Here is a 57,671-nt window from a genome sequence, read left to right as displayed (position 1 = left end):
CTGTGGTAGATGCCAAATTAGCACCCACTAGTTTTTTATCGAGCGATGGCCAATGGCTTGCTTTATTTGAGCGTAAGCGCGTAGAGACGCTTGACGAGCTTGCTAAAGATGAGCTTAAACTTGCGGGTATAAAGCTTAACCCTGCTAACTTTTCACGCTCGCGTGTTAGCGCTAAATACAGCGCGCTTGAGCTTAAGCATGTGCAAAGCGGCACCGTTATTAATATTAATAATTTACCAAACGGTATTATTCGCTCGCCTAAATGGTCATCTAACAGTAAATATTTAGCATTTGTTGTAGAGCAACAAAGCCAAGCAAATTTATGGCTTTACAGTGTAGAGACAAAGCAAGCAAAAATGCTCTCAAATGCAGCGCTTAACTCGGTTATTACCGCTACGCCTTACCAATGGCTGCCCGATAGCAGCGCACTGGTTGCAAATTTAGCGGTTAATATAGGTAAACCCGCGTTAAAAAACAGCAGTCAAAATGTAGTGCCTGTTATACAGCAAAGCACAGGCGAAAAAGCCCCAGCGCGTACTTATCAAAACTTATTAACCAGCCCGTTTGACGAAGCACAGTTTAAATTTTACGGCCAAGGGCAATTAGCTTACGTAACGCTTGATGGCAATACACAAGCCATTGGCAGCCCTGCATTATTTAAATCGTTTTCGGTATCGCCAGATTCAACCAATATATTAGTTGCTGCGATAAACGAGCCGTTTTCGTATCAAGTACCGTACAGCCGTTTTGCCAGCACTTGGCAAATATGGGGAATGCGTGGTTACGCATTAGCTGAGCTTGTAAAACAACCGCTTGCCGATAACATTCCACAAGGCTATGACAGTGTTCGTACCGGCCGCCGCGATTTTGAATGGCGTGCGGATCAAGGTGCAGAAGTTATTTGGGCCGAAGCGCAAGATGGCGGCGACATGAAAACTGATGTTAAGCACCATGATTATATTTACAGCCTACGCGCGCCGTTTAAACGCGAGCCAAAACTGTTTGCTAAAGTAGAGCGCCGCTATGCTGGTATAGTTTGGGGTAATCAAAATATTGCCATGCTTAGCGACTGGCGCTTTAGCGACCGACAAGTACGTACGTATGTTATACAGCCACGCAATGCAGATAAAAACCGTGTGCTTTTTTCTGAGCGAAGCTATAACGATGCGTATAAAAACCCAGGTAGCTTTATATACGAGCGTAACGATTTAGGCGCCAACGTTATTAAAATTGTTGGCGGGCGTTATATGTATCTGCGCGGTAACGGCGCGTCTGAGCAAGGTAATATTCCGTTTTTAGACCAGTACGATGTAAAAACGAATAGCAGCAAGCGTTTATGGCAATCACAAGCGCCATACTACGAGCGTGTTCGTGCATTGCTTGACGACGAAGGCGAGCGCTTTATAACTGTGCGAGAGTCTAAAACCGAGCAACCTAACTTTTTTATTCGTGATTTAGATAACGATACTCTTACGCAGCTTACTAATTTTGCTCATCCGTACCCTGCATTTAAAGGGGTTACAAAAGAGCAATTACGTTATAAACGTGATGACGGGGTTGAGCTTTCGGGCACGCTTTATTTACCACCAGGTTACGATGTAACCCAAGGCCCGTTACCCGTACTTATGTGGGCGTACCCACTTGAATATAAAGATAAAGCCGTAGCATCACAAGTGCGCGAATCGCCATACGAATTTACTTACATTGGTTATTGGGGCCCTATGCCTTACCTTGCTAAAGGTATTGCCGTATTTGACGACCCTAAAATGCCTATTGTAGGTATTGATGGCAGCGAGCCAAACGATAACTTTAGAAAGCAGTTAGTTTCAAGTGCGCAAGCTGCGGTTGATGTGCTGGTTAAAAAAGGCATTGCCGATAAAAACAACATTGCTATAGCAGGGCACTCGTACGGTGCATTTATGGTGGCAAACCTATTAGCGCATAGTGATTTATTTAAAACCGGTATTGCTCGCAGTGGTGCTTACAACCGTACCCTAACGCCGTTTGGTTTTCAGGGTGAAGAGCGTGATTTTTGGCAAGCACAAAGTGTGTACGCTAACATGTCGCCGTTTTTCCATGCTGAAAAAATTGACGAGCCAATGCTAATGATCCACGGTCAAGAAGATCCTAATTCGGGCACTTTCCCAATGCAAAGTGAGCGCATGTACGCCGCCCTAAAAGGCTTAGGTAAAGATGCTCGCTTAGTAATGCTCCCTTACGAGGCACATGGCTACCGCGCACGTAAAAGCTTATTGCATGTACTGTGGGAGCAAGAGCAGTGGCTAGATAAGTACTTATTAAGTGATACTGCAAAGCCAGTAGAGGTCATTACTCAGCCAGTGGCAAGTACTGAACAATAGTAGATAATAGGTAACCAATAGCGCGGCTACTTTAGCCGCGTTTTTTGCTTTTAATATAGAGAGAAAAAATGATTGATGTTGCAGCGCTCGCCGTTTTTATTCCTACCTTCTTTTTTGTATCTATCACACCGGGTATGTGTATGACCCTTGCCATGACATTAGGTATGAGCATAGGTGTAAGGCGCACATTATGGATGATGATAGGTGAGCTGTTAGGGGTCGCAAGTGTTGCTATTGCTGCGGTATTAGGTGTTGCAAGCGTAATGCTAAATTACCCTAATGCGTTCGATATTTTAAAATGGGTAGGCGGTGCATACTTAATTTATATAGGTATAAATATGTGGCGCGCAAAAGGTAAAATGTCGATTGATACACATAGCCCAAGTGATGTAAGCCGCCAGTCGCTATTTACGCAAGGTTTTGTGACTGCCATTGCTAACCCAAAGGGCTGGGCGTTTATGATCTCTTTACTACCGCCATTTATTAGCGTTGAACACGCACTCGCCCCGCAACTGTTAGTGCTTGTTTTAGTTATTATGATAAGCGAATTTATTTGCATGTTAGCGTACGCCACAGGCGGTAAAAGCCTACGTTTATTTTTAAGCCGTGGCGATAATATTAAATGGATGAACCGAATTGCAGGCAGCCTTATGGTGCTAGTAGGCATATGGCTAGCATTAGGGTAATTAAAGAACAGTTGATATTGTCAGTTAATTTGATATAGTTGACTTTGTCATCTATTTTAAGAGAGATACCTGTTTAATGAATACGCCAGCTTTAGTAAATTCTGCGCTCGTAGAGCCTAAAAAAACACCGATCACTTATAAAATAATGGTGATGGTAAGTATTATTGTTTTTGTAGGCGGCAGCTTAACAGGGATTATGACTTACACAAATGTAGGTATAACTGAGCATTTTTATATGGATTGGTTTACCTCGTTTTTAAGTGCGGTGTTGGTTATGGCTCCTGTGGGGTTAGCAATGACAGCCCTTATGAATACCTGGCGGCTAAGTTATTACCAAAAGCAAGTGAGCTAAAACGCAATTTAGTGATTAGTGTTTTTATGGCGCTTACCATGCAGTCGCTAATGGCGTTTGTAACTGCCACTAACAATATAGGTTTTGCCAATATGCGCTTATTTTATACCGCGTGGGTAGAGGGGTTATTAGCCGCGCTACCCATTGGTTTAACATTAATGCTGGTTATGTCGGTTACCGTAAAACCTAAATTAGAGCGGTTTTTAAAAAGCTAAATTGCGTGCGCTTTTCAAAAATGTTGCTGTGCGGCTATGCTCAGATTGAGCCACATCTTCTGGTTTACCTTGAGCAACAATTAAGCCGCCTTCGTCGCCGGCTCCTGGACCAATATCAATAACCCAATCGCTGTTACTGGCTACTTGCATATCGTGCTCAACCATAATTACGGTGTTGCCCGCATCAACTAAGCCATTTAACTGCGCCATTAACATGGCTACATCTTTTGGGTGTAGGCCGGTGGTTGGTTCATCTAAAATATACAGCGTACCGCCGCGCTGCGCACGTTGCAGCTCTGTTGCAAGCTTTATGCGCTGGGCCTCTCCGCCCGAAAGCTCAGTAGCAGGTTGCCCTAAACGTAAATAGCCAAGGCCTACTTGTAAGAGCGCATTTAGCGCACGTAAAATAGCGGGTTCATCGGCAAAAAATGTATGCGCTGACTCCACAGTTAAATTAAGCACATCGGCAATGGTTTTATCTTTGTAGGTAATGTCGAGTGTTTTATGGTTGTAGCGCTTGGCGTTACACACAGGGCACGGCGAATACACGCTAGGTAAAAATAACAGCTCAATACTTACAAAACCTACGCCTTCGCAGTTGTCGCAACGGCCTTTTTTCACATTAAACGAAAAACGACCTGCATCGTATTTACGCGCTTTTGCCTCTTTGGTATTGGCAAACAATTTACGTACGTGATCGAACAAACCAGTGTAAGTAGCAAGGTTTGAGCGAGGCGTGCGGCCAATGGCTTTTTGATCAACCGTTATTAGGCGCTTTATATGCTCAAGGCCCTCGGTAATTTTGCCATGGGTTGGTGTTTGGAGTTCTTGATCAAGCAAGTCGGCTTCATCGGTAGGCATTGGCGGCGGCGTTTTTTGTCCTAAAGCATCTTGAATAAGCTCGACTAAGGCTTGGCTTACTAAGCTTGATTTACCTGAGCCAGAAACCCCCGTAACACTTGTAATAACCCCAAGCGGAAATTCGGCACTGATGTTGTGTAAATTGTTACGCTCAATACCACTTAGCTTAAGCCAGGCTGCTGGCGTACGTTGTGTTTGATGATTTGGCTTTGCGTTATTGTTATGTTTAAAAAGATGCTGACTTGTATGTGAGTTGCTCACTTGCTCTAAGCCTTCAACTGGGCCGCTGTAAACAATATTACCGCCATGCGAACCCGCATTTGGCCCTACATCAACCACCCAATCGGCGTGGCGAATTACACTTGTATCGTGCTCCACCACAAATACTGAGTTACCAGCCGCTATTAGTTCATCTAGGGCGCTTAAAAGTGCTTGCGTATCGGCTGGGTGTAAACCTGCCGAAGGTTCATCTAGCACATACACAACACCAAATAATTTTGAGCGAATTTGCGTTGCAAGCCGCAAGCGTTGTAATTCCCCGGCTGATAACGATGGCGTAGTACGCTCAAGCGATAAATACCCTAAACCAAGCTTAGTGAGTGCTTCTACGCGTTTAATAATGTCGCTTGTGATGCGCTTTGCCACAATGGCTTTTTCGGGGTTGGCTGCGTTACTTTTAGCGGGGTTATTGGCAGCAATGCTGAGTTTTTCTGCCAGCTCGCCAAGTGTTAATTGCGAAATTTCGCCTATATCAAGGCCTGCTACTTTAACCGATAACGACTCTTTTTTAAGTTTTTTTCCTTCGCACTGTGGGCATTGTGATATTTGCATATACTGCGACACGCGCTTTTTAGTGCGCGGACTTTGAGTGCTCGCAAATGATTGTAAAACAAAGCGTTTAGCACTTATAAATGTACCCATGTAGCTGGGGCTTTCTTCATTTTTAATAGCCGCTTGGGTTTGCTCAAGCGTGTACTCGGGAAACACGGGTACTGTGGGCGTGTCGTCGGTAAACAAAATCCAATCACGGGCTTTTTTAGGCAGGGTATTCCACGGTTTATTAATATCGTAACCTAAAGAAGTAAGAATACGGCTTAGGTTTTTACCTTGCCAAGCCGGCGGCCATGCTGCAATGGCGCGCTCTTTAATTGATTTAGTCGGGTCGGGCACTAACAGCTCTTCGGTTACGTTAAATACGCGGCCAATACCATGGCACTCTGGGCAGGCGCCTTGTGGCGTGTTAGGCGAAAACGCATCGGCATACAGTATACCTTGCCCTTTGGGGTATTCGCCCGCGCGTGAGTAAAGCATTCGCAGCGCGTTAGAAATAGTGGTTACGCTACCCACCGATGAGCGTACCGAGGGTGCGCCACGCTGTTGTTGTAGTGCTACTGCGGGTGGCAGCCCTTCAATCGAATCTACATCGGGCTCATCTACTTGGTCTATTAACCTGCGCGCATAAGGCGATACCGAATCAAGATAACGATGCTGTGATTCGGCAAATAATGTTCCAAAGGCGAGCGATGATTTACCCGAGCCCGATATACCAGTAAAAACAACAAGTGAATTACGGGGCAAATTTACATCCACATTTTTTAAGTTATGAACACGCGCGCCTCGTACTTGAATGCTGTGCTCAGGGTTTAATAAAGCCGATTGCGCATTACTAACCTCATGTGAATTTTTAGGTGTGGTTGCCATGTAATTTACTCCTGTTTAATAACCATGTGTTTATTAACGTTCCGCAAAGTATTAATACTAATGGGGCGTCACTGAATGAGCGCTTAGTTAGTTTGCTAAGCTTTTAATAGAGTGTTTACATAATAGGTAAAAACTGCGAGTATAAATTTCAATCAAGTATTCACGCATCTAAATTTAAAAGGACGTTTAATTGTGGTAAAAATTGTAGTTAGCTTTTTATTTTTATTGGTACTTTGCGCCAATGTGTGTGCAGCGCAAAATAATGTACTAAACGTTGACCGAGCCATACCAAATAGCATGCACTTGTCGTTTCCAAACGATAATAATATAACGCCTAAAAAGTCTGACTTTTCTATTGCAAACTATGTACTTATGAGCAACAAAATAGGAGAGCGTTGGGCGGTTATTACCCTTACTAATTTAGCCTCTGGTAAGCGAGAGCTTAATCAAGAACACGTGTTAGCGCTGTTTGCAGATGGCAGCAGGCTAACACCAAGTGAATTTAAATTAGGCTTTAAAGGCAATCAAACACAGTCGGTAACGGTATCGTTTGCTGAGCATACGTTTCCTATTTTAAGTGTGTATACCAGTAATGATCAGTAACATGTTTTAAAATAAGTTAAATATGTAGCAATTGCTTTAGTTTATCGGCACCGGCTCTGCTGGTGCTTAGTTCAGATTTAATTTCGTCATTTACAATCACCATTAGCTTACCGTTAAACCAACGCTGTATTTCTTTAATGTGGTCAACGTTAACCAAATAACTTCGATGAATTCGTACAAAATTATGTGCTGCTAAAGCATGCTCAAGTTGATCGAGCGTATCGCTTAAATGATGAAATGTATCGCCATTCCACGCCAAACTATTGCCTTGCTCCGATTTAATAAATTTAATGTCACTTGGGGAGAGTAAAAATATACGTTCACCGTTTTTACTAATGAGCTTATTTATGGTGTTTTTGGTTAATGTAAAGGTTTGCTCGTGTTCTGGGTTGTTAACTTGGCAGTGGGCACGCTGTAGCTCTAGTTGCTGCTGCGCTTTGGCGAGAGCTTTTTTTAGCCTAGCAATAGGAAAAGGTTTGAGTAAGTAGTCAGTTGAGGCGTGCTCAAAAGCTTCAATTGCAAATTGGTCATACGCGGTTGTGTAAATAATAATGGGCTGGTAGTTAAGTAAATCAATAAGCTCTAAGCCGTTAATTTCAGGCATTTGTATATCAAGTAATACCACATCCGGAGTTAGCTCATTAATTAATGAAATGGCCTCTTTGCCATTTGTGGCCATACCCACTACTTCAACATGCTCCATTAAACTCAATTGATGGCTTAATTTTTCGCGAGCGGGAAGCTCGTCATCGGCAAATAATACGCGCATTTTAGTCATTGTGTTTGGCTGGTTTTTGCTGCTCATAGTGTTAGCTCCAACGTAACCACTGCACCATTATTATTGCTCAGTAGTACCTTACTTTTACCAAGTTGTTTAACGCGTTTTAGTATGTTTTTCATTCCTACACCACTGCCATGGCCGTGTTTTATTACCTCGCTCGAAAAACCCTTACCATTATCGCTAATTTGTATTTTAACGCCGTTAGGTAGCTCACTAAGCGTTATATTAAGTATTAACGACGTTTGTTTGGCGTTATGTTTAATGGCGTTTTCAATAATTGGTTGAATAAGTAGCGGGGGCAGCGATATGTTTTTAAGCGTATTGGGAATGTGGTAATTAACCTGAAGTTTATCGCCAAAGCGGGCTTTTTCAATATTTAGGTACTTTTCTATTATTGTAAGCTCTTGCTGTAAAGGTATTTGTTGTTGCTCTGCCGTGTCGAGGGAGTACCTTAAAATGTCAGCCAGTTCATGCAGTACTTCATCGGCTAAATCGGGGTTTGTATGAATATAAGCCGAAATTGTATTTAAGCTATTAAACATAAAATGTGGGTTTAGTTGGTAGCGCAATGTAGCAAGTTGGGCTTGTTTAAGCGCGTGTTTTTCGGCTGTTGCGCGTTTTTTGTTTTCAATAAAAATACTGGTAAAGTAAATACACGAGCCCCAAAGTAAGCCGTTAAAAACAACAAACACCCCCATCGATTTGTGCCCATCAAAAAGCTGTGTGAGAACTATATCGGTAAGCACATTACCAAGTGCCATAAATACAACTGCAATTAACCATTCAAACGCTATTTTGTTAATGTGTTTATTGCGCAGGTAAAAAATAACCGCTGCCGCACTCCAAACAGGAACCCAGTAAAAAGTAACAAACCACACGGTAGCAGCGAGTGCACTACCCGCAGTAAAGGGCGCAGAGTTAGCAATTATGAGCCCAAGGGCATAAGCGATATCTACAACAAGTAAAATAAAAAAGCTGTATTTATAAAAAGGATGTTTGAGCATAATAGGTGCTTCTTTTTGTAATTGATTAAACCATAACAAAAAACAGTCAAAACCCAAAGAGTTTGTGTTTTGACCGCTACTCTTTTAAAAGTAAGTTAGCTCTTTGATTTGTAGTGTATTTTTTAATGGCTCATTGCTTGCGCCTGGCATTTTACGCCACATTAAGTTTACTCCAGTTAATTGAGTGGCCGACCACGTAACGGGGCTACCAAAGCCAAATTGTTTAAATGTAGTGAAAGGAATATCAAGTGTTGTCCACTCATCGCGCGGTTTTAAAAGTACACTAAAGTGATCCCAATCTTTTACATCATTATGATAAACAGACAAAGCAAAAGGCGTGCTTGAACCTTTATACGTTAATCGAATACCTTTAAATGATGAGGCATCAGCCGGCGATGTAAATTTTATTTCAGCGCCTGCCCACGCGCCAAAGCTGGTTGGCTGTGTAATGGTTGTATCAATAGTTAAGCTGTTTTTATTTGTGGTAAGTGTTGCCACAGACTGACCACCCATTACCGAGTCGCTCAAGGTTTGCCATGGTGTATCACCGGTAAAATCATCAATAACATGTTGCGCTTGGCTGCTTTTTATTACTTCATTACAAGCGGGGCCTTGTGGTGTTATAGCCTTGTTTTGCGCAATTAAGGCTGGGCGGTCTACTTGTATACCTGATTTGTAAACCTCTGATATGGTGTGAACGTGGTTTATATCATCAAGCGGGTTTTGCTTAAGCATTACAAAGCTTGCCTCAAAGCCATTAGCCAGCTTGCCAATGCTCTCGGCTTTATTAATCGCTTTTGCGCCGTTAACAGTGGCTGCATTAATTATTTCACCATTTGTTAAGCCTGCTTTTTTAAGGGCATCTAACTCGTTGTGTAACCCAGTACCGTGCAGCGTGTAAGGGTTTCCGGCATCAGATCCTGTGCCTATAGTAATATTAGCTTTATGTAGCTTTTGTATATTTGCATAAGCGGTTTTTCGCTCCTCCCACGCGTGCTCTTTCCATTTTGAAGGTGCAGGCACGTTGTCAAACAAACACCCTTGAAGCTTTTCGGGAATGGTTTTTAGTAACTCGCTTTGTGAGCTTATAGTATGGTTATGCTTTTCATCGCTATGGTTATGATACACCGCAAGGGTAGGAATATAGGTTACATTATGCTGTTTCATTAGCGTAATAAATTCATCGTCAATCGCTTCGCTATTAATACCGTGCGCTAAAGCTGTTGCGCCGGCTTTAATAGCGCGTTTAGCATCATTTAATGTAGAAACATGCACAAAATACGGTAAATTAGCCGCTTTAGAGCGTTTACCTAGCTCGCTTAATTGGCTATCAGTTAACGATTTACCCACACCGCCAAAGGTTTCAATAACCGCTTTAGTTACATGTGGCTTAGTGCTTATATGTTTTTGCCATAGTGCTGCTATGTCTTCATCTTTTGCAATTTCGTATGCGTGGCCGCCAAACTGCGTGCCATGCCCGCCAGGGGTGGTAAACAAAGTACCCGCATAAAAAAGGTTAGGGGTTAGCTGGGCTGCTTTTAATTGCGCGGTTTCGTTTAGGGTTTGCTCAAACGAAAACAAATCAACAATATTAGTTACGCCTAAATACAAATTAGAATTAAAGTGCGATTTAACCGGCAAATACTGAAACTCAGTAAAGTTACTACCCGATGAGCCTAAATGTACATGTAAATCAATTAAACCAGGTATTGCATATTGGTTGTTGGCGTTAATTGTTTTATCTGCGTTTTGTAGTGGGTCAGTCGCTTTAGTAATACTTACTATTTTACCATCATCAATATACAGCGAACTCGGCACAGAAAAGCTTTGCGAGCTACTTTGGTATAAGCGAATGTTGTCGACCCGCAGGTCAATGGCGTGCGCACTAAAGTGGCTTGTTAAACTCAGTGCTATAACTGTTTTTGTAATAATGTTCATGACTATATTCCTTATCAAAATAGGTGTTTGGCGTTTTGTTGATAAGAAATTTAGCGAGCTTTTTAACCTGCTTCATTAATGTTTATCTGAATCGACATTATTAGAGGTTGAACCGACATAAAAGTAAATAAGCGTTGTGGTAGGGGGCTCGGGCTAACTAAATTAAGTTTTTAAAGGGCCGCTAAGAGCGGTCACTTTGGAGATTAACCGTCAGCTTAGTAGGCTAAGGCAATACTTTTTCTTTTACATATCACGAAATAACCCTCCTAAGCATAATATATAGCTAGCAATAACTTATATTTTTGCTAATAATAGAAGCCCATAAAACAATGGCGTCTTGAAATCAAAATAGGGAAAGTGTCCTTTGATAAAGCTGTTAGTTGTAATGCCATATCCAATATTCGTTTGACTATATGAGTATATTTAAAGAGAAGGAGTTTTTGTGAAAGAGCTAGACCCAAATAAAATAGCCGTAGAGTTAGTTAAGCAATTTGCTAAGCCAATTTTTGAAAGTTTTGGCAAGTTAACAACAGAAGCGCATGAGAAATTCAAAGTTACATTAAACACGTGTTTTTCTAAATATATCACTAGAAGCTATGACAAATACTCAAAAACAAAAACTCTTTTATATCGTGATGCCCCTGTAAATTTGAAAGAGTTTTACGTTAGAACTGATCTGGAATTAGGTTTCGGAAATAAAATTAAAGAATCAGAGTTTATTGAGCAATTGAAATCCAATAAAAGAACTATTGTCTCTGGAACAGCAGGCTCTGGAAAATCAACTTTTTGCAAAAGTATTTTCTTAGATTTAGTAGAAAAACCAATTGGTATATTTCCTATCTTCGTAGAGCTTAGACATCTAAACTCAGACGAAAATACAAGCTTATTTGACTTCATTCTAAAGAGTTTAACTGAAATAGAGCCTACTTTTACCAAGTCTCAATTAGATTATTCATTAATTCAAGGTAAGGTTTTGCTTATTTTTGATGGCTTCGATGAGCTTAATAATGAATTTAGAGAGAAGTATGAGAAAGAAGTCGTAAGTATAGCAGGTAAATATCATAATATTTTAATGTTGCTTTCAAGTAGACCTGATGGTCGCTTTCAATCTTGGGAAGAGTTTTACACATATAGAATTCTCCCACTAGATAAGGAAAAGTCAAAAGCATTAATAAATAAGCTAGATTACGACAGACAGGTTAAGCGTAAATTTTTGGAAATTCTTGACCAGAAACTATTTGAACAACATGAAAGCTTTGCGAGTAACCCTCTTCTGCTGACAATGATGTTATTAACATATGAACAAATTGCTGAAATTCCAAATAAAATACACTTATTTTACGAGCAAGCCTTTTTAACCTTATTCAATAAACATGACTCTTTAAAAAGTTTGTATAAAAGAAAGTCCTACTCTAACTTACCTCTAGATGATTTTAAAAAATTATTGGCTGCCTTTTCAGTTGTAAGTTACGCAGACAGAAAATACTATTTTTCCGAAGATGAGATTAATAAGTATTTAAAAAATGCATTAAAAATTTCAGGAATGGAACTTGATGAAAAGTTATTCTTAAAAGACCTTTTAGATACTGTTTGTATTATGCAAAAAGATGGCAATGGATATACATTTACTCATCGCTCTTTCCAAGAGTATTTCACCTCTATTTTTCTTGTAACTAATGCTTCTGAAAATAAATTTAAGTTAATTGATAAAATTGCGTTTGTTAATGATAGAGATGATGTCATACCTATGGTATTTGATATTAATAAAGACCTGTTGGAACAAGAGTGGATAGTGCCTAGAATGGAATCTATGGTAACAGAACTATCGATAGTACCTGATACAACAGAGGGGAAAGTTAAGTTGTTATCCTTAATGTATAAAGGCCTAACAGTACACGAAGGAGACGAACAAGAAGAGCAATGTTGTATTGCATTTAGACTTTATGAACGTGAAGGTGATCATACTCGATTTTTTCATATGCTCTATAAAATTTATGGGGATGAAATGCGTGAATATAATAAAAATCATGACGTTCTAGTAACAATAAACCAAGCTCATGAACAACTTATAAGTTTAATACTTGAAAACCATGGAGAAACTCTTAACTTTCTTAGTTTGGAAAATATCTCTCAAATTGATGATGAAATTATTACATTAATTTATCAGTCCAACTGCCACAAACATTTGGATCGAAATTTGAACTACATAAAAGAAAAGCTGATCTGTTTAAGAGAGAGGTATGCTAACAAGCAAGAAGAACTATCCGACCTGCTTTTTGGTTGAATTCAGTTAACAAGTGACTAAGGTTACCACCGTCCGCTTTTGGAACTCTTCAGCCACTCGACAACATAAAAAATTGATAATAATTGGCAAGGTATTTTACTGTGTCGGATGGCGCTTCGCTTATCCGACCTACACTTACACAAGTCGCTTATTTGGATTCACCTACTACCCAAAATAAAACGCTCATTCAACACTAATACCTTGGCTTAAAAGGTACTCCACTGCTGCATTAGTATGGGGCTTAAACGCCTTCCAACGGCCGATTGCCTTATTGTTAAGTGGTTGGCGTACTTGCACTTTACTTGCAGTAGATACCGGTGCGGTGTTTAAGTGAAAGTCTATACACTGTGCTTGCCACTCTAAATTACAAAAGCTAACTAACTCCTTTATTTGCTGCTCGGGCTGGGCGACTAGCTCTTCGTATTTTACTAATTTTATATTGCTGTGCAGGGCGCTAAAGTGCTGCATGAGTTTGTAAAAGCGGATATAAAATTTGGCTGTGTCGAGTAAATCGAGCGAGTATGCGTAGTAGGGGTTATTAATGGTAAATAACTGGCGGTAGTTACCAATGCAGGTGTCCATTGGGTCGCGTAGCATACAAATAATTTTAGCGTTTGGTAGGGCTTTAGTTATTAAGTCGATATAAAAAAAGTTAAACGGGAGTTTATCTATAAAGTGCTTATGGCTGCCGGTGGTTACGCGAGTGGCGTTTAAATACGTTGTCCCAAGCTGATCAAAATCAAGCTCATACGCTTTAGTGAGTGTTTGAGTATCGAGTACATGCGGTGTTTGAGTTTGGCTTAATTTTTTAACGCTTAGGCCAAAGTCTTGTAATTCACCGGCTGATTGTACGTCGCTGTGGCTCGATAAAATACGCTCAACCAGTGTGGTGCCAGAGCGGGGCATACCTAATACAAAAATAGGCTCTTGCGTTGGGCTGCCGTGTGTTAGCGCGTGTTTATGCTGCTCACTTAAATGTTTAATGTGTTCAAATAATGCGGCTGAGCTTTTATGATCAAACGGCTGCATAGCGCGTTTAGTGGCTTTTCCTTGCTCTAGGCTGTTAAACGCATCATCAAACTTGCCTATGTCTTGGTACTCTTTTGCAAGTGCGTGGCCAATGTGTAACTTTGCATCGGGGTGTGTTACTTGCTTAAACACGTTTTTTAAGCGCGCTATATGATTATTTTGTTGTGTGGCTTTGGTTAAGTCGCTTAATGCGAAATGGCTTGCATGGTGAAGTGGGTTTAGCGCAATGGCGCTTTCAAAGGCATTTTTGGCTTGTTCAAATTGGCCTAAAAATTTAGCGCTTACCCCTAAATTATAATAAAACTGTGGTTGCTGTTTATTTGCATGGTTAGCCAGTTCAATAGCGCAGTTAAAGTAGTTTAGTGCCTCTTTGTGCAGGCCTGCTTGTGTAAGCGCTACACCTAGGGTGTCGGCATCAAGACTCTTTTTTATTTGCTCAACAGGTATCGCTAAAGCGGTGTTTTTGGCTTTGGTAAGCTCACCTGTTAATGCGTAACACTTTGCAAGCTGCGCGGTGTATTCAATGCTTTTACCAAGGCTAAGGGCTTTTTCTATTAGCTTTATGGCTTTGTGAATTTGCCCTACGCGTAAATTAACCATGGCCAGTAAAAAGTAGCCATCGGCAAAGTCGCTTTTTTGAGTCACTAATTCAACGAGGGCTTTATGGGCACGTTGTATATTACCTTGGTTTAAATACTCAATGGCGCTTTGATGAAGGTGCTTTAAGTTTGGCTGCATGATGTTTGTTTTATTTATGTGTTAATAAAGAAAAAAGGCTCAAATAAATTTGAGCCTTATAACATTGTTTAAAAGTGACTATAAATTATATTTCAAATTTGTAGTTAAATTTAACGCCTACCGTAAGCGGGCGATTAATATAGTGGCCGTAGTTACGTTGTATGTCGGCGCCATTTGCTGATGTTATGTCTGCATCTGAGCGACGTACTGATGTAAATGCATATTTGTTGAATAGGTTATCAACATAAAGAGTTGTTGACCACTCATCGGCTGTTAATTTAGCAGAAATATTACTTAAGCTATAACCTGGCAGGGTTTCACCGTTGTCGTGCAGGCCTACTCTTGTGATTACATCACTTTGTGCGGTTAAACCGTAGTTAATATCAAGGGTTTTATCGCTAAATACATCTGTTTGATAGTTTACACCCATTGAGAACTGGTGCTCAGGCGAGCCCGGTAAACGGTCGCCGTCTTCTGCGCCATCGGTGCCATCGGCATTAAATAAAAATGGGGCGTCTGAGGTTAGCTCTGCTTTAGTGTATGCGTATGTTGCGTACACGGTAAACGAGTCAGATAAAATAGCACGGGTAGATAGCTCAATACCTTTTGCGTTGGCAGAGCCTGCGTTAGATAAGTACGGTAATTGACCTACATCTGTTGCGCCTGCAATTTGCGCATCTTCCCAATCTACATTAAATAAAGCGGCGTTAAAGTGTAATTGGCTTCTAAACCAGGTGCTTTTAAGGCCTAACTCGTAGTTTGTTGTGGTATCGGCATCGTAAAGCATTTCTTCTGGGCTACCACAACCGGCTTGGTTAGCTGGTAATGGATCAGGACATGGTGCTAAACCATTTGAGCCACCAATTCTAAAGCCTTCACTTACCGTTGCATAACCCATTACTGATGGAGTGAACTGGTATTTAGCGTTAAATTTAAATAGGCTGCCGTTGTCGTCTGCTTCATTTTTTTCAAAATTTAATGAAATCGCATCAGGTGCTGCGCCATCAAATAGGGTATTAAATAGCGGGAAGTCGACAGCAGATTCTGATTCAACGTCGTACTGGTACAAACGCATACCAATGGTCACATCTAGTTTTTCTGTTACTTGGTAACCTACTTCACCAAACAAAGCCGACTCTGTAATTTCTGTACGGTCTACAGAAAAGTACTCAAGTTGATCTGGACGAGATTGCGATGCGCCAAAGTTTTCTACGGCATAATCACCAAAGCCTGGGGTAAATTCTTTACTTGAGGCGTCTGTTTCTATTTTGTTGTAAAACGCGCCTACAATCCAATTTAGGTCGCTGTCGCTTTGCGATACTAAACGAAGCTCTTGCGTGAAGGTATCTTCTTCGTCAATTTCACGTGTGTATGATGAAAACGCAGGGAACTCTTCATAACCGTAATCTAGGCGGATAAGTAAATCGGTTTGGTCACGTTGGCCGTCGGCATCAAAGCTTGAAATACCGGTTGCGGATACAAGCTCTGCAAAACCTAAATCGGCTTTTAGCTCAAGGCTTAATAGTTGATCTTCTTTTTCGCGCGGCTCTTCATAACGATAAGCCGACTCGTATTTACCTACAATATCGCTTAAACCGTTATCGTCGTTTAGGCTGTTGTAATGAACAATTGAACGGCCTTCGCTGTCTTGGTTTTGGTAAAAGTAATTAAGTGTCCCTTCAAATGTTTCGCTTGGTTTCCAACGTACAGAAATACGGCCTGTGGTAGTTGTTTCGCCGTTAGCATCTTCAACATTTTTAATATTGTTGTTTACTTCTTCGGCGTTGCTCCAATCAGGATCCGGTAGCGATACACCTGGCTCACGCACTGTGTAAGCATAATCAATAAAACCTGGGTCTTCGTATACGTTTAAGCTTGCACGTACTGCCAGTTCATCTTCAATAAGTGGCAGGTTTACTATAAAGCCGCCTTCGCCGCCTAACGAGTCACTTTCTTGGGTTTGAAACATATCGCCAAATATTTCTACCGTTGTAAAATCAAGCTCTGGCTCTTTAAGCATGTAACGAATTGCGCCGCCTAAAGTACCAGCACCATAAAGGGTACCTTGTGGCCCGATAAGTACTTCTACACGCTCTATGTCGACTAAACGCATATCAACTGACACTGGAATTTCGTTAACGTATGTGGCTACGGTGCCGCCATCTGATGATGGACCCGACGAGTTAGTGTTTAAACCACGTACTATAATTGGTGAGCCTGAGCGACCACCTTGATCGGTAATTGTTAAACCAGGTACCCAACGCGCTACATCGGCTAGTTCGCCAATGTTTTGATCTTTCATTACATCGGCATCAAGTGCGGTAATGTTTAGCGGTGCATTTTGTACAGATCCGCTGCGTCTTGTTGCTGTAACTTCGATTACTTCGAGTGATTTGTTTTTAGCGGTGGTTTCTTGTTGTGCCACCGCCGAGTTAGAAAATAAAAATGCGCCAGTTACAGCGCTCGAAACAGCCAAGGTTAGCAAGCTTGGTTTAAACATAAAAAGTGATCCCCAGATTCAAAATTTAACACCAGTTAATATAAGTTAACCAGTTTATCAGGGAGTTAAAGTGGTGGGAATATTAAAATTGAATTTAAATTCACTTTTTTGGAATAAATATAGCTAGTTACACAACAAAAAATTATATAAATATGTATAACATCCAAGTAATTGGCTAATTAAGGTACAAGGAAGCATATTTTACTCGTTGAGCAAATGTAAATAGCCATTCATATTAGTGAATGTATTAATACGGTTAAAAAACCTATAAGACCCTGTTGAATGTTTTGCTCAACGGTATTTATTCTCGTTTTGACACTATAAAAGTGAAGTTTGATCCCCATTAACCCTTCATACCGTAAGCTATAGCATTTCGTACTAAAGTACGCGTATATAAGGAATATTTATGAGCCAATTATTCTCACCTTTAAAGCTCGGTGAACTCACTTTAGACAACCGCATTATTATTGCGCCTATGTGCCAGTACTCAGCAAACCAGGGGTCTGCCAGTGATTGGCACACTATTCATTTAGGGCAACTGAGCTTAAGTGGTGCAGGGCTATTAATTTTAGAGGCCACCGCGGTAAGCCCTGAGGGGCGCATTAGTTACGCCGATTTAGGGCTTTGGAATAACGAAACCCAGCAAGCACTGGGCAAAAGCTTAAAAGCGCTTAGGCAATACAGTCCGATGCCTATTGGCGTTCAGCTTGCGCATGCAGGGCGAAAAGCATCTACTGAAAAACCATGGGATGGCGGTGGTGCAATTGGACCTAGCGAAGACAACGGCTGGCAAACACTTGCGCCTTCAGCCATTGCCTACGATGACAACGCCTACCAACCTAAGGCTATGACAAAATCGGATATAACCCAGCTAATAAACGATTTTGTAAGTGCAGCAAAACGCGCTGATGAGCTAGGGCTTGATTTAATTGAGCTACATGGTGCGCATGGTTATTTGTTACACCAGTTTTTATCGCCTCTTTCAAACAAGCGTGATGATGAATATGGGGGCAGTTTGCAAAACCGTATGCGCCTTGTGCTTGAGGTGTTTAAAGCACTAAGAGCTGAATTTGCAAGCCATAAACCGGTAGGCATTCGTATCTCTGCTACTGATTGGGTAGAAGGGGGTTGGGATTTAGCACAATCTATTGAGCTTGCTAAAGCATTAGACAAGCTTGGCTGCGATTTTATTCACGTAAGTACAGCAGGGCTAAGCCCAGAGCAACAAATACCGGTTAAACCTAACTTTCAGGTACCATTTGCAACCGCTATTAAAGAGGTAGTAAGTATGCCGGTAATAGCCGTAGGTTTAATCACTGAGCCACAACAAGCAGAAGATATTATTAGCGAGCAGCAAGCCGATGGCGTAGCACTAGCGCGAGGTATTTTGTATAACCCGCATTGGCCTTGGCATGCTGCAGCGCAGCTTGGTGCAACCGTTAATGCGCCTAAACAGTACTTGCGATCTAGCCCGCATGGGCAGCCTTCACCTATTAAGTAACTTACATTTTTACATTTACCATGGCTACCCACTGCATTTATATGCAGTGGGTTTTATTATTTATAAATTAGAGTTATTTATGAACCAATCACGTGCACAGCCAGTGCAAATAAGTAATACCTTAGTGAGCATTATTGCTCTGTGCTGTGGCCTTATTGTGGCAAATATTTATTATGCCCAACCTATTATTGAGTTATTAGCGCCCGATGTGGGTTTAAGTGCGCACAGCGCCAGTTTTATTGTGTCGCTTACACAAATTGGCTATGCAATGGGACTGTTTTTTTTAGTGCCATTGGCTGATTTAGTCGAAAACAAACGCTTAATGCTCATTACCTTAGCCATAACATTTTTAAGTTTAATAGGCGCAGGCTTGGCGCAAAGCCCAAGTGTAATGTTGCTATTATGCTTATTGGTGGGGGCGAGCTCTGTATCGGTACAAGTATTAATACCGCTTGCTGCGCATTTATCCTCAGATGAAAAACGTGGGCAAGTACTGGGCAATATAATGGCAGGGTTGCTACTAGGTATTTTATTAGCCAGGCCAGTTGCAAGCTTGATAGCCGATCATTTTGGTTGGCGAGCCGTATTTTACTTTGCCGCAGGCTGTATGGCATTTATAGCTAGTGTTATATATTTTGCTATACCGAGCAGGCAACCGGCACACAATACAACGTACTTTAAGTTATTAAAATCGCTTAAGCAGCTAATAATACAGCAGCCAGTGCTGCGTCAGCGGGCATTGTATCAGGCGCTTATGTTTGCCTCTTTTAGCTTATTTTGGACCAGCGTACCGGTTGTATTAGCCAGAGAATATGGCTTATCGCAATCGCAAATCGCCTTATTTGCTTTAGTAGGCGCAGCTGGTGCTATTACAGCCCCTATTGTTGGGCGTTTAGCCGACAAAGGTTACACGCATCAGTTATCGTTACTTGCAAAAGTGATTGCTGCTGCGTGCTTTTTACCCAGTATATTTGATCTTCCGCACGGTATTATTATTTTAGCGCTTACGGGCATGTTTATTGATTTTGCTGTGCAGGCAAATATGGTACTGGGTCAGCGGGTGGTATATTCATTAGAGCCGCAAAGCCGAGCTCGCTTAAACGCCATATACATGACCAGTATTTTTGTAGGCGGAGCGCTTGGCTCGTTAATGGCAAGCCCGCTATACGAAGCTGGTGGCTGGGAAAGCGTGGCGTTAGTGGCAGCGGGTATGCCAGTTATATCACTAGTCGGCTATTTAATGACAAGTAAAAAGTAGCGCGATACAAGTTATAGCGAATTTTGTTATTTAAAAGGCCAGCGCAGTTATGTGCTGGCCTTTTTATAGAGGCGATTATTGTTTTTTAACACTCGAAAATGAGCTACCCACCGAGGCTATAATCACCAATAATATAGCCAACCATTGCCACAAGGTTAATAACTCGCCAAGTATAATAAACCCAGCAAGGGCGGCAAATGCAGGCTCTAAACTTAGCATAATGCTAAACCCTTGAGCGGGCATATTACGCAGTGCAACCATTTCAAGTGTATAGGGCAGTGCACTTGATAAAATGGCAATGCCAATGCCCAGCGGTATAACACTCCATGTAAATGCACTGCTTTGTAATATGCCGCCATAAGGTACAAGTACAATGGCTGCTACGGTCATGCCGAGTGCGACCGTTGCGCCGCCCGAGCTTTGCGTGCCGGTTTTTTTGCCAAATAAAATATAGGCTGCCCAGCAAGCACCGGCACCTAGCGCGAGTATTACGCCAATTGGGTCTAGACTTTCTTGGCTGCTCATATCGGGCAGTAACAGTAAAATACCCGCAATTGCACACGCCACCCAAAATAAGTCGCGCTTAGCGCGTGAGCTAAATAACGCCACCGCTAATGGGCCGGTAAATTCAAGCGCAACACCAATCCCTAAAGGGATACGTTCAATGGCGTAATAAAATAAAATGTTCATTCCGCCTAGGCTTAAACCGTATACCACAATTGATAACCGATTCCCCTTAGCTGGTAGGTGTTTCCACGGTTTAAATATTAAACACAAAATAAGTGCAGAAAAGCCAAGCCTAAGTGCAGTAGTGCCTTCGGGGCCAACAACAGGAAATAACTGCTTAGCAAATGAGGCGCCAGATTGAATTGTGATCATTGCTAAAATAACGCACACAAGCGCGAGCAAAAAGTCTTTAGTGGATGATTGCATTGTTTTCCTTGGTAACAATCGTCTAGTTTTGCGCAGTGTATCTGTTTTTTATTGGCTAAGTAATAGCTTGTAAGGCATACACATTAAATTTGGGAGGGAGTAACTAATATGTGCGATGAATTAGCGTAGCTGATTATGCATAACTAAAGGCAAAAGCTGAGTGTCTTAAAATAAAAAAGCCAGCGAATAGATCGTTGGCTTATAAACGTTTAGGTCGTTTTAGTGTGTTTTGCTAGCACTTTTAACTAGGCCATCTAAAGAATAAAGGCCACGTTTTTCATCATTTTTACGTTTGATTTCTTCAAGCGCACGCGCTTCAACAGCGTCAAATAATGCATTAATTAAACGGTTAAAGTGTTTATGCATTGCGGTACGTGCGGCGCTTGCATCGTGTGTTTGCAGCGCGTTATAAATAGCGGTGTGCTCATCCATTACGCAATCGTTATTGTTTTTACACACACTGCCATAATCAGCCACAATTTGTGAATTGTTTAAACGTAAATCCCATAAATTTGCCACTGCATACTCAAGGGCTTTGTTACGTGTAGCACGCGCTATAATTTCGTGAAACTCGCGGTCTGCTTGCTCTACATATAAGCCTTTTTCCATGGCTATTAGCGTTTGCTTTAATTGAGCTAGTTCTTCATCGGTGATTGATTGAGCGGCAAGTGCGGCTATTTCACCTTCAATGAGTGCGCGAGCTTGTGTTAGCTCAAAAGCGCTGATCTCTTTTGTTTTTACAGATGTTTCTTGTTGTTCTATTACATAAACGCCTGAGCCGGTTTTGACCTCTACGCGGCCTCGTACTTCTAGTGCAATAATAGCTTCACGAATTGTTGGGCGGCTTACGTCAAACATGTCGGCAAGTTCTCGCTCTGGTGGTAAACGACTCCCAGCAGAAAACTCTCCTTGGTTTATCAAAGCTTCAACTTTATCAACAATGCGCCAAAATAAGCGACGGTTTCCCATATTCTACCTTTATTACCTTAAGGAATAGCGGCTAATAGGCTCAAATAGCCTAAACCTACTGTTATTAGCAGAGGTTACCCCAAAATTCACTATTATGTCAAAATTCTAAAGTGATGTAACGGTCATATAATATTATAAATGAGTGTTAACCTATTTATGTTACCAATTTAGTATAAATTTTAATAATTGGCTAGCTTGGTTGGTCATGTTTTTGTGTGCTAAGTTAACTTTGCTCATTTATATAAGCGTGCTTAGAGCAAGCTAACTTTAATGGATTGAAATGTGTGCAATCTAGGCGCGGGTTAATGGTGGTGCGAGGTGAGTAACCTAGTTCGCCTAATAACTGGCGCTGCCTTGGTTGAATGGTGAATAGATTTATGCAAATTAAACCATTAAAAATCTACACGCTTAAATAAAGAGCCTGTGTAATTTAGCTGTACCTAATAAAAAATAAGTAAGCACATAATTACAACTAGGCTCTTGCCTTGATTGCCCACGGATGGGGGTCAACTTTAGTCCGCTGCTGCGTTTTTATCATTAGGGTAAACTACCCCAAGCTGTTTTCTTGCGGTATCAAGTACGTTCATTACGTCGCGGGCAAGCTGATGTGTATTAACATCTGACTCTCGCTTTTGCGCGTTTATGGTTTGCATAAAGTGCGCAACTTCGTATTTCATAAAGTGCTCATCAAATTTATCTGAAATAACCTCAACCTCCCCGTTATTGGCAACAAACTCTATGTGTTTTAACTGCGACACGGCATGTATTCGTAAGCGTCCGCGCTCACCTTGTATTTCGGTGATGTTATCGCCTTGAGAAATTTTAGAGTAGCTAATAACGGCTTGTTTATCATCGTAATTTAATAATACGTCGCCTGCGCCATCTACGCCTGTATCTAATAGTACCCCACTGGCACTCACGCGCTGTGGAGCGCCCCAAAGTGCTATAAGTAGGTAAAGTGGATACACACCTAAATCGAGCAAAGCGCCATTGGCAAATTCCGGTAAAAAGGTATTTGGGCGTTCGCCGTTTTTGTATTTATCGTAGCGTGATGAGTACTGACTGTATTGGCCAATAAACTTACGGGGTTTACCAATTTTACTCAGCGCATTTTTAAGTCGCGCAAAGTTTGGCAAATGCGTGGTCATCATTGCTTCCATGTAAAGGCGTTTATTGGCATTAGCTGCAGTTAAAATAGCATTTAGCTCTTGGCTATTAGCGGCTGAAGGTTTTTCGCCTAGTACATGTTTGCCTGCTTCAAGGCACATTACTGCATATTGCTTGTGTAGGCTATTTGGCGCTGCAATATACACCGCATCAACATTGGGGTCTTGGCATACCTGCTCAATTGAGGTGAAAATTTTTACATCGGTATTGGGGTGATTAGATAAAAAGGCTTCGCCGCTTGATTGCTTGCGTGAGCACACACCGTATAAATTAAATGCAGGTAACGTATTTGCTGCGCTTAATAGAGTATCACTAATAAAATTTGTACCGACAATGACAAAGTTCATGCCTGCTCCTTAGCTTAAATAATAAGAGCCGTTACTTTAACATTTTTTTTGCCCTGTATGCTTTAGGGCGTGTTGACCTTTGGTGGTTGAATTTACAGCAGTATGTTTGGTTTTTAGGCAAGGCAGAGCCTATGTAGTGTGGTTATTCCCCATAAATAGGCGATAACGCAGCATAAAGACCAAACATGCGCTGCCCTATGGGTTCTTTCTAGGGACGATTGACTCTTTGTTGCTCGATTTTTACTTAGCCCACTAGGTTACAAACCTCGCGCCGCGATTAAATCGCCCCTAGATTGAATAAATTTCAATCCACAAAGTTCGACACGCCCTAGGAGAATACCCAAACCAGCGTTTAACACTTGCGCATAAGGTTGCCTGTTCGTGATAGCCTAAAAGCATTGAAATAGTGCTGATAGAGTATTGTTTTTGAAGCAAGTAATGCGCTGCTAGCGCCCGACGTGTGGTGTCTTTAAGTTTTACAAAGCTGGTGTTATGTTTAGCCAATTCACGGTGCAAGGTACGCGGGTGCATATTAAGTGCCTCGGCAATAGTTTGGTTTGAACACTGATAAATAGGCAGCATTGGCCTTATTAGTGCGCTTACTTGGGCAGGTAATGAGTGACTGTGTTCGTTGCGTTTAGCTAAAAAATTAAAGGCCGCGCTGGTTTTATCAAGGTTGTTGTGGTTAAGCTTTATCGATAAGTCGGCTTTGTTTATTACAATGCCCGCACTGTTGCGGTGCTCTATTACTTTACAGCCAAAATAGGTTTTGTATGCGAGTGTATTAGTTGCCAGCTTTTGCGGTAAAAACACAGTGCGAGGCTTGCACTGATTATTACTTAATTTTTTTATTATGCTCATGGCTAAGCCAAGCGTGAGCTCTATGGCTTGGTTTATTTGTGGCAGGGGCTTTAGGTTAAATTCAAACGATAAAAATAAGCTCTCGTCATTATCTAATGAGTGCGTTGTTAAGCACAATGCGGGGCTGTGTAAGTGTAAATATTTAACCACCCAGCTAAGCGCTTCTTCTAAATTAGTCCCACTTTTAGCGGCTATGGCTATGTGGCCTAAAATATCAAAGTTTTGTTTATTTGCTAATTTAAGCCCAAAGCTTGGGCAGTTAAGGGTGTGGCTGCAGTACTCTAATAAATTTGCATAGCTCAAGTAGGGTAAATATTGGTTTTCAAGGTTATTAAAGTCGACAGTGACCTTACAGGTTTTCATTACGCTTGCTGGGTCTGCGCCAAGTTCTTTAATTAACGAGTCTATTGAATATAAAGAGGTGGCACGTATTTGGCTGCTCATACACTGGCGCTGTAAATTAAAGAAGGTGTCTAAAAATATCAAGTTTTTAGGATTTAATCTATGCACTATAGAGCGAATAGCACGCTGCAATAAAACTGCTTATTTACAACTGCATGGATGCACAAAGCAAAAGCCGCTACCAATAACACCTAAATAATGATGATGCAAAGGCACTTATGAGTAACCACACGTTTGATTATATTATTATTGGCGCAGGCAGTGCAGGTTGTGTGCTGGCAGCGCGTTTATCAGAAGATCAGCATATAAGTGTGTGCCTAATAGAGTCGGGCGGTAGCGATAAGAGCGCTTTAATACAAATGCCTGCGGGTATTGCGGCCAGTGTGCCATACGGCATAAATAGTTGGCATTACAACACGGTACCGCAAAAGGCGCTTAATAACCGATGCGGCTTTGTACCGCGGGGCAAAGTGCTTGGTGGGTCAAGCTCTACTAATGCCATGGTGTATATACGCGGTAATAAATACGATTACGATAACTGGGCACAAAATGGCAACCTTGGGTGGGACTACAACAGTTTATTGCCCTATTTTATAAAAGCCGAAAACAATAAAACGTTTAATAACGCGTTACATGGCACAAAAGGGCCATTGCATGTGCAAGAGCTGACTAAGCCAAGTGCGGTAAACTCTTGCTTTTTAAAGGCGTGTGTTGAGCAAGGAATACAGTTAATTGACGATATAAATGGCGCTGAGCAACATGGAGCACGGCTTTCACAGGTTACGCAACATAATGGTGAGCGCTGTAGTGCTGCAAAAGCGTATTTAACACCGCACTTAGATAGGCCTAACCTTAGCGTGTTTACCCACAGCCACGTTAATAAAATTATAATCAAAAATAAGGTCGCCCACGGCGTAGAGCTTGAGCGCGGCGGTAAAATTATTACATTAATGGCCAAAAAGGAGGTGCTTTTAAGCGCCGGTGCAATTAACTCTCCACAAGTGTTAATGCTTTCAGGAATTGGCCCTAAAGCGCATTTAGCAGCGCATAACATACCACTGGAACATGCACTGGAAGGAGTAGGGGGTAATTTACAAGATCACTTAACCGTGGTGCCTTTGTGTAAAGCAAATACAGCAAAAGGCACCTTTGGGGTAAGTGTAAAAGGCGCTGCAAGTATTATTAAAGGGTGTGCGCAGTGGTTTAGTAAACGCAGCGGAGTGTTAACCAGTAATTTTGCTGAGTCACATGCGTTTATTAATGTATTGGATAATTCGCCTGCACCGGATATTCAACTTGAGTTTGTAATTGGGTTGGTGGACGATCATAGTCGCAAAGTTCACCTTGGCCATGGCTATAGTATTCACAGTAGTATTATGCGCCCCAAAAGCCGAGGGACAATAAGGCTTGCCAATAGCGATCCACGCAGTGCGCCGCTTATCGACCCTAATTATTTAAGCCACCCTGATGATTTATTGCTTATGCTTGCAGGGCTTAAAAAAGCGCTGCGTATTATGCAAAGCCCCGCCTTTGATAAAATTCGTGGTAACTTTGTTTACCAGCTTGATGTAAATAACGATTCCCAACTTATTGAATTTATTCGCCAAACTGCCGATACCGAATATCACCCTGTGGGCACCTGTAAAATGGGCACCGACAATATGGCGGTGGTTAATAGCAAACTACAAGTACACGGGATACGCAGCTTAAGGGTTATTGACGCCTCAATTATGCCAACCATAGTAACAGGTAACACAAACGCACCTGTTATTGCTATTGCTGAAAAGGCCGCTGATTTAATTAAATTGAGCTATAAAACAGGGTTATAAAGTGTGGTTGTAAAAGTCAGTAAGCCACGCCTGCCAGTCATCTTCTAGCTTAAGCATTTGTTGGTGCTTTTTAGCGTTAAGGTGTTTGTTTTCATCTTCGGTGGCAATAAAAGGGCCTACCCGACAAAGCGAGCAATGATTTTCACCTAAATACGCAGGCTTTGTAAGGTGCGTGCTTAGTTCGTCAGATTGCGCCGAGATTGCTTTAGGCGTAAACACATAAGTGATGCCACTGGTGTCTTTTACGTGTTTGTCACGGTCTACGTTTCTTATTTTGTAACCATCAAACTGGTTAATATCAAAAGGCATTTGGCCCGCGTACTTAGCCTCAAGGCCATTACTTAAGCTGCCTTCAATATTCCACTCGCGATAGGGTTTTACATCTTTTGAGGTTATGTAGCAAAGCATAGGGCCGCTCTTGTCGAGCGCGTAATTGTTAGCGTATTTAATAAATTGATGTAGTAACGCGCGATTAAGCACGTTCATGCTGGTTTTTTGAGTGTTGCTTTCAAATGCTTCGCGCCCGACAAAGGCTGGAATAAGCGGAAACTGAAAAATAACCACATCAAAGCTGTGCTGGTGCGCAGCTAATTTTTGCCAACATAAATGGTTCGTTACATCAAAGCAATTAATAACCTCAACATGACACTTTTTTAAACTACTTAGCGCATTGTGCTGGTATTTTTGCTCTATGGTTTCGGCGCTATCATAAGTAGATGCGACTAACTTTGCCGGTTTTATATGATTAACCACCGCATTAGAGAACGATAGATCGCCATCGCCTACGGTGAGAATTCGCCAATTAGGATTTAAATACATAACTTAATTAGATTTGTGAGTGTTTTGATCTGCACTTTGAGTATTTTGAGCTGTATTAGCACCATGCAAACGATGAAACGCAAGGCGTGTTTTAAGCCCTTCAATGGCTATTTGCTTTAAAATTAAATTAAAGGTAATTAAAATAGCAAATACAATATGAATAGGGCCATGTGTAAAACCCGCCTCTGGGTTATAAAGCGTAAGCCCAAACAACATAAATAGCACCACTAACAGTATTTCTATTAATTGGTTTGAGTAAAAGCTGAGCCGGCCTTCATTTTTGTGATCTTTTTTAATACTAATAGCGCAAAAAAACGGAATAACTTTAATTTTAAAAGCGGCGTTTTTTTCTACGTAGTTTTCGCCAAGCTCGTTAAGCTGCTGGCGTAATGTATCAATCATGGTGCGTCCTTAAATAGCAGTGCGCGGATGTTACACTATTACGCCTAGTAGGTTAAGCAGCGCAAGGTTATTTTGGGTAAAGGCTCATACCAATGGTGAGTATGTGACACACAAATACCACTGAGGTAAGAATAAAGCGCATTTTTTGATAATCGCGATGGTAGGTTTGCCATTGTGGTGTGGCTTTTTCAAAGATAAGAACTAACCAAAAACTAGCCCCTAACCAGGCAAGCGCCCACTCCAGCGGGATAAACGATAAAAATGGTACGGGTATAACAGGCACAACCGCTTTAATTGCATCGCTGTAGCTTTGCATCCCAGCGCGCCATAAATTGCCCGCCATAAATGCCAGTATAGCAATGCTATAAAAAGTAAAAAACTCCAAGTTAACGCTATTACTGCCAAACATAAGCGGCCACGCTACGCAGCCTAAAAAGGGTAGTAACCCCAAATAGCCAAGTTGAATATGATTAACAAATTTTTCCATTACAGCATGCCTTATGTTGTGTGTTTTTTAGCGCGGCTATTGTAGCAGTATTCTTAGCACTTACAGGTAATAAATCGTTTACGAATAGAAGAGCTAGATAGTTCAATCTTAAAAATCGATTGTTTTAATCTAAACAATCAATTTTATTTAGTTAATCAATGGGCTTATTGTATTAATCAAGCCAACGCGAAAGGCCACACATTTTGGCTGCGTTGAGTAACTTTAAAACACTTTAAATATAAATGAGGAATACTATGAGCACTTCATTGATCAACACAAAAATTCAACCTTTCAACGCAACTGCATACCACAATGGTGACTTTGTAGAAGTGTCTGAAAAAGACGTACTAGGTAAGTGGTCAATCTTCTTCTTTTACCCTGCAGATTTCACGTTTGTATGTCCTACTGAGCTTGGCGATGTTGCTGATTACTACGAGCAGCTTCAAGAAATGGGTGTAGAAGTTTACTCAGTATCAACTGATACTCACTTCACGCATAAAGCATGGCATGACACGTCAGACACTATTGGTAAAATTAAATTTCCAATGATTGGCGACCCAACTGGCCGTATTACTCGCAGCTTTGGCGTTATGATTGAAGATGACGGTCTTGCACTTCGCGGTACTTTTGTAATGAACCCAGAGGGCGAAATCAAAGTAATCGAAACGCATGACCTAGGTATTGGCCGTAGCGCTAAAGAGTTAGTACGTAAAGTACAAGCTGCACAATACATTGCAACTCACGACGGTGAAGTTTGCCCTGCATCTTGGCAGCCAGGTGAAGACACACTTGCTCCTTCACTAGACCTAGTTGGTAAAATCTAAATACAAGTTTACCCACTTTTATGAGGGCAGGTAACTGCCCTTAAACCAATAAATATTCGTTTATTGGTGCCTCCTATATCAACTCGGACTCATTAGCACATGCATTGCTTGGCGTGGGAGGCTTGCTGTTTAAATTTTCCTAAAAAGGGTTAAGCCATGTTAGATAACAACATTAAAAATCAATTAAAAAGCCATTTTGAATCGCTTACTCAACCTGTTGAGCTGCTTATTGCCTTGGATGACAGCAAAAAATCAGCAGAAGTAGAAAGCTTAGCAAACGATTTAGCCTCGCTAAGCGATAAGTTTACGGTAGTGAGCAACCCCGATTCGAGCGCACGTCGCCCATCTATGGTTGTGCATTCACCTGAAAAAAACACCCACATTACGTTTGCTGGCGTACCTATGGGTCACGAATTTACAAGTTTAGTGTTAGCGCTTTTACACACTGGCGGACACGCAAGTAAAGCAAAAAGCGAAGACATTGAACAAATAGAATCACTCAATCAAGAACTTAATTTTGAAGTATACATAAGCTTAAGTTGCCAAACATGCCCGCAAGTAGTGCAGGCGCTAAATACAATGGCAGCAACAAACAGCAAAATTAAAGCAACAATGATTGACGGCGCACTCTTTCAAGACGAAGTAGAAGAGCGCAATATTTTAGCAGTACCAGCTGTGTACTTAAATGGCGAACCATTTAGCCAAGGTGCATTAAGCCTGACCGACATTTTAAATAAAGTAGACACTAAAGGCGCGGCTAAACAAGCTGCAGCATTAAGCGAAAAAGACGAGTTTGATGTATTAGTAGTAGGTGGCGGACCTGCGGGTGCCTCAGCCGCTATTTACTCTGCTCGTAAAGGGTTAAACACCGGTATAGTGGCCGATAGATTTGGTGGCCAAGTTGCCGATACGTTGGCTATCGAAAACTTTATTTCGATTAAAGCCACTGAAGGTCCAAAGCTTGTTGCTCAGCTTGAAGAGCATGTTAAAGAATACGATGTAGATGTAATGCATAACCAACGCGCAGCAGGGCTTGGTCGCGGTAGTAATGGTTATGAAATTACCCTTGAAAACGGGGCTACTTTAAAAGCTAAATCGCTTGTTTTAGCAACCGGTGCACGCTGGCGTGAAATGAACGTACCTGGTGAGCAAGAATATCGCGGCCATGGCGTAGCTTACTGCCCACACTGTGATGGTCCGCTATTTAAGGGTAAGCCTGTTGCCGTTATTGGTGGTGGTAACTCGGGTATAGAGGCGGCTATCGACTTAGCTAACATTGTAGAGCATGTAACGGTACTTGAGTTTGCTGATACGCTGCGCGCTGACGAAGTCCTTATTCGTAAAGCGAATAGCTTAAGCAACATCACTATTATTAAAAATGCGCAAACCACTGAAGTAGTAGGCGATGGTAAAAAAGTAACCGGACTTAATTACACTGACCGTGTAACAGGCGAGGAAAAATCATTAGCACTTGCAGGTATTTTTGTACAAATAGGTTTGATCCCTAATACCGAATGGTTAAAAGAGAGCGACCTTACACTAAGCAAATTTGGCGAGATAGAAATTGACGCTAAAGGCGCAACCTCATTACCGGGCGTTTACGGTGCGGGTGACGCGACAAATACGCCATTTAAACAAATCATTATTGCAATGGGTAGTGGTGCAACAGCAAGCTTAGGCGCGTTTGATTACTTAATTCGCCATAGCGAGCAAAGCAACCAAGACCAAAATGCAGCTTAATAGGCAAATCGTCTCTTGATGTAACAGCAATAGGTACACCCAAAAGCTGTTTGTTAACCCAAGCCGCCCTCTCCAAAGGCGGCTTTTTTAATGCTTATAACAATATCTCTATTAATCACAGCCGCCAGAATCCCCACCGCAATCATTATTAGAGTGTGAGTTATTACTAGCATAAATTGAAGAGTCAGTGCTTGTATAAGTTGAACGGCCTTGTGATGCCTTACCACTGATAAACGTAACTAATAGCAATACGCTTGATACAATAACAACGATTATTGATGAACCCCATTGCCCTGTAGAAATGCCTTTAAATATGGCTAACAACAGTACAGTAAAAAGTAATGTTCTTATTATATTTCTCATAGTATGTCCTTACTAAATTAAAGCGAATTTACTTTAGCTGTATGTTCTAAGGCATTAGAAAGCGCTTTTTCTATGTGCGGAAGCTTAAACGGCTTAGAGACAAACATATCCATGCCTGCTTGCTGGCAAGCTAGTTTATCTTGCGACGATGTATTAGCAGTTAGCGCTACAATGTAGGTGCTTTCGCTAGGGCAAATACGTTGCGCTCTCAGCGTTTTAGTGGCTTCAAAACCATCCAGGATTGGCATAATGCAATCCATAAAAATAAGGTCGTAATGCTTTTGCTTACACTTAAAAATAGCGTCTTGGCCATCAATGGCGCAGTCGGCTTTTACGTTTAACTTATCAAGAGAGGCATCAAGCACACGGCGGTTTATATCGTTGTCATCAACAATAAGTACACTGAGCGAGTGGCTGTTTAACTCAATTTTTGATTGAATGTCGTCTATTATTTGCTCTTTACCAAGCTCTAGCGGAATATTAATACTAAACGTTGAGCCTTTTTGTAGTTCACTCGTCACCTTTATTGTGCCGCCCATGTATTCTACAAGCTCTTTTATAATTGCTAGGCCAAGCCCTGTGCCCCCTTTATTATTTTTAGCGTCAACCTCTTGTGTAAACGGCGAAAATAAAGACTCTAAAAAGGCAGGGGTCATCCCGCGACCAGTGTCAGAAACAGTGATACCAAGAGATAGCGCATCGTTATTATTTATGAGCTGTGTTTTAAGTTTTACATGGCCTTGCTCGGTAAATTTTAATGCGTTACTTAATAAGTTAGAGGTAATTTGGCTCAGGCGTGTGCTGTCGCAAAAGGCCCAGCAGCTATCATCAATTGTATTTTCTATGATTAATCCAACATGGGTTTCTTTAAATAACGGGGTATATAAAGAGGCTAAATCACTAAATATGGTTTTAAGCAGTATATCGGTTGGCTCTAGTTTTAATTCACCATGATTAATTTTAGAAAAATCGAGTACTTCGTTGATAATATTAAGTAAAATATCAGCGCTGCGTAGCGCTATTTTTATTTTTTCGTCTCGTTTTTCAGTGTCTTTTTCATCTATTAAGGTGGTGAGCATGCCGGTTATGCCATTTAGGGGGGTGCGTAACTCGTGGCTAATTTTAGCAAATAGCATACTTCTATCTTCTAACATATGCTCTGCTTCGGCTTTTTTCTTTTTTAGCGCTTCTCTAAGTAAGATTGATTCGGTAATGTCTTGAAATGTACCAAATAGCCTTATGCAATTACCTTCGTGAAACTCGGCTTCGCCAAAAGTCGAAATCCAAATTTCTTGGTTTTGTGCAGTGATAACCTCAAGCTCTAAATCCCATTTTTCACCTTTGTTTATGGCGTTTTCTACCGCTTTATTTATGGCTTCTCTGCTGGGACCCTCTTTGTAAAACTCAATTGCGTTATCAACTATTGGCTGATAGTCATCGGCTACCTGATGAATGCGTTTAGTTTGCTTACTCCAATAAACTTTGTTCTCGATTAAATCGACCTCCCAAGTGCCGATATTCGCGATGTTTTCGAGCTTTGAAAGGGTGTAGCTATTTTTTAAAAGTTGCTCTTTAGTGTCTATTTTTGCAAATTCAGATCCTAACCACTGAGCAAATAGCTCAATGTAATCGTAGGCTTCGTCGCTAAATGCAGTTGACTCGTTAGGCGATGAAAAGTTAACCGTGCCAAAAGTTTTATCGGCTACTTTTATAGGTGCGCCAATGTAGGACTCAAGTTGAAAATTTATGTAACAAGGGTGAGTTGCAATCGTACTTTGTGAGGCTTTATGAAACGAAAGCGCCGAGCCCGCAGATAACGTATGGACGCAATAGGTGCCATCTAGCTCAAATTGTGTACCGGGTAATAAGGCGTTATCGGGTGTTAGAGCATGTAATACTGTGTACGTATTAGCATCAATTTTACTAATTATTGCTACATCAAGGCTGAACACTTCTAGGCCAAACGCGAGTAGGTTTTTAATTTTAGAATTAAAATCCAGAGTTTGGTCTGAGACTATATCGTGAAAACGCCTTAAAAAGTTCACCGCAATTACCTTAATTGTATTTTATATCGTTATGCGTATCGGCAGATAGGCACATTTATTTATATGTTTTTAACAGTTTATACCAACAGGCGTAAACCGTTGAGCAATATATTGAGTAATGGGTGTTAGGCTATCAACACGCGAACTTAATTGTTTTGCTCAATTAGCAAACTTTTCCCATTAATAGGTAGAATTAGGCGTGTATTCTGGGTTTATGTCGCCGCCTACTTCTTCTGGGTCTACATCGTTTATAAGTAACACTTCGCGCACGGCTTCAATATGATCAAGCACTGTTTGATAGCGCTCGCCATATTCGTACTTTGTTACTTCAATTGCTTGCGGCATGTAAGTAAATGCAATTTTTAGTGCGTGTAACGCCTCTGGATTGATTTTATCGCTCATAAATTTCTCTCATTTTATCAATGTATAGTGCTTTGTTTTACAGCTGCTAAAAGAGCCTGCCTAGGGGCAATTAGCTTTTTGCATATGCCCTAACAAAATAACAATAATTATAGAGTTTGTTGACTGTTAAAGTTAAAAATTTGCCTGTTTAGCCGTTATTTTAATTCACTAAGCAGTTAATCACTGATCAGCATGATAACGCAGTTGTTTTGGGATTATTTAAAAACATTTTTAGCTCATCATATTTGCCTACCTAAATACCAAGTATGCTCAAAAAATGTAATTTTATAAATAAACAGGCATTGATTATGCGAATAAAAGGGAGCTTGTTAGCTTATTAAGTAACGATAATATGTTGCATAAATTTACAAATGCGCAATATAATGCAAATAGTTGTTATTTGCATGTACAGGTGTGCGCGCCTGCTATTTATTAAATGAGCTAAAAATGAATAATAAAAAAACCTTTAGCGCTATAAAGCGTCGCCATTTAATGGCGTGCGTATTGGCATTGGTAACCGCTACGGTGATGATAACCGGGATGACTACCTATTTGCCCTTACAAATGAGTGAACAAATTTTACTGCCTATTTTACTGTTTCCAATTATTTGGGTTGGGCTTTTTATATATGCCTACATTAGCGAAAAAGCATGGCAGCCATTTTTACTCATGATCACTTTGTGTTTAGTGCATGGAATTTTAAGTTATTTTGCATTAATGCAGGGGCAAGGATGAAATCAATTACTTTAAAAAAGCTATTTTTATTACATAGTTGGGTGGGCGTAGTAACCGCCGTTTTATTGTTTGTTGTGGCATTTACCGGCGCGTTAGCAGTACTTGCAAGGCCTGAGCTAAAAATTTGGGCCAACCAATCACTGCAGCAAACTCAACATATTCCTAATAGTGAAATAAGCACATTAGTTAATACATACCACGCTCAAGTGCCCAAAGAGTTTGGTGAAAACATTCATGTGTTTATGCCAACAGGGCATAATTTTCACTTACTGGCTTTAGTATTTGAATCACACCATGGTGATGAAAATTACCAGCAAGAAGTACTTCGGGCATTTGAATTTGACCCAGCAAGCTTAGCGTTGGTAAATACCTACTATGGCCCGAGTAAGCAATATTATGCCAATAGAAAAACAGATGCAGCCAGCTACATTGGTGAGTTTCACGCTGACTTACATTTAGGGCGACCTATAGGGCTTATTTTAACTGGGTTTTTAGGTTTAACATTATTAGTAAGTACGGTAACTGGCTTATTTATACATCGTAAATTAATTAAAGAGCTGTTCACCTTTAGGTGGCTTAAAGGCTTTGATGTAACCATAAGTGACGGCCACAAAGTAATGGGCATTTGGGGCAGTATTTTTAATATTGTAATTGGCTTTAGTGGCGCATTTTTAGGGCTCGCAACCGTAATTTTACTACCTGCAGCAGCTTTTGTTAGCTTTGGAGGAGACCAAGATAAGTTGATAGAAACTTTTACAGCTATTCCTGAGCCAATAATTAGTCATGTAAATCAGCCGACTAACATAACAGCTATTTTAAGTGATGCGCAGCAACGCTACCCACACGCTGTTATTTTAGATGCCACGGTAATGGCGCATAACGATACAAACGCACAAGTGTATTTACGCCTTTTAGGAGGCGAAGCCGTGGCTTCTCAGTTATTGCATTACAATGGGCAAGGGGAGTACATCACTTCAATGAGTAGTTTTGGCGATATAGCAGGGGTATCAATTAAAATTATTGAAATACTCTTCCCACTCCATTTTGGTAATTTTGCTGGCTTATTTGTGAAGTTACTTTGGGTAATGCTTGGCTTAGCATGTGCCTTAATGCCACTTTCTGGCATGATGATGTGGTTAGCAAAGCGTACCAGAGGCAGCACACCAACGCTTAGCGCTGACGCGTATGCAAGGTGGAACCGCTTTATTATAGGCAGTTGCGGTGGTTTAGTGCTTGCTTGTTGTGTGTTATTCCCTGTGCAAGTACTTTTAAACTATGCCGTGGCTGGTGTTGAGCACAATGCTTACTTTGGGCCGGTATTTTTTTACACGTGGTTAGTATGGCTAGTAATTGCAGCATTTTGGCAAAACTATAAAAACTACTTCAGAGCAACCTTGTTGCTTTGCGCCTTATTCTTAATAAGTGTTTTACCACTTAATAGTGTATTGGGCGTTAATAATGTTATTAACGCAAACAGTACCCTAGTGGCATTTACAGATATTAGCTTTTTAATTGTGGGACTGGCGTTTTTATGGGGATACTTAAAAACAAAACCTGATGCCATAGCACTTGCAGAGGTAAAAGCAGGATGAGCACCGTTATGATAATTATTGCACTAGCGTGTTTACTGGCCGCTTTATTATTAATGAGAAGTAAGCACTACAATGTAGCCTATAGGTGGCTGTATTGTTGTGCTTTAATAGCTATTGCCTTAGCGTTTTTTATAAATGTTTACGCTGTGCTAGCGGGCATTATATGCACCATTGCAGCGTTTACTGTAATGGGCATACTGGTTGCGCTATCTAAAGGGAAACAACACACTTAGCTTAAAAAGGCTTTGGCTGTATCAATTCCCATTTTGTACCCGTCGTTAAGGCGTTTAACATTTTTTGTTGTACGGCCCACTCTAAATTGAGGCGGTGGAGCAATAATATTGATTTTGCAATCTTCAGGCGGGTTATTAATAAAATCTATGCTGCTGTTATAAACATGCGCTCTGTTAATCGAGCTATTTATTAAAGCAGGGTAGTTTTTATAAAGTTTTTTGGTTAACCACTGCGATTTACTTGGCTTTTTTCTATAGCCTAGTGGCTGAGAAAGCACCACGGTTATTTCTTGAGCGCCCATTTCGTATGCTTTTATTACGGGAATAGAGTCTGCTACGCCGCCATCGGTCATCGCAATATCATTAATTATAGGGTAGTTACGATACGCAATTGGAATCGCGCACGATGCCTTAAGTTGCTCTACCATCGCATCACTACTTGCTTTAAGGTAGTGGGGTTGCCCTGTGGTGATAGCTGTAGAGACGATATAAAATTCGTGAGCCGCCTTTGCAAAGGCTTCTGTATTGAGGGGGATCTCTTTAATGGTTGCTTGCCACAGCCAATCTAAATCAAATAAGTGGCCGCCTTTGATAAAGCGCGCTAAGTTAATAAATTCAGGCCGACACGAAAAATCGGTAATAACATGGTAGTTTCGTTTAGGTTGTTGGCATAAATAAGCGGCTATATTGGTAGCGCCAGCAGAAACCCCAAAGTAATTAGTAAAAGGTTGATAGCGCTGCGCTAAAAACTCATCCAACACGCCGGCGGCAAAAATACCGCGCATTGCACCTCCCTCAACCACTAAAGAATGTTTATTGTTATTATTAATCATACTATTACCTCCCTTTTGATGATATTACCAACTAACCAGGTAAAGCGCGATAAAATGCTGAAATAATTATACCCATTTGCCACATTACTTAATTCACTTAAGGGGTTAAACTTAGCGCTAACGGCGCTAAAAATTTTGATATAAACAGAGCAATAACGAAGCTTTTATCCTGTAATCAACATGGTTTAGTATTTAAAACTAAATCACTTAATTAAGCTATTTGGTATTAGTGCACTGTTTGGCTTAGCAAAAGCATTTAGTTGCTAATATGTTTTGTTTAATCGTAAGTGTTGGGTATTTCTGATAAAGTATTTATTAATACAAGGCTTTGTTAATATTAAAGAATCGTTATTTATGACTGACTCAAGTGTGACCGTATTTAGTAACTTGCAAAATAAGTTAGGTGAAAGCCCGCTTTGGCACCCTTTGCTTGAAACGCTATTTTGGGTAGATATAGAAAAAAACCTGCTGCTAAGTAAGTGTTTAACAAAGCCTGACTCACTAACACAAGTTGAAATGCAAGATACGGTTTCGGCTTTAGCGTGGCTTGATAAAGCACATCTTATTATTGGCACCAGTACGGGTATATATAAATACCATATAGCTTCTGGGGTGCGCCAAACGCTCACATTTTTAGAAAATACCCAGTCCACACGGCGCTCTAACGATGGTCGGGCAGACCCTTGGGGTGGGTTTTGGCTAAGCACTATGGATACAAACGCCCGCTCAGGCGAAGGTAAGATTTACCGTTTTTATCAAAATTCGCTTAATTGCGTGGTGCAAGGTTTAACCATTCCCAACGGGTTATGTTTTGATAAAGCGCGCTCACGTGCTTATTACTGCGACTCAAAAGCCAGCTGTATTTTTACTTTAAATGTAAACCCAGACAGCGGCGAGCCTATATTACCCGCCCAAGTTTTTTATCAATTTAAAAATACCCAAGTAGACCCAGATGGCTGTGTGATTGATGCCCTTGGCAACTTATGGCTTGCGGTATGGGATATGGGCTGCGTTATGTGTTTATCGCCAGATGGGGAGGTTTTAAACACACTGTCGCTTGCTGCAACAAAACCTACAAGCGTTGCGTTTGGTGGCAATAACGCACAGTGGCTATTTGTAACTTCTGCAGATGACAGTAATGTAAAAACTAACCAGTCATTACAAGGTAATGTATTTGAAATATCAGGTATAAAAAACGGGCAGCTAGAGCCGCCCGTAATAATATAAAACGTTACGGGGCAGGGGCAACCCACATAACACCTACCTCTTTTTTAACCACTATTACTTTGGTGCCAGCACTAATGGGTTGTGTACTTTTGAGTTGCCAGCTTATGCCTGAATATTGATGTGTTGTTATTTCTTTATCTGAAACATCTTTTGCTAATACAAAAGTAAGATCGGCGAAATCGCTATTTATTTGCTTAGAATCTACATTTTCTTGCATACGTTTCATGGGTTTCCATAAAAGTAGTGCCAAAACAGCGGTAATGATGGTATTGCTCCAAAGCGCCGCTGTAATAGTTTCGGGTAGTACTCCTGCAACCATTAACAGCCCAGAAGTTAGCAAAGACAACCCCAAGAAAAGCAGAATAATAGTAGATAGCCCTAAAACGGTGACTTCTATTATTAATGCAATAATACCTATAACCATTAAAGCTTGTGGTAAGTTTTGCGAAATTAGGTCCATATATTCTCTTAAATTAAGCTAATAGGCTTTATTGCAGCTTTTGCGTTTTATTTAATGTATTGATAATAGACATACCTTGCGCTACGAGCGAGCTAGCATCGGTGGCGTTATCGGGAAGTAAAACGACCGATGACTCTTTAGCTATGGCCTCTTTTGCAGCGATAGCCTTAGTTGCAAGGTCTAATTGGATAGCTTTTTGTCCTTGTTCTGTATCTGCTGCTGCACCTACTTCACGCAGAGCATCTGCTTGTGCTTCAGCTACCGCAATAATGGTTTTTGCTTCACCTTCTGCTCTGAGTATTTGTTCTGCTTTTTCTGCTTCTGCGGCAAGTACCTGCGCCTGCTTTTTACCCTCTGCAACATTAATATTTGCTTGTCTGTCACCTTCGGATTCTAATATTTGCGCGCGTTTTACACGCTCAGCTTTCATTTGTGCTTCCATTGCTTCCATAACTGATTGAGGCGGCACAATATCTTTTATTTCATAGCGTAAAACCTGTATACCCCATGGCTCAGCTGCTTGGTTAATAGCTGCCACAATGTTGGTATTTAATAAGTCACGTTCTTCAAATGTTTTATCTAGTTCCATTTTACCTAACTCTGAACGCATAGTTGTTTGCGATAATTGAGTAACAGCAAATACATAGTCATCCACGCCGTATGTTGCTTTGTAAGGGTCAAGTACTCGAAAGTACAATACACCGTCAACAATTAGAGAGATATTATCTTTTGTGATGGCTGACTGTGAGGGAACATCTTGAGCTTGTTCTTTCAAACTACGGTCTGCAGCAATGCGGTCTATAAATGGCACAATAAAATTGAGGCCGGCTTCTTTAGTTGATTGGTATTTTCCAAAGCGCTCTATTAACCATGCTCGGTTTTGAGGTACAAACTTAACACTACTTTTTAGAAGTACAATTACAAAAACAAGTAAAAATGCTTCAACAGTAAATACCATATTTAGTATTTGATTGATTGGATCCATTTAAAAATTCCTTATGAGAGTGGAGTTGCTGAGTTGTTGTATTGTTTATAATTTCAGCGTGTATAGATTATCACTACTTGAATTTATGCACCACAAAAACAAGCTTTTAGTGAGTGGGTTTAAATTGGCATACCTTATTACGGCCTGTTTCTTTTGCGGTATAGAGTGCTTGATCGGCTTTGCTTATAAAGCACTGCGGCGTGCTATTTTTATCAGGTGTGGCTGAATAAAAACCGATACTTAATGTTAAGTACTCACTTACGGTAGAATTATTGTGTTTTATGTCTGCCGCTTTAATTGCTTGTTGAATTAAGTGGGTAAATTGTTGGCAGTCTTGCTCATTAGTTGCCGGTAAAATGACGGTAAATTCTTCACCGCCATAGCGCGCGGCTAAATCGCCTTCGCGTCGGCATTGCGACTTAAGCGCAGCTGCCACCTTAACTAAGGCTTCATCGCCTTGTTGATGGCCGTAGCTGTCGTTGTAATTTTTAAAAAAATCTATATCGCACATAATTAAGCTAACGGGCTGCTTTGCACGTGCGCAGCGTTTAATTTCGCTCTCTAGTGCTTTGTCAAAACAACGTCTATTTGCAATTGTGGTTAGGCTGTCGGTATTTACAAGGTGGTTAAGCTTTTGATTTGCGGTAATTAGCTGTTGTTGAATATGCTGAAGCTCTTGCTTGTAGTTTAAGTTTTTAAACGCATTAGCGATTATTTCACCTACTAGTTTTAACCTAATTAAGTCTAAGTCTGTCCACTCACGTTTTTGCTTTACACAATCACAACCAATAAAGCCTACTAGCTCCTTATCGTAGCGAAGGCCAATACACAGTACCGATTGAATACCTTCACGCTCAAGTTCTTGTTTTTCTTTAGCCGCTTTTGCTGGGAGGCTGGCAACATCATTTACTTTAAATAAGTGTGTGGTGCCCATTAAATTAGCAAAGTAGGGGAGAGAGTTTTTTGGTATGTGCTGTAGTTGATCTTTAAATGGCTGAATCCCTTGGTTAACCCACTCATGGGTGTTACGCATTGACTTACCATCGTCAGAAAATTTAAATAAGTAGCTCCTATCGGCATGGCATACAGTGCCAATGGCTTTAAGCGCAAACTCTATATGAGTATCAATATCGTCAATTTGAATATCTATTAGGTCGGTAGAAATTTTTGAAATAATTTTATCAAAGTTATATTGCGCATCTTCGTTGTGTTCAATTATCTCAAACGTAGCAATGTATAAGTAACTATTTAGCGAGGCAAGTTTGGCGTTTAGTAATAGGCCGTGCGTTTGTTTTTGTAAAAATACGTGGCAGTTAGTATTTATAACTAAGTATTTTTCAAACAATTGCGCAACAGTAAATTGTTTTTTACTTTCTGGACTACTTAACGTGAGGTGCTTAAAGTCTGCATCTTTTAATGTTGGCTGTGAGGGTAAATCAAATATACTCTGCGCTTGAGTGTTTGCTTTATAGGCTTGTGTTTTAGCATCATAAAGTACAACGGCAAACGGAATAAGCTTTATAGTACTCCACATATCTTCGATTGGTTTTAAGCCCACTCATTGCTCCCGTTGATTTTACATACAATTTAATTGTTCCTACTATGTTATTTAGTACAACTTTAGCTATTTTGCTAAGTTTTTAGTGCGTTTAAGAGGGCTTCGTATTACAATTGCTACTGTATATCATTACCCTTTTCTACTCTAAGCCACCTGACGGCTTATTTGCATTTTAAGTATAGGTTTTTCAAGCATTTCATGACAGAAATCACTACACACCAGGCGTCTCGTCGTCGGTTACTTATCGCTTTAGCGATAACATGTTCATTTATGGTAATTCAGGTAATTGGCGCTTATTACGCTAATTCGCTTGCTGTACTTGCCGATGCAGGGCATTTATTTGTGCATAATAGCTCGCTATTTATTGCCCTTATTGCCTCAAGCTTAGCAATTCATTTTGCTAAAACCTATAACGATGGCTATCAACGCGCTGAGCTCATTGGTGGTTTAATTAATGGTTTACTGTATTTGGCAATAAGCTCCGTAATTTTATATGAAGGTGTAGAGAGAATTTCCCATCATAACGACGGCCATGATTTAGCAATAAACAGCTTTTTAATGTCGAGTATTGCTTCTGTGGGGTTTTTATTTCATGGTGCTGCAGCGTGGGTACTTTATAAAGGCCGCAAAGCAAGCATTAATGTGTACGCTGTATTTTTACATTCGTTTTTTGACATTATATCGACCATTTCTACGTTTATAGCTGGCGTACTTATTTATTTTACGGGCTGGAGCATTATTGATATTTTATCGAGCATGCTAATTGCCTCGTTTGTATTATTTACCGGCGGTAAAGTGATCACGAGCTGTATTAAAGGGCTGTTCTTTAATAACGCTAAGTTGCCTAAAGTGAAGGATATTGAGCAGTCAATTACCGATTTAGAGCATGTGCATAACGTACATAATGTGACGGTGTCGCGCAAAGACAGCGATATTATCGTCGGCGCTCACGTGGTGTTAAAAGAGCATTGTACAATTGAAAAGCACGATGAAGCCTGCCGCTTAAAAATAGAAAAACTTCTCGCTGCGCGTTTTAATGTTAAAAGCAGCGTACTGCAAATTGAAAGCCACGAATGCCAGCATATTCATAGCTAACTTTTTATTAAAGTGTGAATATGCTCATGTGTTTCGGGGTTTTGTAATTGCTCTGCACGCATTGGTTTTGCAAAATAATAACCTTGTAAAACATGACAACCTAACCCTTCTAAAAAGGCTTTTTGTTGCTTAGTTTCAACGCCTTCGGCTATGCAATAAAGCTCCAAGTTTTGAGCTAAAGTGTAAATGGTTTTGATGATCGACTCATCACTTTTATCAACCCCAATGCTATTAACAAAGCTTTGATCTATTTTAATGACATCAATAGGGAACTGGCTCAAATAAGTAAGTGATGAGTAGCCGGTGCCAAAATCATCGAGTAACAGCTTAAAACCAGCCGATTTTAACTTTTGTAGTTGCTTTGCGGCTTTTTGCTTGTCTTCTAGCAGTATGTTTTCTGTTATTTCTAGGCGCAGTTGTACTGGGCTCATTTGATGATGTTTTAATATATTAGTCAGCTTGGTTGCTATATTCGTCCTTAAAATGTGCTTTGGCGACAAGTTAAGTGAAATATAAAATAATGGGTTGCAGGCCAATGTAGGGGCTAGCTCAGTTAGCGCGCGCTCTAAAGCTTGCTCAGTTAATGCTTCTATCAGGCCTGTTTCTTCAGCAATAGGGATAAATAAAGCCGGCGAGACAAATTGGCCGTTATTTTCCCAGCGCATAAGTAATTCAACCCCATTTATTGTTTGTGCGTGCGTGTCTATTATGGGTTGGTAGTGATTAAATAATAGATTATCTTTCGCGGCGTCTTTTAAATCGTTTTCGAGGATGAGCTTTTGTTTTATTTGCTCGTTCATCGAGTCGTTAAAAAACTTAAACCCGTTTCGGCCAGCTTGCTTTGCATGCATCATGGCTACATCGGCGTTTCTGATCAGTAAATCGGTCGAGCTGGCATCAAATGGGTATAAAGCCACGCCAATACTGGCTGATATATTAATAGAAAAATCTTCGATAATGACCTTATTGGCAAGTTCTGAGCTTATACTTTTGACTATGTTATTTAGTGCGGCTATGTCTTCTACGTTATCAATAAGCACTAAAAATTCGTCACCGCTTTGGCGGCCAAGCGTGGCATTACTTGGCAACATAGCGCTTACTCTTTGGGTAATATTACACAGCAGTTGATCTCCCACTGCGTGGCCAAATGTGTCGTTTACCGGTTTAAATTTGTCTAAATCTATAAATAGTAAAGCGCTTTGAGTGAGCTGCTGGTGAGCTTTTTTAATCGATTTACCAATTTTTTGATGCATTAAACTGCGGTTAGGTAATTGTGTAAGGGGATCGAAATTGGCTAAATAGCGCAGCTCGTCTTCTGCCTTTTTTTGCTCGGTTAAATCCGAAATAACAATCACATAGTAACTTATGCTATGTGTATCTTTAGCGATTGCAGTGGCACTTATATGTATGGGGTGGTGCGGGTTAGTTGCAGTTTTAATAACGGCATCAGTTCGCCAATTTTGTTTTGCTGTTAAGCTTTTTAATGTGCTGGCATAGCTTTTACATTGCGCTTTACCTATCGCATTAACAAACACTTTTAAGCTAAGCGGATGTTTATGAGTTTGCGAAAAGGTTTTTATAAAACTGTTATTTGCAGAAACCGGCACCAAATTATTATCTAAAATAAGCAGCCAGTCGTTTATTTGCCCAAACGCCTCACCTAAAATATTGGCTTGCTGCTCATTGGCACGTTGCTCTGTTATGTTGGTATATATGCCAGATACAGATACCGGTTTATTTGTTTGTTCGTCATAAATAATTTGCCCTAAATCTTGATACCACAACCAATGGCCAAGCTTATGCTTTAACCGGTAAGTTGCTTGCCAGTGCTCATGCTTTTTTTGTTTGGTAAAATTTAACCAGTGCGAAATAACCCGCGGTTTGTCTTCAGGGTGAATTAAAGCTAAATAATGTTTTAATGGAATACGGTTTGGCAAATTAGTATACCCAAGCTCACTCCCTCGGTTTGTATTTACCGAATCGTCGCTGTAATGGTAATCCCAAATGCCACTTTTATTGTTACTGAGCGCAAGCTCGGTTTGTTTTTGCGAGTGTATTGTCGCTTTTTGTGCATTAGCTATGGCTAGTTGTCTGCTTCTGTATTGCCAAAACAGTAAACACAGCACAGTTATAATAATTAAAATATAAGCAGCATACGCATAAGGAGACTTCCACGGCGCGTATGCCACATTAAAATTTAACAGCGCCGGCTTTGACTCGGTCGCACTGTTAAAATTATACGCGCTGGCCTTTAATTGATAATTACCTGGTGGGAGCTTTGTAAAAAATATTTTGTTTGCTTTTAAATCATCATACTCTAGCGAAGTAGGTCCTTGAAGCGTAATTTTGTAACGTGTTTCCGCGCTATTTTGAAAATCAAAATTAGAAAAGCTAACCTCCAAACCCATATCTTCATGTGTTAATTGCAATGCAGAGGTGGCAAATTGATTTGGCTGATAGTCTAAATCGCGCGACATTAAAGTTATATCGGTTATTGAGGTTGTTGTTTGCGTGCTTTGCTGTAAAAACTCAGCGGGGTTAAACGAAATCGCACCATAACTGCTGCCAAACATTACAGTGTTATTTTTAAGCGTAATTGCTCCTAAAGTGCTAAATAAATTAACCGATAAACCATCTTTAACTGTAAAAACTCGCAGCCTTAACGTATCGGTATTTAAGCGGTACAACCCATTTTTACTGCTAAACCATAAATAACCATACTCATCGGTAATAAGTGAATAAATAGACTGGGTTTTTAAGGAGTTACTTACGTTAAAGTGGTGCTTTTTTTCAAAGCTCTGCGCATCAATACCCACTAGGCCTTCGCTGGTTGTTGCTAACCATAAAATGTTATTTTTATCGGTTAACCAGTTTTCGACTGTGTGGTAATTTTGGCTGTCTTTTTTACTGGTTTTATAAATAGTGGTAAGGGTGTCTGTTTGCTCGTTAAACCGGTAAAAGTGGGTAGTTGTACTTAATACAAATTCATTTGGGTAATCATCAAAAGGTCGATGAAAAGTATAGGCCTCTAAAGGGTTTACATGTTGTTTTAACCCGTTAATTTCGCGCGTTAAGCCTGTTTTACCATTATAAACATAAAAACTGTGATCATTATAAAAAGCGAATGTGTCGGGGGCTACCTCAGACAAACCATAAATAACCGCCCCTTCAGACATTGCGTTATTTAAATCTTTTTTAGCAACGGCTGTGCCTGTTTCTTTGTCAAATAAAATTAAACTGTAGTACCCCGTTAGCCATAAATACCGCGAAGTGGAATCTAAATGCGCTTTGTTAATTGCAAAAATAGCGTATTCACCATAAACCGCTTTAGGGTCTTGCGAGGTTAGGTAGTAGGTTGTTTTGTTTTTAGCATTTACATGGGCAAGGCCATTATCGGTGCCGTACCACATAGATAAATCATCGTCTTGGTAAATACTGTTTATATAGTTGTTTTCGGGTAGGGTGATTTTGTTAAAACGCCGTGTGTTTATTGACCAAGTAAGCACGCCTTGAGTGCGCGACGCCAGCCAAAACACGCCACTTGAGTCGACCATTAAATCGTTAATAGTATTTTCGGTAATATTAAATTTACTTTGATCAAAGCTAAGAATTAACTCAGTGGTGCCTTGTTCTCGGTTAAATTCGAACAAGCCATGCTCTGTGGCAATAAATTCGCCATAGGGTGTATTGCTGTAATCCCAAATATTGTAATCAGCAACCACGCTTTTAGTACTTTGATCTGCAGCAGCTCCTGCTGAGCTATTTAAACTTAATGCGTACATGCCCTCAACGGTGCCAACTAATAATCCAAGCGTGGGGTCTACAGATAAAAACTTAACATTACTGTTATCGACTGTTTGTTTATCGGGGGTATGTAAATTAAGAGGGGTTAATGACTCTGTTTTTAGGTCGTAACTAAATAAACCCGTTTGTGTGCCTATAAATAGCGTATTTTTGTAATATTTTAACGCGCGCACCACGCTGTTTTCATTGCCTATAGTAAACTCTAAAGTAAGTGAATTTGTTTTAGAGTTAAGTGAATACACGTTGTTTAAAATGGCAAGGTAAAAGGTATCTTGGTGCTGAGCTATCGCTTCAATAGAAGCGAAACTAGCTGTATTACCTGCAAGATTGCCCGAAAATATATTACGAGTAGTTAACGTTTTTGGGTTAACTAAATAGGCACCGGCAAGCTCAGTAGAAACAATTATATTGCCTGCATGCGTTTTAAATAGTGTAGTGATGAAGTTTTCGTTAAGGGTAAATCCGCCATCAAAAGGGGTTACCGTATAGCCGTCAAATCGATTAAGCCCTTGCGCTGTGGCTATCCAAATATAACCTAAATCATCTTGCAAAATTTTAGTTACGTAATTTTGGGATAAACCTTCATCGGTAGATATTCGTTGTAGTTGTTGAGCATAATTTGTGGAGGCAGATACGCTAGTAATACAAAGAAAACATACAGTGGTGAAGAGAAAAAACAAAATACTCAATCGCACTAATAAACTCGCTCTAGGGCAGGGGATATACATATAAAAGTTAAATATAGCACATTTTTTAAAATGTGGATTACAACTTATAACAACTAAATTAAAGCACTAATTTAGTTATTTATAACCATTTAAGCTACGCTTACTAATTATAATTACTTAAAACGGGGTGTTATGGTTAGTCACAAAAATTTATCTGCAGATAACAGCGTGTTATTAGTGATAGATATTCAAGATAAGCTTTCTCCCGCTATTAGCGAATTTTCTGATTTACTAGAGTGGGCAATAAAAATTGCCAAAGTAAGCGCCCTTTTTAAAATTCCTAGCATAGTGACTGAACAATATCCTCAAGGGCTTGGTGGTACAAACAGGCTTTTAAAAAACACCCTTATAAACGCACAGACTGTTGAAAAAACACATTTTAGTGCGTGTAATGAGCCTGCATTTAATGCTGTGTTTACAAAGCTTACGCGTTCACAAATTATAGTAATAGGCACAGAGGCGCATGTATGTGTTTTACAAACCTGCTTAGATTTAATAGCCCAAGGATTTGAGGTGCATGTAGCGGCAGATGCTGTGGGTTCACGAAATACGATGCATAAATCGCTAGCTCTAGAGCAGTTACAACAGGCAGGGGCAATAATTACAAGCGTAGAAAGTATCATTTTTCAGTGGACAAAAAACGCAGCATTACCTGAGTTTAAAGCGGTTTTATCAATTATTAAGTAAAGTTGGCAGGCTAGGCTATATTGATAATTAAATGTGGTCGTAATTATTAGCTAATACGTACAAACCCTGATTTTGTTTAAAAAATTTTAATAATTAAAGGTATTTATGAATAGTGTAAGTCGTTTATTCACCATAATATTCATTTTTTTGTTTGTAGAGTCTATCGCCCTAGGCTTGTACTTTGGGACACTTACACAAGCATTTATAGTCGGCCTACCTTTAAGCTTAATGCCTATATGGTTACTTAAAACTCAGAAAAATAACCCAATCACAGGTCATGTTGTTGCTGCGGCAATTATGATGTTTTCTTTTTTGCACATACAACAAGCCTTTGGGTTAATAGAAGTACACTTCGAAATATTCATCTTAATGGCCATGTTGATCATGTTTGTGCAGTGGCAGGTGTTTATTACGGCCATTATTTTTGTGGCCGTTCATCATTTAAGCTTTTACTTTTTACAAACACAAAACACCGGCTTTTATGTATTTGACCCTGACAGACTGGCGTTTACTACGGTGCTTATACATGCCGGCTATGCAATAGTAGAAGTGTTTGTAGCAGGCTATATCGCTAAAACCCTACAACAAGAGCGCAGAGCTGGCGTGTCTTTAACCAAAGCGACCGAAGCCATTATGCAAGACCCCGAGCATATACAACTTTCGCTTAGGGCGGATGATAAAAATAGCAATGCAGTAGCGGGCTTTAATACTTTATTGGGTTATTTATCAGATGTAATTAGGCAAGTGCAAACGCAGTCTCTTTCACTGCAGCAAAATTCGCAGCAATTAATAAACGTACACGATGAGCTAGCAAGCGGGGCAGAGCAAAGAAAGCAACAAACTAATGATATAGCAGACTCTGGTGCTCAAGTTGCACAGGGTTTTAGCTTAGTTGAGCATGAAAGCGAAGTGTTAAAGCAGCAGGTAGATAACATTACTCAAGCTGCAAATAGCGCCTTAAATGACGTTATGCAAACAGACACTAAAAGCACGGAGCTACTTAATTTACTTAATCATACAGAAGAGCAAATAAATCATTTAGTGGCCGCTGGTGATGTAATATCAGGGTTGTTAAATGAAATATCAGGCATTGCAGAGCAAACTAACTTACTTGCGCTTAACGCAGCCATTGAAGCCGCAAGAGCGGGTGAGCATGGCCGTGGGTTTGCAGTTGTAGCCGATGAAGTCAGAACGCTTGCTACAAGCAGTAAAGCCACGACAGATAAAATTGCTTTAACATTAAAAGATTTAGTTACAAACAGTAAAACGTCAACCCAATCTATGAGCCAGTGTGTCGATTTTGTCGTTGATTTAACGCATATCAGCACCACCATGAAAGAAAACATAAGCGCCATGAGTGAGCAAATAAAAGCCGTCAGCCAAAGTACTCACTCTGTAGCGCAAGTTGTTGCTGAGCAAGCTGTAAACACAAAACAAATAGCCTCAAGCACAGAACAAATGCAGCAAAGCCAATATCAAGATACCAAAGTGGTAGAAAAGCTAACCGCTAAAGTACAAATGATCGACGTAAGTATTGCGGTATTAGAGCAAAGCATTGCTAAATTTAAGTAATTCATCCATTAAAATGAGTGCAGTGATTGCTCTGTGGTTAGTATTGACGGTTTCTGGTTTAGTTTATTATCAATATAATCAGTTGCGCGTTTTTGACAGTTATGGCGTGCTTGAGCAACCAGGGTGGTTTACTAAATTTAAACAACACATAGGGTTTACAGCTGCAAAGCATAATTCATTGATTATCGTTACAGACCCTGACTGTGGCTGCACCAAGCAAGCCCAGCCTCATTTAAAACAGTTGGCTGCGTTTTCTAAAGCGCAAAATATTACGCTTATCAATATTGAGCAAACAGCCTCTTTACAAATACTGCTCCCTGCTACACCAGCTGCCGTGGTGATTAACGATAAAGGTGACTTTGTTTATGCCGGCCCGCTTTCTCAAGGGCTTGGCTGCGCGCAGGGCAGTGGTTTTGTTGAAACGGTTATAAATAATCTTGTAGCTGGATTTAACAGCGAACTGTTACTTAATAAAACCAGTGGTTGTTACTGCACTGCTTAATAGCGCTATTACTGATTAGCCTTTTATAGGTATTGAAAACGCCACCTGCATAATATTAAGAATATTAGACTGGTAGGTTTGTGGGTCAAATACGATTAAGCACAACATATACTGTTTTAGAATAAGGTTATAAACAACAAAACTTTGATGAAGCCTACTGTTAGTACAATCACAGCAAGTGAAATTTAAAAGTACTTAAATATAGTTATTTCTATAATAACGCTTATTTAACTCTAGCCGCTTATTTGCCGGCTTTCTTGAAAGCGTGCAGCCTAATTATTTTTTACGTTTGGTTAAGCGGATTCACAAGAGCAAGCATGTTTTGGCTAAGAATATTAAGTGTCGCGTTAAAGCGCTTTAGTTGGCTTTTTATTTCAGGAGTTTTTAATAAACAAAGTGCTAGTGCCATTCGTAATAATGCGCATCCCTAAGCTTAAATGGCTCAAAGTTATAAATAAGCGGGGTCGATATAGCACTACTAAAGACATATGTAAGTAGAAAGGGATTTAAATTTATTTTTTCACGCATACTTTTTTGCCGATAGTTTTTTCTGTTTAAGAAAGATTTATCTTTTAACAAATACGTACTAAAGGCAAAAAAGTCTAGTTGGTATGGAATTAGTAACCAAAATTTAGTTTACGGATTTTATTGTTATAAGTTATGCCACAGCAGCGGATTTAAGTTTTAGATTAGCTATTTCACTTTGTGTTGGCAGTGCGTCAAAGGCACCAAATTTAGAGACTGTTAATGCTCCACATTTAGTCGCAAAGTCAATAGCTTTTAAAACGTTTTCAAAATTATTAGTCCAAGTAGAAAATTCACTACGATTACAAATTTTCTTAGCTAGTTGATATAAAAAGCCGCCAATAAATGAGTCCCCTGCAGCAGTGGTATCTACAACATTTGCATAAGGGCAAGGGTAGGTTCCACTGAAAGATTGAGATGTAAATGAAATTGGCTTGGCGCCATCGCTCATAAGCACTAACGTTACACCACTATCAATCCACGCTTTTATAGTACTTTCTATATGCTCTATCCCATACAACATAGTTAGCTCTTCTTTACTCGCTTTGATGATATTAACTGTTTTGGCAACTTCAAATATTACTGATGCTGCAGTATGAGGTGCATCCCAAAATGCCGGGCGAAAATTAATATCCATACAGGATATAGAATCAACTTTATTAAACTGTTGCAGAGCATATACAGTGGTATCGTAAATGAGTGGCTTGGCTAGCGAGCCTGAACAAAATGAAACAATTTTAGGTTGCGTAAATAAGGTTGGATCTAGATCTGTTATATGAAGGTCGTAATGGGCTGCGGATTTGTCATAAAACTCAAACGTACGTTCACCGCTTTTATCTAAAGACACAAAAGCAATGGCAGTTTTACCCCTTAGAGATAAACCAAGGTGATCTGTATTTACGTTATGGGATTTAAGGGCATTAATTAAAAAGTGGCCAAACTTGTCATCACCTACCTTTCCTAAAAGTGCACTTTTACCACCTAACTTAGCCACTGCTACAGCTACATTTGCTGGTGCACCGCCTGCAAATTGGTTAAAACTAAACGACTGATTTGAGGTGTTTTCGTTTATACATTCATTTGAAAGTAAATCGATTAACGCCTCGCCGATTGCAAGTACTTCCATCGTAAATACTCCTATAATAGTAAACATTATCGCCTGCTAAGCAGGCGATAAAAATAAAATTAAAAGCGCTTACCTATGCTAATACTAAATGTGCGTGGTAGCACAACCCGTGCATTGAACGTAGTTGCTTGACCCGCAACTGTTTCACCTGCAACTGTTTCACCTGCACGTGGATCGCCCTCTGATAACCCTTCAGAATTATTTAGGTTTTTTACATCAGCGCGAAGGTAGTAGCCTTTTTTATTTTCAAGCGATAAACCAATATTTAGCATGCCATACATAGGAAGCTCCGCAGTATTGGCATCATCAGCATAACGTTTACCACTCCATGAATAGCTACCATGTAGTGTTGCCATCCCCCAAGAAAAATCATCAAATTCATAGCTACTAGTAAGTTGTCCAAAATGCTCAGGAACACGTACAGGCATGTTGCCATTGATATCAATAGCCGCAGCATTACCATTCGCATCAAGGTATTGAGCGGCAGGGGTGTTCACAAACTCTGGAGATTGATAAGTAGCAGAAACACCAACGCGCCAGCCTTCGGTAACTTGAAAGTTTAACTCAGCTTCAACGCCAAGAGTTTCCGTATTTCTAAATGCTTGGCGTTGAACAACTTGGCCGTTTTCAACCGTTGGCACATTAAAAAATAAATCATCAGCAGCCGCAAAGTAACCCGTTATAAATGCGGCTATGTCGCCTTCATTATATTTGATGCCTACCTCAGCCATTACCGTTGATGCCGGCTGTGTTTCTCGACGATTGGAATTATTAAACTCGTCAATTTCCTGCTGGTTTGCTAAGCCTGTAATTGCCATGTACTTGTCAACATCAGGCATACGAAAGCCATCTGCGTAACGTGTAAATACAGCCAAATCATCATTAAATTTATAGTTTGCGGCCACTGTCCAAGCAAGTTCATTGTATTCAACGTTAAAGTTTCTGAAGGTGCCTGCGCCAAAAGGTAAGGAGATATTGCCGTTAATAGTATCTGTATCACTGGCAAAGCTATTTATTGTATATTCCGCTTGATTTTGCGCCTCACCATCTGCTTTTAATGTTTCGTATCTTAGGCCTAAATTGAAAGATACATCTTCAAGTTCGTACTCAAAATCGGCAAACGGCGCGAGAGTTTTTTCACTGTAAACAATATCTGCATAACCATGAGACCCTGACTGAATACCTTTATATGTGCCGCTGCCAATATCGTTACCTTGTTCATCGGTAAAAACAATATCTAATCGTTGTGGTAGAGGCTCAATTGATTGTAATGTATTAATACGGTAGTCAGTTACGTGACCATTGATATTAGAGAAAAATAACCCAAAGTTCGCATAGAGAGTGCCATCCCCCATGTTATCGAATGTGTAGTTTAATTTAGTTTCATTTTGAAAGTTATCGCCTTCGAAGCGTCTGTGCCAAAAGCCGGCATTAATACCGTAGCCATTTGTGTTATATGAGTTTACATCACTTGAGTTTGCAACACTAAACCCTGTACCTGCATCACGAATATCAAAATTTAAATTACCGTTTACGAGTGCATTACTTAATTGGTCTGCATTTGCATCATAAATGGCTTGCGCTTTATCTGATAATAATTCGGCATTACCTACATTTATGATACCGGTAAATGTAGTTAACATATCCGTATAACGCATTTGGTTAGAAAAAATTAAATTCTCGTTTATTTCTATTTCGGTAGTGTTACCAAAATAAGTGACGTCAGCGTAGTTGCCATCTGCTACGTCTAAATCTATGTCTCCGCTTGGGGTGTTGTTTAGCGTTAAAAGGCGAGCACCTGCTGAATTACCTGTTGTTCCGTCTCTTATATCCATACCACCAGGTATTGTTTGCGCATCGGTAGTGCTTCCCGTTAGTGGTTGTGGGATAAAAAAGAATGAACTGTCATCTTGTTTGTTTATTTCAAAGCGCGTAAATCCATTACCATCATCAAAAAAATATTTAATATTAGCGTTTATTTCACCACCTTGGTTTGCTGTATACCCAGGATCGCGTGCTGAGTCATCCTCACGGTACCAAGCGCCTACCGCATAGGTTGTTTGATCATTAATAGAGCCGCTTACCCAACCTTGCACTCCTAAACGATTATTACTGTTGGTTTCAAAAAATACATCGCCTTGAGTATCATCGCTCCCTTCACGGGAGATAAAGTTAATAAACCCTGCAGGTGCACTACCAACAAATATAGAGGATGCACCGCCTCTTATTGCTTCCACATTACCTACATAATTTGAAAGTCGAGTAAACCTGTCATTTTGAGTGAATAAAATATCTTGATTGTAAAATACAGTCATACCGTCACGTAGTAGTGCTGTAAATTCAGTTTGGGTTGAAAGTGGGAAACCTCTGGGGGCCACGTTATTACCCGTTTCGCCGCCGGTGTCTTCGGCATGAAAACCAGGAATACTTCTAACGAGCTCTGCTACACTGTGGGGCGCTAACTGCTCTAACTTTGCTTCGTTAAACGTTGTCATTGCATTCGTTGACTCAATTTTTTCTTTGGGTCGAGATGTACCTGTTACGATTATTCTTTCAAAACCTAAATCACTCTTTGTTTCTAATGAATCTTGGGCTTGCGACTTAGCTTTGGGTGAAATGCAAATAGCAACTGCCGTAGCTATTAAGGTCATTTTAGCAGACATATTTTTCATGTTGTTCTCTCTTTATTGTGTGTGTTTACAATTTTGTGATTTATTAATCAAACGGGTCAGTGTTTTCAAAATTGTGAATAGAATGTAGAGAACTTGATTTAATAAATCAACTATTATTATTTATTAATTTTTACAAACATAATGGTGACTTATTAGTCTATGGGATTTATGAAAAGGTACTTTGTATATAGCAGCTCAAGCTAAGCGCAAGCTGCTAATAGTGAATTCAGAATTACTTTAATGGTGTGAAAGGATAGTGTTGTCTTGTGAAAAGTTTATGAGTAACGGTAAGTTAGCGCAGCCTATTGATTGTGCTTTAGCGCCAATAGAACCACTTTTTACTTCACAGCGATTAATACCACGGTGATCTGCTTCGCTTAATTTTATCTGGGTAGCGAGTACTATTTTTTCTCTAACGTTTATGGGAATAGCGCCGTCAATAACGACAGCTTCAAAATCAAAAATCGCAAGGGAGCATAATGCTGCATAGGCGAGGCCGTCAGCAACTTGATCTATCCATTTTTCTAAAACAGGTCCTAAGTCGCCCCAATATTCATTAGAACTCCATAGTATATCGGTGTTGTAGCCATCATTTTTAAGCATTTTTTCTAAAATATATAAAGATGACTGCATAATAAGCTGCTGAGAACTAAGTTGTCCTTTGCTATTAAGCATAGGCTTGGGAAGTGAGCCAATAGCGCCTGCATTGCCTTTTTTACCTGTAAATAATGATTCATTTATGACTACGCCACCCCCAATAAAGGTGCCTATAAAAACATATAAAAAATCTGTAAATCGGGTAGGGTTTCCAAAGCTTAACTCAGCTGAACAAGCAGCTGTGTCGTCATTACAAACATAAACAGGTAGGTCAATTATTTGATTTATTCTTAACCTAAAATCAAAAGATTTCCACTGTTCCATTATTTCAGTAGGGGCACCGGCTTCTTCTGTCCAATTCCAAATCTCGTAAGGAGTAGCAACGCCTATGCCTAAAATCCTATCTGCTAGGTCTTTATTAAGGCTCATTTTTAGTACGCTTATACCTTTTTTTAAAAAGGTTAGTAGGCTATCTACTGTTGGGTAAGCGCAATTTTCATGAAGCGTAGCACGAATATTTCCCATTAAATCAATAAGTGTTAAATCAAAACTACGGCGACCTACTTTTAGACCTATACCAAATGCGCCATCAGGATTTAGTGCAAAGGGGATTGTGGGTTGCCCCACACGGCCTCGTTGTGGCTCTTTTCTTATTAACAGGGAGTCGGCTTCTAAGCTATTAATAATAACTGTAACCGCTTGCGCAGAAAGCCCTGTTTTCAGCGCAATTTCAGCTTTTGGAGCGCTACCTTGCTGACGGATCAGCGTCATAATTCGACGTTCATTATAAGCACGCAGGCCTGATTGGTTTCTGCCTTCTTGTGATGTAAGTCGAGGGTTTTTAGCTTTAATAATTATTCCTACCTAGTTGGTTATTGTCTTGAATAACTTAATTTATTGTACACCGCAAGATCCCGTTTGGCGATACAGCAACCTGTATAAATGGGAGCTGCTTTACTACTTTGTTGAATAATATATTGAGATTATATAAAGCTAAAAGCACAATAAATAACTATAGTTGATTTATTGACGTGCAGATATATACCTGTTTAAATGCTTTACTTAAAGTTAACAACTGAGACACTGAAATGACCACACACACACACACGAAAGCACCTCTGGTCTCAAAAGAGATGGTCGTGCCTTTTATTTTACTCGTATTATGTTTTGCAGCTTGGGGTGCAGCTGCAAATATGACCGATCCGTTAGTAAAAGTTTTTAGTAAAATTTTTACTATGTCTTCAGTGCAATCCGCATTGGTGCAGTTTAGTTATTATGGCGCATATTTTTGCTTAGCTATTCCTGCTGCCTATATTAACAAACGGTTTTCTTATAAAGTTGGCGTATTAACTGGGCTAGGCATGGCTGCAATAGGCGCATTTATGTTTTACCCTGCTAGTCAAGCAATGACCTATAGCTTTTTTTTAGCGGCTTTATTTATACTTGCAGGTGGCCTATCTATTTTAGAAACATCTGCAAACCCTTATGTTATGGGGATGGGGAATGAGCAAAGTGCAACTCGAAGGTTGAATTTAGCGCAATCATTTAATCCGGTAGGGACAAACATAGGGGTGTTTTTGGCTGCTACTCTTATTTTACCAAGCTTGAATACCGCTACTTCCGATGAGCGTTCGAGCATGACTACTTCGCAGCTAAAAAATATAATAAGCGCCGAATTGGATGCCGTAATGGTGCCATATGTGGGTATGGCATGTGTGCTTGTTTTTATTTGGCTTGCCATCGCGTTCACTAAAACGCCTGATTTTTGTAAAAAGAAGCAGGTCTCAAAACATGTTGATTTTAAGCCAGCCTTTAAACGCTTATTTAAAAATACCCATTATCGTTTTGGTGTAATAGCCCAATTTTTTAATGTTGCTGCACAGACATGTGTATGGACCTTTACGATTCAATATGTAATGGAAGCGTTGAATACAAATGAGGTCAGTGGCGGTACAATTTTACAGTACAGTATGATTACATTTTTAGTGTCTCGTTTTGTAATGACGTGGCTTATGGGATTTATCCGTCCTGCAAAGTTACTGATGGCTACATCTCTTATAGCAATGATGTTATGTATTTACATGGTGCAAATGCCCAATATAAGTGGTGTTTGGGCACTAGTATGTATTTCTGCTTGTTTGTCATTAATGTTTCCTACTATATATGCAATTGCGCTACACGGGTTAGGTGACGATGCTAAGCTAGGCGCAGCAGGTTTAGTTATGGCGATTCTTGGTGGGGCAATAGTACCTGTAATTCAAGCTGTATTTATTGATACTTTCAGCGTTGCATTTTCATATATGGTGCCTGCAGGTTGCTTTATTGTTGTAGCCGCTTATGCTGCATTTGATTTAAAGGCCAAAGTAAGAACGTTTAACAAGACCTCTCCTTGTTAATAACTTGAGCCGAGTTAAGAGCTCGGCTTTTTTTATACTTTCTCTGCTGGCTAAATACTGGTAAGTTGAGGCATTGATAATTAAAAGTTTATTAAGCCTTATGTTTTTTAGTATTAGCTCAATACAAGCAACGCAATATTTACTCGTATTTAGTGGGTGGTATTAGTCCGCGCCCATTGCATTAAAGAGCGAGGTTAAACTGGGTGGAGGTGAGTTTACTAAAACGAAAGACATTTTTAGTTTAAATCGAGCAACCTTATAACGCTCCTATTAAGCTTAATATGAATAATGCTTTTGTCAGAACGTCAGCAAAGTACTCACCATTGTAGTGGTAGTACATCCAACAATTGAGATGTATATTTGTGGAGGGATTCTCGAAATGTAGTGGCCAATTATATTGGCCACAGTTTAAGGTTCTTTATATTTAATCTTAGAGTCAATTGTCGTTAAACCTAAATTAAACTGATTGAGTTGTTACTTATTTGATTACTGCGGAATATGTTTCATTGTAATTTTTACCCAAATTTATATGCTTATTAGCATAATATTTCCTTCTCAATGGGTGTCCAAAATTACTTTACCATTACCTTAGTAAAAAAGTTGATACGAATTACAAATATACTCCTCTACTTTAGTTGATAAATTTCAAATCAAACTTCGTGTGAATTATAGATTTATCAACATCTCTCTGGTTTTGTCAATCTGATGTACAACTAGACCCACATTATTGTTTTTTCAGGAAGCTCTATTCACTTCACTAGCTGTCGAGCTTCTTTGTTCTTAGAGAGATAGCATATTGGAACGATATCTATTAATTAACCTGAGCTGCGCATAAGAAATGGAACTAAATGCCCTTGCGGTGATCAGATCTTTCGACCAAGAAACATAAGATTACCAAGGCAAGGGCATGAATAACTTAGATGCAATTTACGTAGATGTCGAT

At 40.1% G+C, this 57,671-nt stretch carries 43 protein-coding genes (1 of these 43 running past the window's edge); 19 read left to right on the top strand and 24 right to left on the bottom strand.

Annotated features, from left to right (window positions below; genetic code table 11):
* The 4 genes from PSH41_RS14825 to PSH41_RS14810 all read left to right on the top strand — a co-directional run.
* Nucleotides 1-2,360 carry the 3' portion of a S9 family peptidase gene (locus PSH41_RS14825; protein WP_273589432.1) on the top strand. It extends 103 nt beyond the left edge of the window, so only the last 2,360 of its 2,463 coding nucleotides appear in the window; the start codon falls outside the window, past its left edge; it ends in the stop codon at nt 2,358-2,360.
* Between the two features lie 68 nt (nt 2,361-2,428).
* Nucleotides 2,429-3,046, top strand: coding sequence for a LysE family translocator (locus PSH41_RS14820; protein ID WP_024032743.1), 618 nt, complete (start codon nt 2,429-2,431; stop codon nt 3,044-3,046).
* 76 nt (nt 3,047-3,122) lie between these two features.
* Entirely contained in the window at nt 3,123-3,398 is a 276-nt protein-coding gene (locus PSH41_RS14815) for a DUF2798 domain-containing protein (protein ID WP_273589431.1), read from the top strand.
* 38 nt (nt 3,399-3,436) lie between these two features.
* Entirely contained in the window at nt 3,437-3,613 is a 177-nt protein-coding gene (locus PSH41_RS14810; protein WP_273589430.1) for a DUF2798 domain-containing protein, read from the top strand.
* Here PSH41_RS14810 and uvrA read toward each other — a convergent pair.
* The gene (gene uvrA / locus PSH41_RS14805; RefSeq protein ID WP_273589429.1) at nt 3,602-6,175 is read right to left on the bottom strand and encodes an excinuclease ABC subunit UvrA; all 2,574 of its coding nucleotides are present in this window, start codon (nt 6,173-6,175) and stop codon (nt 3,602-3,604) included. The two genes, PSH41_RS14810 and uvrA, sit on opposite strands and share 12 nt — an antisense overlap.
* Nucleotides 6,176-6,367: 192 nt before the next feature.
* Between uvrA and PSH41_RS14800 the strand changes: the two genes are divergently transcribed.
* Nucleotides 6,368-6,778 (top strand): hypothetical protein, encoded by a 411-nt coding sequence (locus PSH41_RS14800; RefSeq protein WP_273589428.1) that lies wholly within the window; start codon nt 6,368-6,370, stop codon nt 6,776-6,778.
* Between the two features lie 16 nt (nt 6,779-6,794).
* Here PSH41_RS14800 and PSH41_RS14795 read toward each other — a convergent pair whose 3' ends face one another.
* The 3 genes from PSH41_RS14795 to PSH41_RS14785 are packed head-to-tail and all read right to left on the bottom strand — an operon-like array spanning nt 6,795 to nt 10,501.
* Complete coding sequence (locus PSH41_RS14795) at nt 6,795-7,583, bottom strand: LytR/AlgR family response regulator transcription factor (protein ID WP_273589427.1); 789 nt, start codon at nt 7,581-7,583, stop codon at nt 6,795-6,797.
* Nucleotides 7,580-8,620, bottom strand: coding sequence for a sensor histidine kinase (locus tag PSH41_RS14790; protein ID WP_337939865.1), 1,041 nt, complete (start codon nt 8,618-8,620; stop codon nt 7,580-7,582). The genes PSH41_RS14795 and PSH41_RS14790 overlap by 4 nt, the downstream gene beginning before the upstream one ends.
* Before the next feature lie 27 nt (nt 8,621-8,647).
* Entirely contained in the window at nt 8,648-10,501 is a 1,854-nt protein-coding gene (locus tag PSH41_RS14785) for a CIA30 family protein (RefSeq protein WP_273589425.1), read from the bottom strand.
* A 442-nt stretch (nt 10,502-10,943) separates the two neighbouring features.
* On the opposite strand from PSH41_RS14785, the gene PSH41_RS14780 reads away from it, so the two are divergent.
* Nucleotides 10,944-12,785: an NACHT domain-containing protein gene (locus tag PSH41_RS14780; RefSeq protein WP_273589424.1), complete on the top strand. Its 1,842-nt coding sequence runs from the start codon at nt 10,944-10,946 to the stop codon at nt 12,783-12,785.
* A 183-nt stretch (nt 12,786-12,968) separates the two neighbouring features.
* Here the strand turns inward: PSH41_RS14780 and PSH41_RS14775 are convergent, their stop codons facing one another.
* Both PSH41_RS14775 and PSH41_RS14770 read right to left on the bottom strand, forming a co-directional pair.
* Complete coding sequence (locus PSH41_RS14775) at nt 12,969-14,552, bottom strand: tetratricopeptide repeat-containing sulfotransferase family protein (protein ID WP_273589423.1); 1,584 nt, start codon at nt 14,550-14,552, stop codon at nt 12,969-12,971.
* A gap of 85 nt (nt 14,553-14,637) precedes the next feature.
* A complete protein-coding gene (locus PSH41_RS14770) occupies nt 14,638-17,052 on the bottom strand; it encodes a TonB-dependent receptor (protein WP_273589422.1) in 2,415 nt (804 codons plus the stop codon).
* Nucleotides 17,053-17,458: 406 nt separating this feature from the next.
* On the opposite strand from PSH41_RS14770, the gene PSH41_RS14765 reads away from it, so the two are divergent.
* Together PSH41_RS14765 and PSH41_RS14760 are read left to right on the top strand one after the other, a co-directional pair.
* Nucleotides 17,459-18,553, top strand: a complete 1,095-nt coding sequence (locus PSH41_RS14765) for an NADH:flavin oxidoreductase/NADH oxidase (protein ID WP_273589421.1) — start codon at nt 17,459-17,461, stop codon at nt 18,551-18,553.
* Between the two features lie 79 nt (nt 18,554-18,632).
* Complete coding sequence (locus PSH41_RS14760; RefSeq protein WP_273589420.1) at nt 18,633-19,811, top strand: MFS transporter; 1,179 nt, start codon at nt 18,633-18,635, stop codon at nt 19,809-19,811.
* A 75-nt stretch (nt 19,812-19,886) separates the two neighbouring features.
* Here PSH41_RS14760 and PSH41_RS14755 read toward each other — a convergent pair whose 3' ends face one another.
* The 4 genes from PSH41_RS14755 to PSH41_RS14740 all read right to left on the bottom strand — a co-directional run bounded on the left by PSH41_RS14755 (nt 19,887) and on the right by PSH41_RS14740 (nt 24,532).
* Nucleotides 19,887-20,744: an EamA family transporter gene (locus PSH41_RS14755; RefSeq protein ID WP_064387042.1), complete on the bottom strand. Its 858-nt coding sequence runs from the start codon at nt 20,742-20,744 to the stop codon at nt 19,887-19,889.
* Nucleotides 20,745-20,963: 219 nt separating this feature from the next.
* A complete protein-coding gene (locus tag PSH41_RS14750) occupies nt 20,964-21,713 on the bottom strand; it encodes a FadR/GntR family transcriptional regulator (RefSeq protein ID WP_004587131.1) in 750 nt (249 codons plus the stop codon).
* A gap of 512 nt (nt 21,714-22,225) precedes the next feature.
* Entirely contained in the window at nt 22,226-23,227 is a 1,002-nt protein-coding gene (locus PSH41_RS14745) for a Gfo/Idh/MocA family protein (RefSeq protein ID WP_055253839.1), read from the bottom strand.
* Nucleotides 23,228-23,515: 288 nt separating this feature from the next.
* Nucleotides 23,516-24,532, bottom strand: coding sequence for an AraC family transcriptional regulator (locus PSH41_RS14740; protein WP_273589419.1), 1,017 nt, complete (start codon nt 24,530-24,532; stop codon nt 23,516-23,518).
* A gap of 176 nt (nt 24,533-24,708) precedes the next feature.
* On the opposite strand from PSH41_RS14740, the gene PSH41_RS14735 reads away from it, so the two are divergent.
* A complete protein-coding gene (locus PSH41_RS14735) occupies nt 24,709-26,319 on the top strand; it encodes a GMC family oxidoreductase (RefSeq protein ID WP_273589418.1) in 1,611 nt (536 codons plus the stop codon).
* Here PSH41_RS14735 and PSH41_RS14730 read toward each other — a convergent pair.
* From PSH41_RS14730 to PSH41_RS14720, 3 genes are all read right to left on the bottom strand, one after another.
* Nucleotides 26,314-27,138, bottom strand: a complete 825-nt coding sequence (locus tag PSH41_RS14730) for a class I SAM-dependent methyltransferase (RefSeq protein ID WP_273589417.1) — start codon at nt 27,136-27,138, stop codon at nt 26,314-26,316. The two genes, PSH41_RS14735 and PSH41_RS14730, sit on opposite strands and share 6 nt — an antisense overlap.
* A gap of 3 nt (nt 27,139-27,141) precedes the next feature.
* Complete coding sequence (locus tag PSH41_RS14725) at nt 27,142-27,540, bottom strand: hypothetical protein (RefSeq protein WP_029774450.1); 399 nt, start codon at nt 27,538-27,540, stop codon at nt 27,142-27,144.
* 67 nt (nt 27,541-27,607) lie between these two features.
* Complete coding sequence (locus PSH41_RS14720; protein WP_054981772.1) at nt 27,608-28,027, bottom strand: DUF3429 domain-containing protein; 420 nt, start codon at nt 28,025-28,027, stop codon at nt 27,608-27,610.
* A 254-nt stretch (nt 28,028-28,281) separates the two neighbouring features.
* On the opposite strand from PSH41_RS14720, the gene ahpC reads away from it, so the two are divergent.
* Together ahpC and ahpF are read left to right on the top strand one after the other, a co-directional pair.
* Entirely contained in the window at nt 28,282-28,851 is a 570-nt protein-coding gene (ahpC, locus tag PSH41_RS14715) for an alkyl hydroperoxide reductase subunit C (RefSeq protein WP_004587118.1), read from the top strand.
* A gap of 156 nt (nt 28,852-29,007) precedes the next feature.
* On the top strand, nt 29,008-30,591 hold the full coding sequence (gene ahpF / locus PSH41_RS14710) for an alkyl hydroperoxide reductase subunit F (RefSeq protein ID WP_054981773.1): 1,584 nt from the start codon (nt 29,008-29,010) through the stop codon (nt 30,589-30,591).
* 111 nt (nt 30,592-30,702) lie between these two features.
* Here the strand turns inward: ahpF and PSH41_RS14705 are convergent, their stop codons facing one another.
* The 3 genes from PSH41_RS14705 to PSH41_RS14695 all read right to left on the bottom strand — a co-directional run bounded on the left by PSH41_RS14705 (nt 30,703) and on the right by PSH41_RS14695 (nt 33,401).
* Entirely contained in the window at nt 30,703-30,954 is a 252-nt protein-coding gene (locus PSH41_RS14705; protein ID WP_004587115.1) for a hypothetical protein, read from the bottom strand.
* 17 nt (nt 30,955-30,971) lie between these two features.
* Complete coding sequence (locus PSH41_RS14700) at nt 30,972-32,999, bottom strand: hybrid sensor histidine kinase/response regulator (RefSeq protein WP_273589416.1); 2,028 nt, start codon at nt 32,997-32,999, stop codon at nt 30,972-30,974.
* Nucleotides 33,000-33,179: 180 nt separating this feature from the next.
* Nucleotides 33,180-33,401 (bottom strand): hypothetical protein, encoded by a 222-nt coding sequence (locus tag PSH41_RS14695; RefSeq protein ID WP_055014458.1) that lies wholly within the window; start codon nt 33,399-33,401, stop codon nt 33,180-33,182.
* A gap of 447 nt (nt 33,402-33,848) precedes the next feature.
* Here PSH41_RS14695 and PSH41_RS14690 point away from each other — a divergent pair, with 447 nt between their 5' ends.
* Entirely contained in the window at nt 33,849-34,136 is a 288-nt protein-coding gene (locus PSH41_RS14690; protein ID WP_273589415.1) for a hypothetical protein, read from the top strand.
* The gene (locus PSH41_RS14685) at nt 34,133-35,728 is read left to right on the top strand and encodes a PepSY-associated TM helix domain-containing protein (RefSeq protein WP_273589414.1); all 1,596 of its coding nucleotides are present in this window, start codon (nt 34,133-34,135) and stop codon (nt 35,726-35,728) included. The genes PSH41_RS14690 and PSH41_RS14685 overlap by 4 nt, the downstream gene beginning before the upstream one ends.
* Nucleotides 35,729-35,957: 229 nt before the next feature.
* Here PSH41_RS14685 and PSH41_RS14680 read toward each other — a convergent pair whose 3' ends face one another.
* A complete protein-coding gene (locus PSH41_RS14680) occupies nt 35,958-36,794 on the bottom strand; it encodes a patatin-like phospholipase family protein (RefSeq protein ID WP_055253856.1) in 837 nt (278 codons plus the stop codon).
* 354 nt (nt 36,795-37,148) lie between these two features.
* On the opposite strand from PSH41_RS14680, the gene PSH41_RS14675 reads away from it, so the two are divergent.
* Nucleotides 37,149-38,021 (top strand): SMP-30/gluconolactonase/LRE family protein, encoded by an 873-nt coding sequence (locus tag PSH41_RS14675; protein ID WP_248450403.1) that lies wholly within the window; start codon nt 37,149-37,151, stop codon nt 38,019-38,021.
* Nucleotides 38,022-38,025: 4 nt separating this feature from the next.
* On the opposite strand, the gene PSH41_RS14670 is transcribed toward PSH41_RS14675, so the two are convergent.
* The 3 genes from PSH41_RS14670 to PSH41_RS14660 form a co-directional block, all read right to left on the bottom strand.
* Nucleotides 38,026-38,481: an NfeD family protein gene (locus PSH41_RS14670; RefSeq protein WP_029774440.1), complete on the bottom strand. Its 456-nt coding sequence runs from the start codon at nt 38,479-38,481 to the stop codon at nt 38,026-38,028.
* Nucleotides 38,482-38,509: 28 nt separating this feature from the next.
* Entirely contained in the window at nt 38,510-39,466 is a 957-nt protein-coding gene (locus PSH41_RS14665) for an SPFH domain-containing protein (protein ID WP_273589413.1), read from the bottom strand.
* 106 nt (nt 39,467-39,572) lie between these two features.
* Nucleotides 39,573-41,024 carry a sensor domain-containing diguanylate cyclase gene (locus PSH41_RS14660; protein ID WP_273589412.1) on the bottom strand — a complete coding sequence of 484 codons (1,452 nt, stop codon included), beginning with the start codon at nt 41,022-41,024 and terminating at the stop codon, nt 39,573-39,575.
* A 198-nt stretch (nt 41,025-41,222) separates the two neighbouring features.
* On the opposite strand from PSH41_RS14660, the gene PSH41_RS14655 reads away from it, so the two are divergent.
* Nucleotides 41,223-42,119, top strand: coding sequence for a cation diffusion facilitator family transporter (locus PSH41_RS14655; RefSeq protein ID WP_029774437.1), 897 nt, complete (start codon nt 41,223-41,225; stop codon nt 42,117-42,119).
* Here PSH41_RS14655 and PSH41_RS14650 read toward each other — a convergent pair.
* Entirely contained in the window at nt 42,116-46,651 is a 4,536-nt protein-coding gene (locus PSH41_RS14650; protein ID WP_337939845.1) for an EAL domain-containing protein, read from the bottom strand. The genes PSH41_RS14655 and PSH41_RS14650 overlap by 4 nt on opposite strands.
* 132 nt (nt 46,652-46,783) lie before the next feature.
* Between PSH41_RS14650 and PSH41_RS14645 the strand changes: the two genes are divergently transcribed.
* From PSH41_RS14645 to PSH41_RS14635, 3 genes are all read left to right on the top strand, one after another.
* Nucleotides 46,784-47,338: a hydrolase gene (locus PSH41_RS14645; RefSeq protein ID WP_055253861.1), complete on the top strand. Its 555-nt coding sequence runs from the start codon at nt 46,784-46,786 to the stop codon at nt 47,336-47,338.
* A 105-nt stretch (nt 47,339-47,443) separates the two neighbouring features.
* On the top strand, nt 47,444-48,910 hold the full coding sequence (locus PSH41_RS14640; RefSeq protein WP_273589410.1) for a methyl-accepting chemotaxis protein: 1,467 nt from the start codon (nt 47,444-47,446) through the stop codon (nt 48,908-48,910).
* A complete protein-coding gene (locus tag PSH41_RS14635) occupies nt 48,894-49,412 on the top strand; it encodes a DUF6436 domain-containing protein (protein WP_289169669.1) in 519 nt (172 codons plus the stop codon). The genes PSH41_RS14640 and PSH41_RS14635 overlap by 17 nt, the downstream gene beginning before the upstream one ends.
* Nucleotides 49,413-50,070: 658 nt before the next feature.
* On the opposite strand, the gene PSH41_RS14630 is transcribed toward PSH41_RS14635, so the two are convergent.
* The 3 genes from PSH41_RS14630 to PSH41_RS14620 form a co-directional block, all read right to left on the bottom strand.
* Nucleotides 50,071-51,090, bottom strand: coding sequence for a carbohydrate kinase family protein (locus PSH41_RS14630; protein WP_273589408.1), 1,020 nt, complete (start codon nt 51,088-51,090; stop codon nt 50,071-50,073).
* 32 nt (nt 51,091-51,122) lie between these two features.
* Nucleotides 51,123-53,735, bottom strand: a complete 2,613-nt coding sequence (locus tag PSH41_RS14625) for a TonB-dependent receptor (protein WP_273589407.1) — start codon at nt 53,733-53,735, stop codon at nt 51,123-51,125.
* Between the two features lie 237 nt (nt 53,736-53,972).
* A complete protein-coding gene (locus PSH41_RS14620; RefSeq protein WP_273589473.1) occupies nt 53,973-55,130 on the bottom strand; it encodes an ROK family transcriptional regulator in 1,158 nt (385 codons plus the stop codon).
* A gap of 290 nt (nt 55,131-55,420) precedes the next feature.
* Here PSH41_RS14620 and fucP point away from each other — a divergent pair, with 290 nt between their 5' ends.
* Nucleotides 55,421-56,728 carry an L-fucose:H+ symporter permease gene (gene fucP, locus PSH41_RS14615; RefSeq protein WP_273589406.1) on the top strand — a complete coding sequence of 436 codons (1,308 nt, stop codon included), beginning with the start codon at nt 55,421-55,423 and terminating at the stop codon, nt 56,726-56,728.
* Nucleotides 56,729-57,671 lie beyond the last annotated feature (943 nt).

Source organism: Pseudoalteromonas sp. CST2, assembly GCF_028599385.1.
GTDB lineage: Bacteria > Pseudomonadota > Gammaproteobacteria > Enterobacterales > Alteromonadaceae > Pseudoalteromonas > Pseudoalteromonas atlantica.
This window is presented reverse-complemented; position numbering and strand designations above follow the sequence as displayed.

Coding starts and splice junctions, on each gene's coding strand:
- PSH41_RS14820 (WP_024032743.1), top strand. CDS start 2,429: ATGATTGATGTTGCAGCGCTCGCCGTTTTTATTCCTACCTTCTTTTTT.
- PSH41_RS14815 (WP_273589431.1), top strand. CDS start 3,123: ATGAATACGCCAGCTTTAGTAAATTCTGCGCTCGTAGAGCCTAAAAAA.
- PSH41_RS14810 (WP_273589430.1), top strand. CDS start 3,437: ATGCAGTCGCTAATGGCGTTTGTAACTGCCACTAACAATATAGGTTTT.
- uvrA (WP_273589429.1), bottom strand. CDS start 6,175: ATGGCAACCACACCTAAAAATTCACATGAGGTTAGTAATGCGCAATCG.
- PSH41_RS14795 (WP_273589427.1), bottom strand. CDS start 7,583: ATGAGCAGCAAAAACCAGCCAAACACAATGACTAAAATGCGCGTATTA.
- PSH41_RS14785 (WP_273589425.1), bottom strand. CDS start 10,501: ATGAACATTATTACAAAAACAGTTATAGCACTGAGTTTAACAAGCCAC.
- PSH41_RS14775 (WP_273589423.1), bottom strand. CDS start 14,552: ATGCAGCCAAACTTAAAGCACCTTCATCAAAGCGCCATTGAGTATTTA.
- PSH41_RS14770 (WP_273589422.1), bottom strand. CDS start 17,052: ATGTTTAAACCAAGCTTGCTAACCTTGGCTGTTTCGAGCGCTGTAACT.
- PSH41_RS14765 (WP_273589421.1), top strand. CDS start 17,459: ATGAGCCAATTATTCTCACCTTTAAAGCTCGGTGAACTCACTTTAGAC.
- PSH41_RS14760 (WP_273589420.1), top strand. CDS start 18,633: ATGAACCAATCACGTGCACAGCCAGTGCAAATAAGTAATACCTTAGTG.
- PSH41_RS14755 (WP_064387042.1), bottom strand. CDS start 20,744: ATGCAATCATCCACTAAAGACTTTTTGCTCGCGCTTGTGTGCGTTATT.
- PSH41_RS14750 (WP_004587131.1), bottom strand. CDS start 21,713: ATGGGAAACCGTCGCTTATTTTGGCGCATTGTTGATAAAGTTGAAGCT.
- PSH41_RS14745 (WP_055253839.1), bottom strand. CDS start 23,227: ATGAACTTTGTCATTGTCGGTACAAATTTTATTAGTGATACTCTATTA.
- PSH41_RS14740 (WP_273589419.1), bottom strand. CDS start 24,532: ATGAGCAGCCAAATACGTGCCACCTCTTTATATTCAATAGACTCGTTA.
- PSH41_RS14735 (WP_273589418.1), top strand. CDS start 24,709: ATGAGTAACCACACGTTTGATTATATTATTATTGGCGCAGGCAGTGCA.
- PSH41_RS14730 (WP_273589417.1), bottom strand. CDS start 27,138: ATGTATTTAAATCCTAATTGGCGAATTCTCACCGTAGGCGATGGCGAT.
- PSH41_RS14725 (WP_029774450.1), bottom strand. CDS start 27,540: ATGATTGATACATTACGCCAGCAGCTTAACGAGCTTGGCGAAAACTAC.
- PSH41_RS14720 (WP_054981772.1), bottom strand. CDS start 28,027: ATGGAAAAATTTGTTAATCATATTCAACTTGGCTATTTGGGGTTACTA.
- ahpC (WP_004587118.1), top strand. CDS start 28,282: ATGAGCACTTCATTGATCAACACAAAAATTCAACCTTTCAACGCAACT.
- ahpF (WP_054981773.1), top strand. CDS start 29,008: ATGTTAGATAACAACATTAAAAATCAATTAAAAAGCCATTTTGAATCG.
- PSH41_RS14705 (WP_004587115.1), bottom strand. CDS start 30,954: ATGAGAAATATAATAAGAACATTACTTTTTACTGTACTGTTGTTAGCC.
- PSH41_RS14695 (WP_055014458.1), bottom strand. CDS start 33,401: ATGAGCGATAAAATCAATCCAGAGGCGTTACACGCACTAAAAATTGCA.
- PSH41_RS14690 (WP_273589415.1), top strand. CDS start 33,849: ATGAATAATAAAAAAACCTTTAGCGCTATAAAGCGTCGCCATTTAATG.
- PSH41_RS14685 (WP_273589414.1), top strand. CDS start 34,133: ATGAAATCAATTACTTTAAAAAAGCTATTTTTATTACATAGTTGGGTG.
- PSH41_RS14680 (WP_055253856.1), bottom strand. CDS start 36,794: ATGATTAATAATAACAATAAACATTCTTTAGTGGTTGAGGGAGGTGCA.
- PSH41_RS14675 (WP_248450403.1), top strand. CDS start 37,149: ATGACTGACTCAAGTGTGACCGTATTTAGTAACTTGCAAAATAAGTTA.
- PSH41_RS14670 (WP_029774440.1), bottom strand. CDS start 38,481: ATGGACCTAATTTCGCAAAACTTACCACAAGCTTTAATGGTTATAGGT.
- PSH41_RS14665 (WP_273589413.1), bottom strand. CDS start 39,466: ATGGATCCAATCAATCAAATACTAAATATGGTATTTACTGTTGAAGCA.
- PSH41_RS14655 (WP_029774437.1), top strand. CDS start 41,223: ATGACAGAAATCACTACACACCAGGCGTCTCGTCGTCGGTTACTTATC.
- PSH41_RS14650 (WP_337939845.1), bottom strand. CDS start 46,651: ATGTATATCCCCTGCCCTAGAGCGAGTTTATTAGTGCGATTGAGTATT.
- PSH41_RS14645 (WP_055253861.1), top strand. CDS start 46,784: ATGGTTAGTCACAAAAATTTATCTGCAGATAACAGCGTGTTATTAGTG.
- PSH41_RS14640 (WP_273589410.1), top strand. CDS start 47,444: ATGAATAGTGTAAGTCGTTTATTCACCATAATATTCATTTTTTTGTTT.
- PSH41_RS14630 (WP_273589408.1), bottom strand. CDS start 51,090: ATGTTTACTATTATAGGAGTATTTACGATGGAAGTACTTGCAATCGGC.
- PSH41_RS14625 (WP_273589407.1), bottom strand. CDS start 53,735: ATGAAAAATATGTCTGCTAAAATGACCTTAATAGCTACGGCAGTTGCT.
- fucP (WP_273589406.1), top strand. CDS start 55,421: ATGACCACACACACACACACGAAAGCACCTCTGGTCTCAAAAGAGATG.